At 65.2% G+C, this 56,878-nt stretch carries 48 protein-coding genes and 1 pseudogene (2 of these 49 only partly in view); 30 read left to right on the top strand and 19 right to left on the bottom strand.

Annotation, left to right across the window (positions count from 1 at the left end):
- The 3 genes from fghA to trxA all read left to right on the top strand — a co-directional run.
- Nucleotides 1–717 carry the 3' portion of an S-formylglutathione hydrolase gene (gene fghA / locus ACZYTC_RS15375; protein WP_434955233.1) on the top strand. Its footprint begins 120 nt before the window's first position, so the window shows 717 of its 837 coding nt (coding positions 121–837); its start codon lies off the left edge, out of view; the stop codon is at nucleotides 715–717.
- A gap of 233 nt (nucleotides 718–950) precedes the next feature.
- Complete coding sequence (locus ACZYTC_RS15370; RefSeq protein ID WP_488989943.1) at nucleotides 951–1,805, top strand: class II glutamine amidotransferase; 855 nt, start codon at nucleotides 951–953, stop codon at nucleotides 1,803–1,805.
- Between the two features lie 70 nt (nucleotides 1,806–1,875).
- Nucleotides 1,876–2,202: a thioredoxin gene (gene trxA, locus ACZYTC_RS15365; protein ID WP_441772673.1), complete on the top strand. Its 327-nt coding sequence runs from the start codon at nucleotides 1,876–1,878 to the stop codon at nucleotides 2,200–2,202.
- A 6-nt stretch (nucleotides 2,203–2,208) separates the two neighbouring features.
- Here the strand turns inward: trxA and ACZYTC_RS15360 are convergent, their stop codons facing one another.
- Complete coding sequence (locus ACZYTC_RS15360) at nucleotides 2,209–2,883, bottom strand: ArsR/SmtB family transcription factor (RefSeq protein ID WP_434955236.1); 675 nt, start codon at nucleotides 2,881–2,883, stop codon at nucleotides 2,209–2,211.
- A 102-nt stretch (nucleotides 2,884–2,985) separates the two neighbouring features.
- Here ACZYTC_RS15360 and ACZYTC_RS15355 point away from each other — a divergent pair, with 102 nt between their 5' ends.
- Nucleotides 2,986–3,495 carry a DUF2938 domain-containing protein gene (locus ACZYTC_RS15355; RefSeq protein WP_434955237.1) on the top strand — a complete coding sequence of 170 codons (510 nt, stop codon included), beginning with the start codon at nucleotides 2,986–2,988 and terminating at the stop codon, nucleotides 3,493–3,495.
- A gap of 8 nt (nucleotides 3,496–3,503) precedes the next feature.
- Here ACZYTC_RS15355 and ACZYTC_RS15350 read toward each other — a convergent pair whose 3' ends face one another.
- The 4 genes from ACZYTC_RS15350 to ACZYTC_RS15335 all read right to left on the bottom strand — a co-directional run bounded on the left by ACZYTC_RS15350 (nucleotide 3,504) and on the right by ACZYTC_RS15335 (nucleotide 7,437).
- Entirely contained in the window at nucleotides 3,504–4,721 is a 1,218-nt protein-coding gene (locus tag ACZYTC_RS15350) for an SfnB family sulfur acquisition oxidoreductase (protein WP_488989942.1), read from the bottom strand.
- Between the two features lie 178 nt (nucleotides 4,722–4,899).
- A complete protein-coding gene (locus ACZYTC_RS15345; RefSeq protein ID WP_434955239.1) occupies nucleotides 4,900–5,712 on the bottom strand; it encodes a MetQ/NlpA family ABC transporter substrate-binding protein in 813 nt (270 codons plus the stop codon).
- Nucleotides 5,713–5,732: 20 nt separating this feature from the next.
- On the bottom strand, nucleotides 5,733–6,395 hold the full coding sequence (locus ACZYTC_RS15340) for a methionine ABC transporter permease (protein WP_454812970.1): 663 nt from the start codon (nucleotides 6,393–6,395) through the stop codon (nucleotides 5,733–5,735).
- Entirely contained in the window at nucleotides 6,382–7,437 is a 1,056-nt protein-coding gene (locus tag ACZYTC_RS15335; RefSeq protein ID WP_441772676.1) for a methionine ABC transporter ATP-binding protein, read from the bottom strand. The genes ACZYTC_RS15340 and ACZYTC_RS15335 overlap by 14 nt, the downstream gene beginning before the upstream one ends.
- A 477-nt stretch (nucleotides 7,438–7,914) precedes the next feature.
- On the opposite strand from ACZYTC_RS15335, the gene ACZYTC_RS15330 reads away from it, so the two are divergent.
- The 3 genes from ACZYTC_RS15330 (at nucleotide 7,915) to ACZYTC_RS15320 (ending at nucleotide 11,355) form a co-directional block, all read left to right on the top strand.
- Entirely contained in the window at nucleotides 7,915–8,532 is a 618-nt protein-coding gene (locus ACZYTC_RS15330; RefSeq protein WP_441772677.1) for a LysE family translocator, read from the top strand.
- Nucleotides 8,533–8,694: 162 nt separating this feature from the next.
- Nucleotides 8,695–10,473 carry a sensor histidine kinase gene (locus ACZYTC_RS15325; RefSeq protein ID WP_488989941.1) on the top strand — a complete coding sequence of 593 codons (1,779 nt, stop codon included), beginning with the start codon at nucleotides 8,695–8,697 and terminating at the stop codon, nucleotides 10,471–10,473.
- Between the two features lie 192 nt (nucleotides 10,474–10,665).
- Nucleotides 10,666–11,355 (top strand): response regulator, encoded by a 690-nt coding sequence (locus ACZYTC_RS15320; RefSeq protein WP_488989940.1) that lies wholly within the window; start codon nucleotides 10,666–10,668, stop codon nucleotides 11,353–11,355.
- A gap of 18 nt (nucleotides 11,356–11,373) precedes the next feature.
- Here the strand turns inward: ACZYTC_RS15320 and ACZYTC_RS15315 are convergent, their stop codons facing one another.
- The 3 genes from ACZYTC_RS15315 to ACZYTC_RS15305 form a co-directional block, all read right to left on the bottom strand.
- Nucleotides 11,374–12,633 carry a cyanate transporter gene (locus tag ACZYTC_RS15315; protein ID WP_488989939.1) on the bottom strand — a complete coding sequence of 420 codons (1,260 nt, stop codon included), beginning with the start codon at nucleotides 12,631–12,633 and terminating at the stop codon, nucleotides 11,374–11,376.
- Between the two features lie 22 nt (nucleotides 12,634–12,655).
- Nucleotides 12,656–13,282 (bottom strand): ankyrin repeat domain-containing protein, encoded by a 627-nt coding sequence (locus ACZYTC_RS15310; RefSeq protein WP_488990016.1) that lies wholly within the window; start codon nucleotides 13,280–13,282, stop codon nucleotides 12,656–12,658.
- Nucleotides 13,283–13,486: 204 nt separating this feature from the next.
- Nucleotides 13,487–14,317 (bottom strand): helix-turn-helix transcriptional regulator, encoded by an 831-nt coding sequence (locus ACZYTC_RS15305; protein WP_488989938.1) that lies wholly within the window; start codon nucleotides 14,315–14,317, stop codon nucleotides 13,487–13,489.
- A gap of 162 nt (nucleotides 14,318–14,479) precedes the next feature.
- On the opposite strand from ACZYTC_RS15305, the gene ACZYTC_RS15300 reads away from it, so the two are divergent.
- The 3 genes from ACZYTC_RS15300 to ACZYTC_RS15290 all read left to right on the top strand — a co-directional run bounded on the left by ACZYTC_RS15300 (nucleotide 14,480) and on the right by ACZYTC_RS15290 (nucleotide 17,422).
- Nucleotides 14,480–15,985: an amino acid permease gene (locus ACZYTC_RS15300; protein ID WP_441772683.1), complete on the top strand. Its 1,506-nt coding sequence runs from the start codon at nucleotides 14,480–14,482 to the stop codon at nucleotides 15,983–15,985.
- An 81-nt stretch (nucleotides 15,986–16,066) separates the two neighbouring features.
- Nucleotides 16,067–16,834 (top strand): SDR family NAD(P)-dependent oxidoreductase, encoded by a 768-nt coding sequence (locus ACZYTC_RS15295; protein WP_434955249.1) that lies wholly within the window; start codon nucleotides 16,067–16,069, stop codon nucleotides 16,832–16,834.
- A 78-nt stretch (nucleotides 16,835–16,912) separates the two neighbouring features.
- Nucleotides 16,913–17,422 (top strand): nucleoside deaminase, encoded by a 510-nt coding sequence (locus tag ACZYTC_RS15290; protein WP_434955250.1) that lies wholly within the window; start codon nucleotides 16,913–16,915, stop codon nucleotides 17,420–17,422.
- A gap of 221 nt (nucleotides 17,423–17,643) precedes the next feature.
- Here ACZYTC_RS15290 and ACZYTC_RS15285 read toward each other — a convergent pair whose 3' ends face one another.
- Together ACZYTC_RS15285 and ACZYTC_RS15280 are read right to left on the bottom strand one after the other, a co-directional pair.
- Nucleotides 17,644–18,744: an ATP-binding protein gene (locus ACZYTC_RS15285; protein ID WP_434955251.1), complete on the bottom strand. Its 1,101-nt coding sequence runs from the start codon at nucleotides 18,742–18,744 to the stop codon at nucleotides 17,644–17,646.
- Nucleotides 18,741–19,430, bottom strand: a complete 690-nt coding sequence (locus ACZYTC_RS15280) for a response regulator (RefSeq protein WP_434955252.1) — start codon at nucleotides 19,428–19,430, stop codon at nucleotides 18,741–18,743. Before ACZYTC_RS15280 ends, ACZYTC_RS15285 begins: the two co-directional genes overlap by 4 nt.
- Before the next feature lie 266 nt (nucleotides 19,431–19,696).
- Here ACZYTC_RS15280 and ACZYTC_RS15275 point away from each other — a divergent pair, with 266 nt between their 5' ends.
- Nucleotides 19,697–20,911, top strand: coding sequence for an efflux RND transporter periplasmic adaptor subunit (locus tag ACZYTC_RS15275; RefSeq protein ID WP_488989937.1), 1,215 nt, complete (start codon nucleotides 19,697–19,699; stop codon nucleotides 20,909–20,911).
- 18 nt (nucleotides 20,912–20,929) lie between these two features.
- A pseudogene (locus ACZYTC_RS15270) lies at nucleotides 20,930–24,036 on the top strand (multidrug efflux RND transporter permease subunit).
- A gap of 29 nt (nucleotides 24,037–24,065) precedes the next feature.
- On the opposite strand, the gene ACZYTC_RS15265 reads toward ACZYTC_RS15270, so the two are convergent.
- Nucleotides 24,066–24,761, bottom strand: a complete 696-nt coding sequence (locus ACZYTC_RS15265; protein WP_434955255.1) for a GntR family transcriptional regulator — start codon at nucleotides 24,759–24,761, stop codon at nucleotides 24,066–24,068.
- A gap of 112 nt (nucleotides 24,762–24,873) precedes the next feature.
- On the opposite strand from ACZYTC_RS15265, the gene ACZYTC_RS15260 reads away from it, so the two are divergent.
- The 3 genes from ACZYTC_RS15260 (at nucleotide 24,874) to ACZYTC_RS15250 (ending at nucleotide 29,236) form a co-directional block, all read left to right on the top strand.
- Nucleotides 24,874–26,241 (top strand): glutamine synthetase family protein, encoded by a 1,368-nt coding sequence (locus ACZYTC_RS15260; protein ID WP_488990015.1) that lies wholly within the window; start codon nucleotides 24,874–24,876, stop codon nucleotides 26,239–26,241.
- 97 nt (nucleotides 26,242–26,338) lie between these two features.
- The gene (locus ACZYTC_RS15255) at nucleotides 26,339–27,658 is read left to right on the top strand and encodes an NAD(P)/FAD-dependent oxidoreductase (RefSeq protein WP_488989936.1); all 1,320 of its coding nucleotides are present in this window, start codon (nucleotides 26,339–26,341) and stop codon (nucleotides 27,656–27,658) included.
- 153 nt (nucleotides 27,659–27,811) lie between these two features.
- Nucleotides 27,812–29,236 carry an aldehyde dehydrogenase family protein gene (locus tag ACZYTC_RS15250; protein WP_488989935.1) on the top strand — a complete coding sequence of 475 codons (1,425 nt, stop codon included), beginning with the start codon at nucleotides 27,812–27,814 and terminating at the stop codon, nucleotides 29,234–29,236.
- Nucleotides 29,237–29,291: 55 nt separating this feature from the next.
- On the opposite strand, the gene ACZYTC_RS15245 is transcribed toward ACZYTC_RS15250, so the two are convergent.
- Nucleotides 29,292–29,921: a TetR/AcrR family transcriptional regulator gene (locus tag ACZYTC_RS15245; protein WP_488989934.1), complete on the bottom strand. Its 630-nt coding sequence runs from the start codon at nucleotides 29,919–29,921 to the stop codon at nucleotides 29,292–29,294.
- A 90-nt stretch (nucleotides 29,922–30,011) separates the two neighbouring features.
- On the opposite strand from ACZYTC_RS15245, the gene ACZYTC_RS15240 reads away from it, so the two are divergent.
- Nucleotides 30,012–30,863: a nuclear transport factor 2 family protein gene (locus ACZYTC_RS15240; protein ID WP_488989933.1), complete on the top strand. Its 852-nt coding sequence runs from the start codon at nucleotides 30,012–30,014 to the stop codon at nucleotides 30,861–30,863.
- 58 nt (nucleotides 30,864–30,921) lie between these two features.
- Here ACZYTC_RS15240 and ACZYTC_RS15235 read toward each other — a convergent pair whose 3' ends face one another.
- Nucleotides 30,922–32,421, bottom strand: a complete 1,500-nt coding sequence (locus ACZYTC_RS15235) for a CoA-acylating methylmalonate-semialdehyde dehydrogenase (protein ID WP_488989932.1) — start codon at nucleotides 32,419–32,421, stop codon at nucleotides 30,922–30,924.
- 210 nt (nucleotides 32,422–32,631) lie between these two features.
- Here ACZYTC_RS15235 and ACZYTC_RS15230 point away from each other — a divergent pair, with 210 nt between their 5' ends.
- Nucleotides 32,632–33,519 carry a LysR family transcriptional regulator gene (locus tag ACZYTC_RS15230; protein WP_488989931.1) on the top strand — a complete coding sequence of 296 codons (888 nt, stop codon included), beginning with the start codon at nucleotides 32,632–32,634 and terminating at the stop codon, nucleotides 33,517–33,519.
- A gap of 19 nt (nucleotides 33,520–33,538) precedes the next feature.
- Here ACZYTC_RS15230 and ACZYTC_RS15225 read toward each other — a convergent pair whose 3' ends face one another.
- Complete coding sequence (locus tag ACZYTC_RS15225) at nucleotides 33,539–34,777, bottom strand: MFS transporter (protein WP_488989930.1); 1,239 nt, start codon at nucleotides 34,775–34,777, stop codon at nucleotides 33,539–33,541.
- Nucleotides 34,778–35,022: 245 nt separating this feature from the next.
- On the opposite strand from ACZYTC_RS15225, the gene ACZYTC_RS15220 reads away from it, so the two are divergent.
- From ACZYTC_RS15220 to ACZYTC_RS15205, 4 genes are all read left to right on the top strand, one after another.
- Entirely contained in the window at nucleotides 35,023–36,234 is a 1,212-nt protein-coding gene (locus ACZYTC_RS15220; RefSeq protein WP_488989929.1) for an alpha-hydroxy acid oxidase, read from the top strand.
- 144 nt (nucleotides 36,235–36,378) lie between these two features.
- The gene (locus tag ACZYTC_RS15215; RefSeq protein WP_488989928.1) at nucleotides 36,379–38,718 is read left to right on the top strand and encodes a heavy metal translocating P-type ATPase; all 2,340 of its coding nucleotides are present in this window, start codon (nucleotides 36,379–36,381) and stop codon (nucleotides 38,716–38,718) included.
- Nucleotides 38,719–38,733: 15 nt separating this feature from the next.
- The gene (locus tag ACZYTC_RS15210) at nucleotides 38,734–40,248 is read left to right on the top strand and encodes a multicopper oxidase family protein (RefSeq protein WP_488989927.1); all 1,515 of its coding nucleotides are present in this window, start codon (nucleotides 38,734–38,736) and stop codon (nucleotides 40,246–40,248) included.
- Between the two features lie 287 nt (nucleotides 40,249–40,535).
- Nucleotides 40,536–41,264 carry a FecR family protein gene (locus ACZYTC_RS15205; RefSeq protein ID WP_434955266.1) on the top strand — a complete coding sequence of 243 codons (729 nt, stop codon included), beginning with the start codon at nucleotides 40,536–40,538 and terminating at the stop codon, nucleotides 41,262–41,264.
- A gap of 45 nt (nucleotides 41,265–41,309) precedes the next feature.
- Here ACZYTC_RS15205 and ACZYTC_RS15200 read toward each other — a convergent pair whose 3' ends face one another.
- The 3 genes from ACZYTC_RS15200 to ACZYTC_RS15190 all read right to left on the bottom strand — a co-directional run bounded on the left by ACZYTC_RS15200 (nucleotide 41,310) and on the right by ACZYTC_RS15190 (nucleotide 43,972).
- A complete protein-coding gene (locus ACZYTC_RS15200; protein WP_441772696.1) occupies nucleotides 41,310–42,182 on the bottom strand; it encodes an NAD(P)-dependent oxidoreductase in 873 nt (290 codons plus the stop codon).
- A 95-nt stretch (nucleotides 42,183–42,277) separates the two neighbouring features.
- Nucleotides 42,278–42,862 (bottom strand): histidine phosphatase family protein, encoded by a 585-nt coding sequence (locus ACZYTC_RS15195; RefSeq protein WP_488989926.1) that lies wholly within the window; start codon nucleotides 42,860–42,862, stop codon nucleotides 42,278–42,280.
- 75 nt (nucleotides 42,863–42,937) lie between these two features.
- Nucleotides 42,938–43,972 (bottom strand): aldo/keto reductase, encoded by a 1,035-nt coding sequence (locus ACZYTC_RS15190; protein WP_488989925.1) that lies wholly within the window; start codon nucleotides 43,970–43,972, stop codon nucleotides 42,938–42,940.
- 289 nt (nucleotides 43,973–44,261) lie between these two features.
- Between ACZYTC_RS15190 and ACZYTC_RS15185 the strand changes: the two genes are divergently transcribed.
- From ACZYTC_RS15185 to ACZYTC_RS15165, 5 genes are all read left to right on the top strand, one after another.
- On the top strand, nucleotides 44,262–45,167 hold the full coding sequence (locus ACZYTC_RS15185) for a DnaJ C-terminal domain-containing protein (protein ID WP_488989924.1): 906 nt from the start codon (nucleotides 44,262–44,264) through the stop codon (nucleotides 45,165–45,167).
- A gap of 2 nt (nucleotides 45,168–45,169) precedes the next feature.
- Nucleotides 45,170–45,445 (top strand): chaperone modulator CbpM, encoded by a 276-nt coding sequence (locus ACZYTC_RS15180; protein WP_434959594.1) that lies wholly within the window; start codon nucleotides 45,170–45,172, stop codon nucleotides 45,443–45,445.
- 109 nt (nucleotides 45,446–45,554) lie between these two features.
- Nucleotides 45,555–46,499: a LysR family transcriptional regulator gene (locus ACZYTC_RS15175; protein ID WP_488989923.1), complete on the top strand. Its 945-nt coding sequence runs from the start codon at nucleotides 45,555–45,557 to the stop codon at nucleotides 46,497–46,499.
- Nucleotides 46,500–46,753: 254 nt separating this feature from the next.
- Nucleotides 46,754–47,566 carry an SDR family NAD(P)-dependent oxidoreductase gene (locus tag ACZYTC_RS15170; RefSeq protein ID WP_488989922.1) on the top strand — a complete coding sequence of 271 codons (813 nt, stop codon included), beginning with the start codon at nucleotides 46,754–46,756 and terminating at the stop codon, nucleotides 47,564–47,566.
- Between the two features lie 103 nt (nucleotides 47,567–47,669).
- Complete coding sequence (locus tag ACZYTC_RS15165) at nucleotides 47,670–49,337, top strand: OFA family MFS transporter (protein ID WP_488989921.1); 1,668 nt, start codon at nucleotides 47,670–47,672, stop codon at nucleotides 49,335–49,337.
- Between the two features lie 73 nt (nucleotides 49,338–49,410).
- On the opposite strand, the gene ACZYTC_RS15160 is transcribed toward ACZYTC_RS15165, so the two are convergent.
- Nucleotides 49,411–50,286: an aldo/keto reductase family oxidoreductase gene (locus tag ACZYTC_RS15160; protein WP_488989920.1), complete on the bottom strand. Its 876-nt coding sequence runs from the start codon at nucleotides 50,284–50,286 to the stop codon at nucleotides 49,411–49,413.
- Between the two features lie 92 nt (nucleotides 50,287–50,378).
- Between ACZYTC_RS15160 and ACZYTC_RS15155 the strand changes: the two genes are divergently transcribed.
- Nucleotides 50,379–51,317 (top strand): LysR family transcriptional regulator, encoded by a 939-nt coding sequence (locus tag ACZYTC_RS15155; protein WP_488989919.1) that lies wholly within the window; start codon nucleotides 50,379–50,381, stop codon nucleotides 51,315–51,317.
- 18 nt (nucleotides 51,318–51,335) lie between these two features.
- Here the strand turns inward: ACZYTC_RS15155 and ACZYTC_RS15150 are convergent, their stop codons facing one another.
- Nucleotides 51,336–51,857, bottom strand: a complete 522-nt coding sequence (locus ACZYTC_RS15150; protein WP_434955276.1) for a TetR/AcrR family transcriptional regulator — start codon at nucleotides 51,855–51,857, stop codon at nucleotides 51,336–51,338.
- A 378-nt stretch (nucleotides 51,858–52,235) separates the two neighbouring features.
- Between ACZYTC_RS15150 and ACZYTC_RS15145 the strand changes: the two genes are divergently transcribed.
- The 3 genes in view from ACZYTC_RS15145 to ACZYTC_RS15135 are tightly spaced (each overlapping or abutting the next) and all read left to right on the top strand, a layout consistent with a single transcriptional unit that may run on beyond the window.
- Entirely contained in the window at nucleotides 52,236–53,366 is a 1,131-nt protein-coding gene (locus tag ACZYTC_RS15145; RefSeq protein WP_488989918.1) for an efflux RND transporter periplasmic adaptor subunit, read from the top strand.
- Nucleotides 53,363–54,448, top strand: a complete 1,086-nt coding sequence (locus ACZYTC_RS15140) for an efflux RND transporter periplasmic adaptor subunit (protein WP_488989917.1) — start codon at nucleotides 53,363–53,365, stop codon at nucleotides 54,446–54,448. Before ACZYTC_RS15145 ends, ACZYTC_RS15140 begins: the two co-directional genes overlap by 4 nt.
- Nucleotides 54,445–56,878, top strand: the 5' portion of a protein-coding gene (locus ACZYTC_RS15135) for an efflux RND transporter permease subunit (protein ID WP_488989916.1). The gene runs 620 nt beyond the window's last position; only the first 2,434 of its 3,054 coding nucleotides appear in the window; the start codon lies at nucleotides 54,445–54,447; its stop codon lies beyond the right edge, outside the window. The genes ACZYTC_RS15140 and ACZYTC_RS15135 overlap by 4 nt, the downstream gene beginning before the upstream one ends.

Here is a 56,878-nt window from a genome sequence, read left to right as displayed (position 1 = left end):
CGTGCTTGCCCCGTGCTCTGGTATCTGTCAGGCCTGACCTGCACGCATCAGAACGTGATGGACAAGGGCGAATATCGCCGCCTCGCCGCCGAACTCGGCCTGATCGTGGTCTGCCCCGACACCAGCCCGCGCGGCGAAGGCGTGCCGGACGAGAAGGACAATTGGCAGTTCGGATCGGGCGCGGGCTTCTATCTCGACGCCACGCAAGGGCCTTATGTCCGCAACTACCGGATGTATTCCTATCTTACCCAGGAACTGCCGGCCCTGATCGGCGAGCATTTCCCGGCCGACATGGCGCGCCAGTCGATCTTCGGCCATTCGATGGGTGGCCATGGCGCGCTGACCATCGCGCTCAAGAACCCGCAGCACTACAAGAGCTGTTCGGCCTTCGCGCCGATCGTGCAGCCAAGCACCGCAGGCTGGTCCAGGCCGGCCCTGGAGAAATATCTCGGCACCGATGAATCTGCCTGGCGTTCCTATGACGCCACGGCCCTGATCACCGACGGCCATCGCTTCGACGCCTTCCTGGTCGACCAGGGCACGGCGGACGGCTTCCTCAAGGAAGGACTGCGGCCCTGGCTCCTGGAAGAGGCCTGCGCCAAGGCTGGTATTACGCTGACCCTGCGCATGCAGGAGGGCTACGACCACTCCTACAATTTTATCTCCACCTTCATGGACGACCATCTCGCCTGGCATGCCGAACGCCTGAGCCGGTGAGGGAAGGTGGCGCCCGGCATGCTGCTCGGGCGTCTCCTCGCGGGTCGGTGTCGATGGCCGGCCTGGTCTGTCCAAACTGAAATCCGTCCTGCGCGCGGCGGCGTGCGCATCCGCGCTTTGCGGGCTGCGGGACTCTCCCGATAGAGAGTTGACGGGGTGCCTTCCTGAAACTATCATTCAATAGTTATATTGAATGATAGTTTCATCTATCCATTTTCGGATTGGAGGTGCCGATGCCACAATTGATTGGCGTGAATGCGAGTCATGCCGAGGACCTTGCCGTGGCCTTGTCACTGCTCGGAGCAGCCGAGGAAGGGCTCTGTCCGGACCGGCAGGGCTGGGGCATCGCCTTCCATGATGGCCGGGCCGCGCGCATCTACAAGGAAGCCGGGCCGGTCAATCACAACGCCATGCTGCGAATACTCAGGGAGAGAACCTTCACCGCCACCAGCATGGTAGGGCAATTTGGCGAGAAGGGGGTCGACGAGAGCCAGCCCGGCTTCAGCCAGCTTCGCCCCTTTGACCGGGAATTGGCCGGACGCTCCTGGGTCTTCGCCCATGCCGGCTCGCTGCCGGGCATCGGCGAGCCTGTGACGTCGAGGTTCCGTGCGCTCGGCGACAGCGATTCCGAACGCGCGTTCGTCCTGCTGCTCGAGACGCTGAGCGGCTGGAGCGGGGGTGGCGATGAGCTCGACACAATGCTGGATCGCTTCGCCGATACCGTCTCCGCCATCAACGTGCATGGCGCCTTCAATTTCCTGCTCGCCGATGGCGAGCATCTATTCGTGCATGCCCATACCAGCCTGCACGTGCTGGAGGTCGAAGGCGAGCGGCCGATGCGGCTGATCGTCAGCTATCCATCAGAGGACGCGCGGGCCTGGGCCTGCCTGCGGCCCAACACGCTGGCGGTTTTCCGGCAGGGCCGGCTGCTCGGGCGGCGCGCCACGCGGGGCCAAGCCCCGGCCAGCGCGTGGCAAGACGATGCGGCCAGCTTCGAGGACACGACCGCATGCCGGCGCAAGGCGACTGAAGAACGGGCACGCCAGGCCGCCCTTTATGGCGAAGGCTTCCAGTTCGAAAGCTGCTGAAGGCCGTCCGCGATTTCGGGATCGGCCCGCCATGGCCAGCCCGCCAATCCTTTTCATCATGGAGTATGCAATGTCGATCACCACCTTGACCAAAAGCAATTTCGAGGCGGAAGTCATCAAGAAGCCCGGTGTGAGCGTCGTCCGCTTCTGGGCGCCCTGGTGCGGCCCGTGTCGGATGATGGAGCCGCTCTATCAGGATCTCGCGCAGACGCTCGCCACCAAGGCCGCCTTCGGTGAGGTCGAGATCGATGCCGAACCCGAGATCGCCGGCGCCCTGGGGATCCGCAGCATCCCGACCGTGGTCGTCTTCAAGGACGGCCGCCCGGTCGACCAGATGGTCGGGCTCGGGCCGAAGAGCAATTATGTCAGCCTGATCGAGCGCCAATTGGCGGCCTGAATCCGGTCAAGCGGCTGTGGTGACTGCCTTCGTCTCCAGGCCCACCGCGCTCCAGGCCGGATAGCCGCCGTCGAGACGGCGCGCGCGCATGCCGTGCGCGCGCAGCATCGCGGTGGCGTCGAAGGACAACACGCAATAGGGGCCCCGGCAATAAGCGACGATCTCCTGGTCCGCCGGGAGCTCGCCCAGGCGCTGCTCGAGCTGCTCGGCCGGGATGTTGATGGCGCCCGGCAGATGGCCGAGCGCATATTCATCCTCGGGGCGGACATCGAGAAGCACGACGACGCCTTCGCGCAGGCACGTAGCCAGTTCCTCCCGCGAGATCGCCTGCAGCTTGTCGCGCCGCTCGAAGCTGTCGGCGATCAGGGCGCGGATCTCGGCGCGGTTGTACTCGGCATAGGCCCTGAGGGCGGCGAGCAAGGGCTGGATCGGACCATTGCCGAGCCGGTAGAGCACATGCTTGCCCTCCCGTCGCGTCTGCACGAAGCCCGAACGGCGCAGCTGCTGCAAATGCTGGGAGGCATTGGCGATGGAGAGATTGGCCAGCTCGGCCAGGCGTTCCACCGGCCGTTCACCCTGGGCGATGTGCTCGAGCAGGATGAGGCGATGGGCATTGCCGAGGGTGCGGGCAAGCTCGGCGAATTCGCCGAGGATCTGCATCTGGGGATCTGAGTCGCTCATTGACGGAAGACTAGATGATCTCTAATAATCAATCAATTTATTGAATGATTTATTATCTTCTGCCCGCCGCGAAGACGAGTGGGGCCGGAAAGGAATGCTGCGATGGTGAGCGGGGTAGGGGAATTGCTGGTGTCGATGCTGCTGGTGGGCATCGGCGCCACCATTGTGATGGATCTGTGGGCACTGCTGCTCAAGCATGGATTCGCAATAGCCTCTCTCGATTATGCCATGGTCGGGCGCTGGATCGGGCATCTGCCGCGGGGTCGCCTCGTCCATGCCGGCATCGGCCGGACGGATGCGATTCCTGGCGAAAAAGCCATCGGCTGGCTTGCCCATTATGCCATCGGAGTCGTGTTTGCCGGCCTGCTTCTGACCGTGGTCGGGCCGGATTGGCTCCGGCATCCCACGCCGCTGCCGGCGCTGGTGTTCGGCGTCGTCAGCCTGGTGGCGCCCTTCTTCATCCTGCAACCTGGGCTGGGGGCAGGTATCGCGGCCCGCAAGACGCCGAACCCCGGCATTGCCCGTCTGCGCAGTCTGGCTGCCCATCTCGCCTTCGGCGCCGGTCTTTATGTGTCGGCGTTGCTGATCCGGGCGCTCGGCTGGGTGGCCTGACGGGACGTTCAGATCCAGGAATGTAGCGGCGGCTGCACGCCGTTGAGGTAGAACTGGCCGATGGCGTTGTATTTCCAGCGCACCGGATCGTGCAGCGTATGGGTGCGGGCGTCGCGCCAATAGCGGTCAAGCCCGTGCCGGGCCAGGGTCGAGCGCGTGCCGGCGAGTTCGAACAGCTTGTTGGCGGCGAGGATGGCGATCTCCGTGGTGAGCACCTTGGCTTCCGCCACGGCCACCTTGGCAAGGGCGATCGAGTGCTCGCTGGTATCGGCCAGGGTTGCATCGAGCTGCCGCCCGGCCCGCCAGAGCAATTCCTCGGCCGCGTGCAGGCGAATACGCAGATTGCCGATTTCGCCGATGACATAGGGATCCTCGCGGGCGGTGTCGCGACCGCTGTCGATCCAGGGACGGGCCTGCTCGCGCACGAAGTCGATGGTGGTGGTGAGAGCCCCGCGCGCGATGCCGGCATCAATAGCCGCATGGATCAGCTGGCTGCGCGGACCGGCCGCGCTCGGACGCTCATAGACCAGATGGGCCTGCAGGACGCGCTCCGCGGGAATGGCGACATTGTCGAGCACCACAGTGCCGCTGGCGGTGGTACGCTGGCCGAAGGCAGACCAGTCGTCGATCACCGAAAGACCTTCGGCGTCGCGGTCGGCAACGGACACCACGATCCGCCCGTCCTCGTCGAGAGCGACGATGGGCACGAGATGGGCGAAGAGGGCACCGGTCGAATAGAATTTGCGGCCGTTGACCCGGAAATCGTCGCCGTCACGGCTGAGGCGCGTCTCGAAGCTCTCGACATTCTTGCCCTGGAATTCGGAGAAGGCATTGCCGAGGCGATGGCCTGATAGCACCAGGGCGAAGAGGTCTCGCTTCTGCGCCTCGCTGCCGGATCCTTCGATGACGTCGAGGATCTCGAACTGGTTCTGTGGGATCTGCGCGAGCGAGGGATCGGCCGCCGCCAGGATGGCGAAGACCCGGGCCACGGTGACCTGCGAAACCCCGGCGCCGCCATGGATTCTGGGAATGGTGATGCCACCGAGCCCGCTTTGGGACAGCCGGTCGAGCTCGGCCACCGGATGGCGACGCTCGCGATCGCGCTCTGCCGCTCCCGCGGCAAAACCGGGCGCGAGGCTTTCGGCAACCGCAATGGCCTCGGCATCGTCGGCGATGACGTGAGCCGGCGTGGCGGGACGGGCAGGGGAGGTGGAGGATGCGGTCACGGGGGGCTCCGGCAGGGGAAGGGGACGACAATCCGATTGGCGCGAGTTTGTTGGATTGAGGCAGCGACGGAAGGGGGCGAGCGGCATAAGTCATGCTAGTTGCGCCACTCTCCCCCACTCGGCCTCGCTGCGCGAGGCCACCCTCCCCGAAACCGGGGAGGGATTCCTGCGTGCGCGTTCAGAAGGCCGGGAAGATCTGGCCCTGATAGCGGGTCTTGATGAAGTCACGCGTGGCATCGCTGTTGAGGGCCTTAGCCAGGATCTTGATGGCCGGCTTGTCCTTGTCGGCCGGGCGGGTCACCAGATATTCGCCCCAGATGTTGCGGCCGTCCTGGCCACGGTCGATATAGAGCGACTTGTTGACGTCGAGCTTGGCCTCCAGCACGTAATTGCCGTTCAGCGCGCCGAGATCGACCTGCGACAGCGCCCTCGGCAGCATGGCCGACTCAAGCTCGACGATCTTGAGATGCTTGGGGTTGTCCGTGATGTCCTTGAGGGTGGGCAGCGGATCCTCAGGCGTCTCCAGCTCCGGCTTGCCCTTCAGCTTCAGGAGGCCGACCTTCTGCAGCAACAACAGGCCCCGGCCGCCATTGACGGGATCGTTGGGGATGGCCACCGTCGCGCCGTCCTTGAGTTGGTCGATGGCGGTGATCTTGCTGGAGTAAGCCACGAAGGGCTCGACATGAACCGGCACGATCGGCACCAGGTCGGTGCCGCGCTGCTTGTTGTAGTCGTTCAGGAAGGGCCGGTACTGGTAGTAATTGGCGTCGAGCTGGCCCGAGACCAACTGGGCATTGGGCTGGATATAGTCGGAGAAGACCTTGATCTTGAGGTCGAGACCTTCCTTCGCCACGATCGGCTTGACGAATTCCAGGATCTCGGCGTGCGGCACGGCGGTGGCGCCGACGGTGAGTGTTTCCTGCGCCCGCGCCGAGGTGAAGCCGAGAGCGAGCAGGGAGGCGATGACGGGCAGCGCTTTGAAGATGCGCATGGGAGGTCCTTCCGAAGGGGTCATTTGCGGGAGAAATGTGCGACCAGCCGGTTGCCGCTGGCCTGGATGGCCTGGACGAGCAGCACCAGGATCAGGACGGTGACGACCATGATCTCGGTCTGGAAGCGCTGATAGCCGTAGCGGATGGCGAGATCGCCGATGCCGCCGCCGCCGATGGCGCCCGACATCGCCGTGTAGTCGATCAGGACGATGGCGGTGACGGTCACGGCGGCGATCAGGCCGGGAAGTGCTTCGGGCAGCAAGGCGCGCAACACGATCTGGCTATGGGAAGCCCCCATCGCCTGCGAGGCTTCGATGACGCCTCGGTCGACTTCGCGCAGGGCGGTCTCCACCAATCGCGCGAAGAAGGGGATGGTGCCGATCACCAAAGGCGGGATGACGCCGCGCACACCCAACGAGGTGCCCGAGATCAGCACGGTGACCGGCATCAGCACCACCAGCAGGATGATAAAGGGCACCGAACGCACGATGTTGAGCACGAAGGACAAGACGCCATAGGCAAACGGCTGCTGCAGCAATTGGCGTCGCCCGGTGAGGAAGAGCAGCACGCCGAGCGGCAGGCCGACCAGGATGGTGAAGCCAAGCGCGCCTCCCAGCATCGACAGGGTATCGAGCAGTGCGGCCCAGATGTCGGCCCAGTCGATCGCTTCAAGCGACAGCATGGAGCGCCTCCCCGGCAGAGGCCTCGACGCCTTCGCCGTTCAACCGCTCGACGTCGACACCCGCTGCCGTCAGGCGGCCGATGGCAGCGGCGCTGTTGCCGCCGACGAGGGCGACCGTGAGCTGGGCATAGGGCGTCTGGCGGATGCGGCCGACACGCCCACCGAGGATGGCGTAGTCGACGCCCGTCTCGGCCGCGATGCGGCCGAGGATCGGCCGATGCGCGGTCTCGCCGAGGAAGGTGAGCCGGAAAAGCGGGCCTGTGCTGCCGCCGGTCAGGCCGGGATCGGTATCGCCGCCATCATGCTCGGCCTCACGGACAAGGCGTAGCGTGGCCGGGTGGCTCGGATGCAGGAAGACACGGGAGACGGGGCCTTCCTCGACGATCCGGCCCGCGTCGATCACGGCGACGCGGTCGCAGCTCTGGCGGATCACGTCCATCTCGTGGGTGATCAGCACGATGGTGAGGCCAAGTTCGCGGTTGATCTCCTGCAGGAGGTCGAGCACCGAACGGGTGGTCTGCGGGTCGAGTGCGCTGGTGGCTTCGTCGCAAAGCAGGATCTGCGGCGAGCAGGCAAGGGCGCGGGCGATGCCGACGCGCTGCTTCTGCCCGCCCGAGAGCTGGCGCGGATATTTGTCGGCATGGGCGGCAAGGCCCACGCGTTCGAGCAACGCATCCACGCGCGCCTTGATTGCCTTGCGGTCGAAACCGCCGGCGAGCTGCAGCGGGAAGGCGACATTGGCGGCGACGGTGCGGGCATTGAGCAAGTTGAAATGCTGGAAGACCATGCCGATCCGGCGGCGCAGATCGCGCAGATCGCGGCCCGCCAGGGCGGTCGTCCGCCGTTCGCCGATGAAGATCTCGCCGCTGGTCGGACGCTCCAGCAGGTTGATCAGACGTACCAGAGTGGACTTGCCGGCGCCCGAGGAGCCGATGATGCCCAGGATTTCGCCTGCGTGAACTTCGAGGTCGATGCCGTCCAGGGCGGGCACGGCGCGGCCGGCCACGCCATAATGTTTCGATATGCCCGTCAGTCTGATCATGCCGGCCTGCATAGGAAGCAAGCCGTCGCAAGACGGTTGCTGGAGGGGAGTGCAGCGGGGGCTTGGGCCAGATGCCGTGGCCCCATCGGCCACGGCACTAGGCATAGACGGGCGGATGCTTTGCCGTCAATGTAATTGTATTAAATTTATAGACAATATAGATATTGGAATCGTGACACGGCGGCTACCGACCTCAGGGCGACGGCCGACTTCGGCCGAAAACCAAGGCGAGGCACTGGTCGGAGCGATGATCGGGGACTGATGCCCACGCGTCTTCGCCGGGTGCCGTACGGCGTGATACTGCCGTGACGTGCCGAGGCTCGTCCCAACGAAATACGACAGCTGTCGTATGTGTTTCGGTGCCGGTCAGGCATAGTTCTCTCAGGCGAACGGCGCGAAGCTGCGCCCCTGCCTCGCAGGCCGTTCGGACCCGCTTGCGTCTCCGCGCCCGGTCATACCCATCGTTGAGGAACCGCCATGCCCATTCTGGAGCCTTGGATCCCCTTTGCCCTCGCCACCCTGGCCTTTGCCTGCATGCCGGGACCGGCGATCCTCTATATGACCGCGCAGACGCTCGCCCATGGCCGGCGCGCCGGCCTGATGGCCGCCCTCGGCGTCCATCTCGGCTGCTATGCCCATATCGCGGCGGCGGCCATCGGGCTGGCGGCGCTGCTCGAACACGCGCCGGCGCTCTTCGTCGCGATCCGCCTCGCCGGAGCGGCCTATCTTGCCTGGCTCGGCCTCACCATATTTTTGAGCCGGACCGCCGTCTGCGAAGCGACGGCGCGGCCCCAGCCCAATGTCCTGCGCGACAGCATCGTCGTCGAAGTCCTCAACCCCAAGACCGCCCTGTTCTTCCTGACCTTCCTGCCGCAATTCGTCGACCCGGCTGCCGCGACCCCGGTCTGGCTGCAGTTTCTCGTATTAGGGCTCGTCGTCAATTGCGCCTTTTCGATTGCCGATCTCGCGGCAGTCGGCCTTGCCTCGCTCAGCCTCGCCACGCTGGCGGCCAGTTCGGTGGGACGGCTGGTGCCCAAAGTGTCCGGCTCGATCCTGATAGCCCTCAGCGTCGCCTTGGTGGCGCATTACAATTGACGGTGTCGCGGGAGGGCAAGGAATGACCGATTGCTTGTCGCGTGATCAAATACTCGGCATCCATCTCGCGGCGGAGCTTTCATCTTGCGACGACGCTTTCCTGGCCGCATTGATGGGCCCATGGGCGAGACGCCCGCCATCCTATCCCCCGGAGCCGGGACCGTGACCCACTCGCAAGGCGACAGGCGCAAGGACGAGCGCCTGCAAGCCGCCCTGATCGATCTGCTCTACCGCCAGTCCCGCGCGGTGATGTTCGCCAATCTGATCATTCCCTGGCCGGTCGCCTATGTCCTTCGCCACGTGGTGCCGGGCGGCCAGCTCCTGGCCTGGGTCGCCTCGATCTACGTGCTGACCGGCGCGCGACTTTACTTGTCGCACCTCTATTTTCGCAGCCAGGGCAAGGGCAGGGTGCCGTTGGCTTGGGCCCGTTCTTTCACCCTCTTGTCGGTGGTGTCGAGCCTGTTGTGGGGCGTGGTCGGCTGGATCGGCTTCGTGCCGGCCGAACCGCATCTCATCGCCTTCGTCTGCATCGTGATCGTCGGCATGGCGGGCGGGGCAGTGCCTTCGCTGTCGGCCTATCCGCCGGCCTATGCCGGCTTGCTGATTGCGATGACCTTGCCTTTCGCTCTGCGCTGCCTCGGCATGGAAGGTACGATCTATTCGGTCTATCTCACTTTCCTGACCTGCCTGGTCGTCGTCTATCTCTATTACAGCCGCATCACCTATCTATCGCTGCGCGAGACGGTGGCGCTGCGCTTCGAGAATGTCGCCCTGGTCGCTGGGCTGGAGCGCGAGCGTGACCGCGCCACCGCAGCCGACCGGGCCAAGACCCGCTTCCTGGCCGCGGCCAGCCATGATCTGCGCCAGCCCATCCATGCACTCGGCCTGTTCACCGCGACGCTGTCATCAATGGCTGGGAAAGGCGATGTGCGCGCGGAAGAGGCGAGGCTTCTCGCCGACAAGCTGCGCTTGGGGATCTCAGCGCTTGGCGGACTGCTGCATGGGCTCATCGACGTTTCCCGCCTCGATGCCGGCCTCGTGCCGGTCGAGCCCCAGTCCCTGTCACTCTCCCAGCTCCTTTCCAGCCTGCGTGAGGAATATGCCGGCCAGGCACGAGAGCGGGGCATCGACCTGCGCATCGTCACCTGCAGCGCCTGGGTGCACAGCGATCCGGTACAGCTTAAGCGCATCCTCGACAATTTCCTGTCCAATGCGCTGCGCTATGCGCCGGCAGGCCGGGTGGTTGTCGGGGCTCGGCGGCGCGGAAAGACCCTGGAGATCGTGGTCGCCGACGACGGCCCGGGTATTCCCGCCGATCAACAGGGACTGGTCTTCGAGGAATTCACCCAGATCGACAATCCCGAGCGCAGCCGGCATCAGGGGCTGGGTCTCGGCCTTGCCATCGTCAGGCGCCTGGCGGAACTGCTTCAGCACCCAGTGGGCCTGCGCTCCGCACCGGGCAGAGGCTCCACCTTTTCGATCACCGTGCCGCGCATCCCGTCGCCTGCAGCCGAAACAAACCGCGTCGCAGCGGAGGGCCAAGAGCCGGGCGGAGGGCAGGCGATCATGGTGTTGGACGACGATGCCGGCGTGCTCGACGGCATCACCACGCTGTTGGCGGCCTGGGGATATTGCGTTCACGGCGGCGCCAATGTGGCGGAGCTTTGCCGCCACCATGCCGACGCTATCCGGCCGGGCCGGGTCGGCCTGATCATCGCCGATTATCGCCTGGCCGGCGGCGTGACCGGCAGCCAGGCGATCGAGCAGTTGATCGCGCATCTGGGCTATACGGTCCCGGCGCTGATCGTCACTGGCGACACCACGCCGCAACGATTGCGCGAGCTTGCCGGGAGCGGGCACGAGGTCCTGCACAAGCCCCTGGCACCCGATCTCCTGCAGAGCGCGATCTGCCGGGCCATTTCGGAAACCGAGGCGGTATAGCTCGATCCGGCAATCTTGGCGCTGGCTTTTCTTATGTTATGGTCTGCCATATTACTTTCATGATTCTTGAACAAATCCCAGATGCGGCCTGGGATCGATGATTTGAAGCCAAGAGTTTTTGGACTTCGAGGTTTTGAGTTAATAATTCGGTGCCGCCGATGACTTTCTGTACTGGAACGGTTCGATGGCAATATGGGCTTGCGCCAAAGCAAGGATGGCGTGATGGAGCGGGCGCTCAGGGTTCTGTTGGCCGATGACCATGCCATCGTCCGGGAGGGCGTGAAGGGACTGCTCGCCACGCTCGACAAGGTGGCGGTGGTCGGCGAAGCGGCCTCGGCGGAAGCCTTGCTGGCGCTGGTCCGCGAGACGCCGGCGGATCTCCTCCTCCTCGATCTGGGCATGCCCGGCGTTTCCGGCATCCAGGTCATCACAGAGGTGCAGCGCCTGGCTGCACGCCTGAAGGTGCTGGTGCTGACGGCCAATGTCGAACCGCGAACGGTGAGGGCGGCCTTCGATGCCGGGGCTTGCGGCTATCTCACCAAGGATGGCGATCCCATGGAGCTTGCCGACGCTCTGCAGGCCGTCGCGGAGGGCGGTACCTATCTGGCTGCTTCCCTGCGCTTTGCCTTGGGCGATGGCGCGGGACGGGTGAAGCCGCCGGCGGCCGGCGGCATCGTATCGCCGGTTCCGCTCACCCAGCGCGAACGCCAGATCCTGCTTCTGGCGGCACAAGGCCTTACCGCACGCGAAGTTGCCGGGCGGCTCGGCATTCAATATCTCACCGCTCGCAAGCATCGGGAAAATCTGATGCGCAAGCTCGACCTGCACAATGTGGCCGAACTGGCCGCCTATGCCGTGCGTCTAGGCTTGCCCGTCGGCTGAGCGGGGCGAAGTACGGCGTCAGTCGCCCCCCGGCGTCAACACGCGATCGGTGGCGACCGCGTGCGTTGTAACCACGCCCATGGCGGCATCGTAATGCGCGGGGTCGAAACGCATGGCGATGAGCGCTGCGATCGCTACCCAGATGAGATGCATCTCCCAGCCTTGGACGAAGCTGCCGGTCCAGGCCTGCAGCAGGGCCATGGCGAGGGGGGCGAGCCCGGCGATGAGGAAGCCTCCGCCCTGCATGAGCGCCGCAAGGGCGCCGGCTTCCTCGGGGCGCGGCAGATGGTCGAGCGCCGTTACCAGCGACAGGGAGAAACAACCGCCGAGGCCGGCGCCACCCAGCACGATCCATAGCACCGGCGCGGTATCGGACAGGAAGGCAAGGCCGCAGAAACCGGCCGCCTGCATGGCGAGCGTGAGATACAGCCAGGGTCGGCGATCGTGGCTGCGCGAGGCCAGGATCGGCAGGATCAGGGCGGCCACGGCCTGCGCCACGGCCATGATGGCGACCAGGCTGCCGCTTTGCGCCACGCCCCAGCCTCGCCCCTGCATATAGGGGGCGAGCCAGGCGACCATGGAGGAATAGCCGCCATTGACCAGGCCGAAGCAGGCCATCAACTGCCAGCTGCGCGGACGACCCAGCAGGCGCGAGACCAAGGCCTTGTCGGGGCGGGCTGTCTTGCCATCCGCCAGCACGCGCCAGGCCAGGAGCAGGGCTGCTGCCGTCGGCAGCGCCAGCCAGGCCAGTGCAAGCCGCCAATCCTGGCCGCCATGGGCGAGGATCGGCGTCAGCTGGGCGCCTACCGCGCCGCCCCCCATGATCATGGCCGAGTAAAGGCCGGTCACGGCGGCGACCTTGTGCGGGAAGCCCTGCTTGATGATGCCCGGGAAGGCCGCCTGGATGAAGGCCACGCCGGCGCCGCACAAGGCTGCCGTCAAGATCAGGGAGAGCCCACCCGGAGACCAGAGCCGGAGCAACGATCCCAGCAGGAGAAGGACAAGCGCCCACAGCATGCCCCGCCTGGTGCCGATCCTGGCCTGCAGCCCGGGCACCAGGAAAGCGCCGAGACCCATCAGCAGCATAGGCAGCAGCGTGAGCATGGCGATGCCGCCATAGCCCAGGCCCGTATCGGCCTCGATTTGGGCGATCAGGGGACCGGGGCCGGTCAGGAAGGGACGCAGATTGAGCCCGATCAGCACCACCAGGGACAGCAACACCAGGGGAGAGGTTTGGGGCGAGGATTGGGTGGAAGATTGCGGATTTGTTTCGGGCATGATCAGTCAGTCGCTGTCCCGATCAATGCGCGCCGGCGGCTTCGAGCAGGCCGGTGATTTCGCGATAGCGGCGCTGGCGTGCATGTTGCAGCGGCGTGACGCCGTCCTTGTCGGCCAGATCGGTTTTCGCGCCCGCTTCGATCAGAAGCTTGACGATCTCGACATGGCGCGGCCCGCCGTCGCTCAGGATGATGGCTTCCAGCAAAGCGGTCCAGCCGAGCCTGTTGACGTGATCGACGTCGACGCCCGCGGTGATCAGGGTGCGCACCGTCTCGACATGCCCCCGTTCGGAGGCCGGGATCAGAGCCGTGCCGCCATAGCGATTGGTGCTTTTGAGATCGGCGCCATGCGCGAGTGTCAGCCGCAGAATGTCGAGATAGCCGCGTGCGCCCGCCAACAGATAGGGACTATCCTCGATGGCGTCCTTGGCATTGACGTCGGCGCCGGCCTCAATGAGATGGCGGGCAACGGCGATGTGATTGCCCTGGACGGCAGCCAGCAGGGCCGTGCGGCGGTTGCCGTCCCGCTTCTCCAGCGAAGCGCCGGCGGCCATGGCGGCCTTCACTGCGGGCAGGTCACCCTGCTCGGCTGAAGAAATGAGCGGGGATGGCGCGGCATTCGCCGAGGCGCCTTGCGATGCGATGGACATGAAACTACCTCCCGCCAGGATGATCAGGACATTGCGTCTCGACAAGGGTCTGCACATGGCCGGCCTCCTACCAGTGCAGACCGATAGCTTCCCATCCGGCTATTTGGAAATTAAATGTCCCCATGGCGATCATTCAAAAAACGAATGACACAACGCTATCGCTCGATCGGCGCACCGCATCTTCGCGCTCAATAACGTAGCGCCCTATTTCTCCACCAGGAGGTGGCGGATGAACTGATTGAACAGCTCCGTCTGGCTGGAGATGCCGAGCTTGGCATAGATGTTCTTGCGATGGATCTTGACGGTACCCTCCGCGATATCGAGCAGGCTGCCGATCGAGAGGCTGGAATGGCCGCGCAGCACCAGGCTGACGATGGTCTGCTCGCGTGGTGTCAGCAGGGTCGGCGCGAAACTAAGAAAGGCCTGTTCGATGGCATGTTCGCGTGGGGCGGGTGCGACCCCAGGGCCCCTTCCCTCCGCAAGGGCCTGCCACTGGCGGCCCAGGAGAGCGAGCACCATCGGCGCTGCCCGGGCGAAATCCGCCATTTCGGCGGCTGCGAACGGGGATGAACCGTTCTGGCGCAAGAGCGAATAAGCGAGATAGAGATCCGGCCTAAGGGCGTGCAGGAAGACGATCTCCTCGGTGAGGGAGCCGCTTTCCATCGAGATGCAGGGATGGACATCGGGCGAATTGAAATATTCGCCCTCGAAGAAATCGTCCGGGGCGAGATCATGCAGGCGATAGAGGCCTGATGGCACGGTGTGCACGCAGGCGGTGTAGACGGCGTCGAGCAGATAGGTGCCGGCGAGATAATTGGCCATGATCTGGGACGACGACACAGCCTTCAGACCGTCATGGAGCAGTGTCGGCCTGTCTTCGAGCGGGTATGCGAAGATGCAGCTCAAATCGAAGGGGGCCAGGTGCCAAAGGGCCGCATCGAGGGCGGGCGCGAATTGCGGTGAACCCAGCAGGGCGACCAGGTCCGGCGTGGCACGATGCCAGCCATCGGCGGCCGATTGTTCGCGGCTGTTCATGGCCGTTCCTTCATCCCTCGTTTCCTGCCTTGCCCATATGCCTGTTCCAGCCGGCGATGGCCTCTATCTCTTTAGGGATATTTATCGCAACGCTGCTTCGCGGATCATCGGGATGTCGCAAAGAGGAGAATTTTACAAGCTCCTCGGCAAGAGGGGACTTCCATGACGATCGAGACGACCAGCCGCCCGACCGGCGGCGTGACCTATCAGAGTGTCGACGAAGCCTATTTCGAACAACGCCAGCTCAAGCGCCATGCCGGGCTGTTCACCTTGTGGATGATGGGGGTCGGCGCCGTCGTCGCCGGTGAGTATTCGGGCTGGAACATCGGCCTGTCCCAGGGCGGCTTCGGCGGCATGCTGTTCGGTGCCCTGATCATCGGCTTCATGTATGTCTGTCTGTGCTCCTCGATCAGCGAGATGAGCGCGGCCCTGCCGCATACGGGCGGCGCCTATTCCTTCGCGCGCACCGCGCTCGGGCCCTGGGGCGGCTTCACCACGGGCCTGGCCGAGAACATCGAATTCGTGCTGGCGCCCGGCGCCAACATGTTCTTCATGGCCTCCTATCTCGCCGCCATTTTCGGTACGCCCGACAGCTGGCTGCCGCTGTGGTGGGTCGCCGGCTATATGGTGATGCTCGGCCTGTCCGTCCGCGGCCTGGAGCTGTCCATGCGTGTGGTGGTCTGGATCACCGTCGCGGCGGTGCTGGTCCTGCTGTTCTTCTTCGCCGTGGCCATCCCGCATGTCGACTTCGTCAGGCACGCGCTCAACATCGGCGCCGAGGGCAAGCTTGTCGCTGACGGTAACGGCCCCTGGCTGCCCTTCGGCCTCACCGGCATCATGTTGTCGCTGCCCTTCGGCGTCTACATGTTCCTGGCGGTCGAGCAATTGCCGCTCACCGCCGAGGAAGCCAAGAACCCCACGCGCGACATGCCGCGCGCCCTGATCCTGTCGATCCTGACGCTGATCGCGCTCGCCCTCGGCGTGCTGTTCTTCAGCGCCTCCATTCCGCCGGGCGCCCATGCCATGGGCTCGTCGGGCGAGCCGCTGCTCGATGGCTTCCGCACCATCTTCGGCGACGGCTGGGCCAAGCTGCTGGCGGGCGTGGCGGTGCTGGGGCTTGCCGCGAGCTTCTTTGCCGGCAGCTTTGCCTCGGGCCGCAACATCTATTCGCTGTCGCGCGCCGGCTATTTGCCGACCGTCCTGTCGGTGACCAATCCCCGCACCAAGACGCCGAACATCGCGCTGGCCACCGGCGCGGGCTTTGCCCTCATCGTGCTGCTGGCGATCTGGTTCCTGGGCGGCAAGGACAATGTCGCCTTCATGGCCGGCTTCCTGGTCAGCATGATCGTGTTTGCCGGCATGGTGTCCTACATCCTGCAGAGCATCGCTTTCCTGCGCCTGCGCAGGCTCTATCCCGACATCGCCAGGCCGTTCCGCAGCCCCTTCGGTGCCTTCGGGGCCTATGCCACCATCGGCATCTGCATCCTCACGCTCGGCTACCAGTTCTTCGATCCGCTCTATCGCTGGGCGGCGATCGCGGCGGCGGCCTGGTACCTCATCGGGCTCGGCTATTTTGGTTTCTACCGCCGCCATCGCCTGGTGCTGTCGCCGGAAGAGGAGTTCGCGGTGTCCGGCGGCACGCGCGGCCGCCCGCTCGGCGAGCCTTGAGGCGCCGGCGTGGGCGAACGGATATCGGCCGGATAGTCGGCCGATTATGGATCGAATAGTCTAAATACAAGCGAGGACATCATGGCCGGAAGGCTAGCAGGCAAGACCGCCATCATTTCGGGCGGGGCGACGGGCATGGGCGGGGCGGCTTCCAAGCTGTTCGCGGCCGAGGGCGCCAAGGTTGCCATCATCGACCGCAATGCCGTCGCGGCTGAGGAGACGGCGGCCGCCATCCATGCGGCCGGAGGAGAGGCGGCCGCCTTCATCGCCGATGTCTCGGAGGAGGCCGAGGTCGAGGCAGCGGTCAAGGCAGTGCAGGAGCGCTTCGGACCCGTGACCACTTTGTTCAACCATGCCGGCACCATCCTGATCAAACCCTTCCTCGAGATCTCGCTCACCGAGTGGGACTGGCTGCATGCGGTCAATGTCCGCTCGATGTTCCTGATGACACGGGCGGTGCTGCCGCAGATGATCGGCAATGGCGGGGGAGCGATCGTCTGCACCTCCTCGATCTCGGCGGTGGCGGCAACGCCGATGGAAGTGCTCTACGACACCACCAAGGGCGCCTGCCACATGTTCGCCCGGGCCATTGCGGTGGAGTTCCGGGACCGCAACATCCGCTGCAACGCCGTCTGCCCGGGCTTCATCCGCACGCCGCACGGCCTGCGCGAGGTTGCCGAATTGCAGGCGCATGGGGTCGACGTCTCCGACGCTGCCATCGCGGCTCAGCAGGGGCGGATCGGTGAGCCCGAGGATGTCGCGCGGGCCGCGCTCTATCTGGCCAGCGACGAGTCGAGCTTCGTCAACGGTGCCCACCTGTTCGTGGACAACGGCTTCACCGCAATCTGAGCCTTTGCCGCCCTCTTCCCTCCGGCCGGCGAAGCGCGATATCGTGACGCCGACCGGAGCATGATGGGGGAGGGCGACGTGAGCGCCAGCGACGACACACAAGCGAACGGCCTGTCCGCACTGGATCTGGCCTTCCTGCGGCAGTCGATCGCGCTGTCGGACGAGTCCAGGCGACGCGGCCGCCATCCCTTTGCCGCGCTGGTGGTCGACCGGGACGGTAATGTCGTCTCCTCGGCCGGCAACAATTCGATGCCGCCCGAGGGCGATCCGACCCAGCACGCCGAATTGGTGGCCGCCGCGGCGGCAGCCAAGGCAAGGACGCCGGAAGACCTTGCCGCCTCGACGCTCTACACCAGCGCCGAACCCTGCTGCATGTGCGCGGGAGCCGTCTATTGGACGGGCATCGGGCGGGTGGTCTATGCCCTCTCCGAGCGCCGCCTGCTCGAACTCACCGGCGCCCATCCCGAAAATCCGACCTTCTCGCTGCCCTGCCGCGAGATTTTCGCGCGGGGACAACGGCGGATCGAAGTGGTCGGCCCGGCACTGGAGGAGGAGGCCGCGGTGCCCCACCAGGGCTTCTGGACGTGAGAGGCAAGGCGCTTTCGCGGTATTTGTCGGGCGTTACGCCCCGCGCGGTCTCGACTTTTGTCATTGCCGGGCTCGACCCGGCAATCCAGCGCTCTTTCAGCGGGCGGATCCGGAGGCGCTGGATGCCTGGGGCACGCCCGGACATGACAAGGTCTGTGTTTTTTAATAGATCAGGCGCTCACAAGCTCTGAATACGAGACTCTCCGTCGTCCCGCCCGGTGTTATCGAGGAGGCTCGGCGGCGGTGCTGGCACGATCGCGCGGGCCAATCGGCAGGGTGATCTCGAAGGCAGCTCCTCCGGACGCAGCAGGCTGATAGGTTGCAGTGCCGCCATGGGCGATGGCGATGGCGCGCACCACGGTCAGTCCCAGCCCCGAGCCGCCCTTGGCGCGCGATCGTGAGAATTCAGCGCGGGAGAAGGGCTCGAAGGCCTGTGCGACGAAATCGGGCGGCAGGCCCTGGCCCTCATCCTCCACCCGGATGGTGATCGTGGCCGTCGCCTTTGCCATGCTGATGAGGATGCGCCCCGGCTTGGCATAACGCAGCGCATTGTCGATCAACGCGAGGAGGGCCTGGCGCACGCGCGTACCGTCGCACCAGACCCGCACGTCTTCCAGTGTCACCTCGGCATGAAAGCCGCCGGCTTCGATGGCCGGCCGCATCACGTCCACGGCGCGTTCGACCTCGCCTGCCAGGCGGACGAGCTCGAAACGCAGGTCGAACCTGCCGCTGTCGACCAACGTGGCGACGCGCAGATCATCCACCAGACGCGACAAGCCCTCAACCTGTGTCAGCAGAGTTCGATACAGCGCTGGCGAGGGCTGGAACACCCCATCCGCCAAGCCTTGGATACGACCGCGCAGGATGGTGAGCGGCGTGCGCAGCTCATGCGCGATCGCGGCGTTCCAGGCGGTGACGTCGGCGGCCATTTTCTGCAGGCGGCTGGCCATCTCGTTGAAATCATCCGCCAGATGCGCGGTCTCGCCGAGCGAGCGGTCGCCCGCCACGGCGCGGGCCGAAAGATCGCCGTCGGCGATGCGCCGGGCACTCGCCGCCACCGAATTAAGGGGCGCCAGGATGCGTCCGGCCAGCCGAAAGGCCGCGATGATCGCCGCGACCAGGGCAAAGAACACCATGATCGCGATGGCCAGCAGGTCCGGCCCGGTCGGAATCAGGCTGTCATTTTCGGCCAGGTCCGGGAAGAAGGCGACGAGCAGGGCATAGAAGATGTAAGAGCCGACGATCAGCACCAGCGCCGCGATCAGCGACACATAGATCATCGACAGGGTGATCTGCCGGCTGAGGCCCCGGAAGCGGATCATCGCGTGCTGCCCAGCCTGTAGCCGACGCCGCGGACATTGACGAGCATCCCGGCGACGCCGGCGCATTCGAGCTTGCGCCTGAGATTGCTGACATGGCTGTCGACGGTGCGGTCTAGCGCATCGCTGCCGGGCAGGCAGGCATCGACCAGTTCGCTGCGGGTGAAGACACGCAGCGGCGAGCGCGCCATATGGGCCAACAGCCGGAATTCGGTGAGAGTCAGGTTGAGCACCTCGCTGTCATCACGTCCGTTGACGCGGGCGAGATAGGCGTCGAGATCGAGTTCCAGAGTGTCGATCCTTAGGATGCCGCTGGTCTTGGCCGAACTCGAACGGCGCAGCACAGCCTTGGCGCGCGCGACGACTTCGGCCGGATTGAAAGGCTTGACCACATAGTCGTCGGCCCCGATGCGCAGCGCCTGCAGGCGGTCGATATCCTGTTCGAGCGCCGTGATCATGATCACCGGCGTGTCGCCGCGATGGCGCAGTTCCGACAATGCTTCCCAGCCGTCGACGCGCGGCATCATCACGTCGAGCAGCACCAGATCCGGCTTGAGTGCCTGGTGCAGGTCGAGCGCGATGCGCCCGTCCGCGGCTCGCACCGTGCGGAAGCCTTCCCGCTCCAGATAGGCCTCCAGGATAGTAGCAATTTCGGCCTCGTCCTCGGCGATCAGGATGAGGGCGCTCATGTCGGGTCTCCGTCGGCACGTAACATTGTAAAACTCGAAAATGCCGGCGTATTCGCGTTTCGATCGCCTGATGGTTCTCGATACCAAGTCAGGGATTGGCGAAAATCGCAGACGGGAACCGAGAGTCATGGGACATGCTTCTCGGCAATGTCGTGCGGTTTGTGCCACGAGGCGGCCCGGCAGTCGATGCTTGCGACGCCGCCTCCATACGATCTCCATCAAGTCTCGACAGTTCCCCAACCAAGGCGCGCGATAGGCGGCGCCTCGTGATCCATCCTCGGATCGCCAGCAAGCCGAAAGCCATGATCAAGATCTCACGTCTGTGCCTGCTTCTCCTCGCCCTTGCCTTGCTGTTCGTCTGGACGGCCGGTGGAACATCCATGGCTGAAGGAACCGATGCGGCGGAAACCAAGGCTGCGCTCGTTTCGGTGTCGCAGGCGACATCCGAGACAGTGACGCTCTTCGACGAATTGCCGGGGCGGGTTTCCGCTTTTCGCACGGCCGATATCCGGCCGCAGGTCGGCGGCATCGTCGAGCGCCGCTTGTTCGAGCAGGGATCCGAAGTCGTTCAAGGCCAGGCGCTCTATCAGATCGCCGCTTCGCCGTTCCAGGCCGATGTCGACATGGCGGCTGCCGCGCTGCTGCGCGCCGAAGCCATGCTGGAACGGGCCCGCAAGGCGCATGAGCGGGCCGAGAGGCTGGTCAAGGTCAAGGCGATCAGTGCTGACAGCTTCGACCAGGCCGTCTCCAGTCTGGCACAGACACAGGCCGGCGTTGCCGAAGCCAAGGCGACGCTACAGCGGCGCAAGCTCGATCTCGCCTTCACCACGGTACGGGCGCCGATCGGCGGGCAGACGGGGCGGAGCCTGGTCAGCGAGGGAGCTCTGGTCAGTGCGAACGATGCCAATGCCCTGACCACGATCCAGCAGATCGACAGGGTCTTTGTCGACATCCTCCAGCCGGCGGCCAGCATCGAGGCGGTCAGGCAGGCGGCGCGCGATGGACTGCTCGACGATGCCTCGAAATTGCCCGTCGACCTTTTCGCCACCGACGGCCGGCGCTACCCGGTTTCCGGACGAGCACTGTTCTCCGACATCAGCGTCGATCCGGGTACCGGCAATCTCATGGTGCGCGTCGAGGTCGACAATCCCGGCCGCGCGCTGCTGCCGGGCATGTATGTGCGGGCCCGCTTGCCGCGCGGCATTCGCAAGGACGTCCTGCTGGTGCCCGAGCAGGCCGTGGCCCGAGACGCCGCCGGGCAGCCCCAGCTCGTGGTGCTCACCGAGGGCAAGCCGGAGCGCCGCGCCATCCGGCTCGGCGACGCTGTCGGAGGCCGCGTCATCGTCGCCTCCGGGCTGAGGGCGGGCGAGATCTATGTCGTGCAGGGCCAGGAGCGCGCCCAGGACGGCGAAGCGGTGAGAACGGTGCCTTTCGAGGACGATGCTCTAGCCGCCAAACCATCGCAACCCCTGCTACGCTGAGAACCGGCGAGACCCGACATGGCCCAGTTTTTCATCAATCGCCCGGTGTTTGCCTGGGTGATCGCCATCTTCATCACCCTGTTGGGCTTGATTGCCCTGCCGCAGCTGCCGATCTCGCGTTTTCCGCCGATCGCGCCGCCCAGCGTCAGCATTGCCGCCAGCTATGTCGGAGCCTCGCCGCAGACGATCGAAGACGGTGTCGTCAGCCTGATCGAGCGTGAATTGTCGGGGGTGAAGGACACCCTTTATTTCGAATCCTCGACCGACACCTCGGGATCGGCGGATATCACGGTCACCTTCAAGCCCGGCACCGACCCGCAGATGGCGCAGGTCGACATCCAGAACCGGCTCAAGGCGATCGAAGCGCGCCTGCCCCAGGCCGTGCGCCAGACGGGATTGTCGGTGGAGGCCGCTTCCTCGGGCTTCCTGATGATCGTCGGCCTGAATGCCAAGGATGGGCGCTATGACGAACTGACGCTCGGCGACTACATGACACGCAACATCGCCGAAGAGCTCAAGCGCGTGCCCGGCGTCGGCCGGGTGCAGTCCTTCAGCTCGGAGAAGGCGATGCGGATCTGGGTCGATCCGGCTCTGCTGATCTCCTATTCACTGTCGCTCTCGGACGTCACCAGCGCCATCCAGGCCCAGAATGCGCAGATCGCGCCGGGGCGGGTGGGCGCGGAGCCGACGGTACCGGGCCAGATGGTCTCCATTCCCCTGACGGTGCAGGGCCAGTTGCAGACCCCGCAGGAATTCGCCGCCATCGTGTTGCGGGCCCGCGCCGACGGCTCCAAGCTGGTGCTGGGCGATGTCGCGCGCGTGGAGATCGGCGCGCAAAGCCTGAGCTATTCCATTCGCGAAAATGGCAAGCCGTCGACGGCGGTCGCCATCCAGCTTTCGCCCGGCGCCAATGCAGTCGCGACCGCCGACGGCGTGCGCGCGCGCCTCGCCGAACTCGCCACCACCATGCCGAAGGGCATGAGCTATTCCATCCCCTACGACACCGCTCCCTTCGTGAAGGTGTCGATCGAGAAGGTGGTGGCTACGCTGCTGGAAGCGATGGTCCTGGTCTTCGCGGTGATGTTCCTCTTCCTGCAGAAGGTCCGCTATACGCTGATCCCCGCCATCGTGGCGCCCATCGCGCTGCTCGGCACCTTCGCCGTGATGTGGGGCGCGGGTTATTCGATCAACGTGCTCACCATGTTCGGCATGGTGCTGGCCATCGGCATCATCGTCGACGACGCCATCGTCGTAGTCGAGAATGTCGAGCGCATCATGGCGAGCGAAGGACTGCCCCCGAAGCAGGCGACCGAAAAGGCGATGAAGGAGACCACCGGCGCCATCGTCGGCATCACGCTGGTGCTGGCGGCGGTGTTCATCCCGATGGGCCTGGCCGGCGGATCGGTCGGTGCAATCTACCGCCAGTTCACCATGTCGATGGCGGTGTCCATCCTGTTCTCGGCCTTGCTGGCGTTGACGCTGACACCGGCCCTGTGCGCCACGCTGCTCAAGCCGGTCGCCTCCGGGCATCATGCCAAGGGAGGGTTCTTCGGCTGGTTCAATCGCAGCTTCGACCGCCTGACGGCGGGCTATGCGGGCTGGGTCGGCGGGCTGATCCGGCGGACGGGCCGGGTGATGGTTGTTTATCTCGTCCTGATCGGCGGGCTGGTCTATGCCTATGGGCAATTGCCATCCTCCTTCCTGCCCCAGGAAGACCAGGGCAATTTCATCACTTCCTTCTCGCTGCCCTCCGATGCCACCGCCGAGCGCACGCTTGCCATCGTCAAGCAATTCGACCTGCATGTCGTCGCGCGCCCCGATGTCTCCAGCTCCATTGCCGTCATGGGCTACGGCTTTGCCGGTGCCGGGCCGAATACGGCGATCGCCTTCACCACGCTGAAGGATTGGAGCGAGCGCAGCACCAGCGTCGACGACGCCATTGCCGGCGCCACGCAAGCCATGGCCGATATCCGCGAGGGCACCGTGATGAGCCTCAAGCCGCCGGCCATCGACGAATTGGGCACGACATCCGGTTTCACGCTGCGCCTGCAGGACAGGGCGAACAGGGGCTATGCCGCGTTGATGGCGGCACAGAGCCAGCTGATCGAGCTTGCTTCCAGGAGCAGCCTGGTGACCGGCGTCTATGCCGAAGGCCTGCCCAACGGCCCGAGCATGCGGCTGAAGATCGACCGCCAGAAGGCGGAGGCGCTGGGCGTGCCCTTCACCGCGATCAACGATGCGCTGTCTGTCGCCATCGGCTCGTCCTACGTCAACGACTTCCCCAATCTCGGCCGGCTGCAGCAGGTGATCGTGCAGGCCGATGCGCCGGCGCGCATGCGCATCGACGATGTGCTCAAGCTGCGCCTGCGCAACAATGCCGGCGGCATGGTTGCCCTGTCGGAGGTAGTCACGCCGGTCTGGCAGACGAGCCCGCTGCAATTGGTGCGCTATAACAGCTTCCAGGCCGCGCGCATCGCCGGCTCGGCGGCTCCCGGTGTTTCTTCCGGCGATGCCATGGCCGAGATGGAACGGCTTGCGGCGAAATTGCCCGCCGGCTTCGCCATCGCCTGGACCGGCGAGTCCCTCCAGGAACAGCTCTCGGGCGCGCAAGCGCCGGCCCTGCTCGGGGTGTCGATGCTGGTGGTGTTCCTGGTCCTGGCCGCGCTCTACGAAAGCTGGTCCGTGCCGTTCTCGGTCATGCTGGTGGTGCCGCTCGGCATTCTCGGTGCCGTCGCCGCGGTGCTGCTGCGCGGCCTGGAGAACGACGTGTTCTTCAAGGTCGGCCTCGTCACCATCATCGGCCTCGCGGCCAAGAATGCCATCCTGATCGTCGAATTCGCCCAGTCGCTGCGCGCGGCAGGCCGGCCCCTGCACGAGGCCGTGACCGAGGCCGCGCGCCTCAGGCTGCGGCCGATCCTGATGACCTCACTCGCCTTCGCGCTCGGCGTGGCGCCAGCGCCGAGACACAGCACGCCATCGGCACCGGTGTGTTCGGCGGCATGGTCTCGGCCACGCTGCTGGCGGTGTTCTTCGTGCCGGTGTTCTATGGGGTGGTGATGAAGCTCTTTGGCCGACGCAAGCCGGAGGCGATTCCGGCCGATGCCAGCGCCCAGCGGGCGGAATGAGCAGGGCGGCGGCCTGAGGGCTGAATGCCTCAGGCCGCCGCGACATCGAGCAGGGAGGCGATCGCCGATGAGGTGAAGCCGCCGATGCCTTCGCGAATGTCGGCGCCGATGGCTGCAGCCAGCCCCTCTTCGTTGCGCTGACGCAAGGCCTGGATGATTTCCTGGTGCCGGTCGACCACATAGAGTTCGGCGACATGCTCCATGGCGACGCCCTGGACCGGGCCGAGCTGCAGCCAGACGCTCTCGATCATCGGCAGGATGATGCGGTCCGGGCTGATCGCGTAGATGGTGCGGTGAAATTGCTGGTTGGCGAGCAGGGCGCCGACCTTGTCCTGCCTGTGGATGGCCTGGTCGATGGCGAGATCCATCTCGACCAGCTGGCCGATCTGCCGCTCGGTGATATGCGCAACGGCGCGCCGTGCTGCATGCTGTTCCAGCACGACGCGCAGGGAGATCAGCTCCTCGAAGAGGTCCGGCGTGACGGCGGGCACCTGGATCCGGCGGTTCTCGAGCAGTTTCAGGGCGCCGATCGAGGTGAGTTGCCTGAGCGCCTCCCGCACGGGCGTGGAGCTGCTTTCGAGCGCGGCGGCGAGACCGCGTATGGTCAGCGAGGTTCCAGGCCGGAAAGCCCCCACCATGATGGCCTGCCTGAGGCGCAGGAAGACATAATCATGCGTCGTCATGCCATCGGCCCGGGCCAATGGCGGCAGTGCCAGCTTCTTCAATAACCTCGCCTCCTCATCAAACCAGCATCTGCTTATCGCGAAGTCGGGCTTGCTTCCAGTCGGATATGATGTCACATACCTAATAATGTGATCACAAAATGGAGTGCGCATGATGACGTCCGAAAGCATCGATGGGGACACCTTGGCAGACCTGCTCAAGGAGGACAGTCCGATCGAGAGCATTCAGGCCGTGGTCTGCGATCTCAACGGCATCATGCGTGGCAAGCGCGTGCCGGTCAGGCAGGCCGAGAAGGTGCTGGGCGGGGGTATCCGCATGCCCCTGTCAATCGTCGGCGTCGACGTCTGGGGCGAGGATATCATCGGCAGTGAGCAGGTATTCGCCAGCGGCGACATGGATGGCATCTGCGGGGCGACCGGACGCGGCATCCTGCCGGTGAACTGGACGTCGCGGCCGAGCGCCATGGTGCCGCTCTGGCTCTTCCTGGAGAATGGCGAGCCTTTTCTCGCCGATCCGCGCCAGGCCCTCGCTGCCGTGGTGCGCGAATACCAGAAGCTCGGCCTGCGTCCCGTGGTGGCGACGGAGATGGAATTCTATCTGATCGATCCGGAGCCGGACAGCGCCGTGCCGCCGATCTCGCCCTACACCGGCAAGCGGCTCGATTCGGACGCCATTCTCTCCATCGACGAGCTCAACGATTTCGGCGAGTTCATTTCCGACGTCTATGCCGAATGTGCGCGCCAGAACGTGGCGGCGGACGCCGCTGTTGCCGAGAACGGCATCGGCCAGTTCGAGATCAACCTCTTGCACAGCGACGATCCCTTGAAGGCGGCCGACGACGCCGTGTTCTTCAAGCGCATCGTCAAGGGCGTTGCCCGCAAGCATGGTCTGGCTGCGACCTTCATGGCCAAGCCCTATGGCATGCGCTCGGGCAACGGCATGCATGTGCATTTCAGCCTCCTTGACGCCGAGGGGCGCAACGTCTTCGACGACGGCAGCAAGGAAGGCTCGCCGATCCTGCGGCATGCAGTCGCCGGCTTGCTGCGCGGCATGGCCGAGACCACGCTATTGTTCGCGCCGCATTTCAATTCCTATCGCCGCCTGCGGCCCGATACCCACGCCCCGACCACGATCGCCTGGGGCTATGAGAACCGCACCGCCGCGGTCCGCATCCCCGGCGGCAGCCCGGCGGCGCGGCGCATCGAACACCGGGTCGCCGGGGCTGATGCCAATCCCTATCTGGTGGTCGCCGCCATACTTGGCGCTGCCCTGATCGGCATCCGCAAGCAATGGACCCCGCCCGAGCCCATCGTCGGCCGCGCCCATCTGCCAAGTGCCTCGGCCAAGATCCCCTCGGAATGGGGACAGGCGGTCGATGCCTTCGAGGCAGGCGAGATCGCCGCCGAGATTTTCGACCCCGTGCTGCGCTCCATGCTGATTGCCTGCAAGCGCCAGGAGATCGCCGGTTTCACCGAACAGGTCACCGACTACGAATTCGCCGCCTATCTCGAAATCGTCTGACCGCCATCCATTCCACCGAGATCCCGGCTGCGGCCCCAGGCCAAACCCCTGGTTTGGCCTGGCTGCGCGACGACCGGTCTGTTGAGGTATGCCTGCCATGTCCACCGTCGAGTTCACCGCTGCGCAGCCCCCGTCGTCCAACGCTGGCCATGCGCCATCCTACTATGCTGCGACGGCCAAGGGCGCCTTCGAGCGCCCCAGGCTGAATGAGCATCTGAGCGCCGATATCTGCGTCATCGGCGCCGGCTTCACCGGCATTTCCGCGGCACTGGAACTGGCCGAGCGAGGCTATAGCGTGGTGGTGCTGGAAGCCGTCCGCATCGGCTTCGGCGCGTCTGGGCGCAATGGCGGCCAGATCGTCAACGGCTATAGCCGCGACCTTGACGTGATCGAAAAGCGATATGGCGACCAGGCGGCCAAGGCGCTCGGCGCCATGGCCGGGGAGGGGGCCGATATCATCCGTGGCCGCATCGCTTCCTACGACATCGATTGCGACCTGGTGCCGGGCGGCTTCTTCGCCGCCTTCACCGACAAGCAGTTGCGCGAACTCGACGATCAGCAGCGCATCTGGGAGAGCCATGGCCATGGCGGCCTTGAGCGGATCGACCGGGCTGGCCTGCCGGCCATCGTAAAATCGGATCGCTATGTCGGAGGCCTGGTCGACCACAAGGGCGGTCACATCCACCCGCTCAGCCTGGTGCTGGGCGAGGCGGCGGCGGTCGAGCGGCATGGCGGACGCATTTTCGAGCACTCGCCGGTCGTCTCGGTCGAGCAGGGGGCCAGGCCGGTGGTGCGCACCAGGCACGGAGCGGTGACCTGCACCTATCTCCTCGTCTGCGGCAATGCCTATATCGGCAATCTCCTGCCCGAGATCGGCGGCAAGATGATGCCGGTCTCCAGCCAGGTCGTCGCCACCGAGCCGTTGGACGAGGCGGTGATCCGTGATTTGCTGCCGGCCAATTATTGCGTTGAGGACATGAACTACATCCTCGACTATTACCGCCGCACCGCCGACAACCGCCTGCTTTTCGGCGGCGGCATCGTCTATGGCGGCGGTGATCCGGCCAGCATCGAAGCCAAGATCCGGCCGAGCCTTGCCAGGACCTTCCCGCAACTTGCCAATATCCGCTTCGACTATGCCTGGAGCGGCAATTTCGCGCTGACCCTGACGCGCATCCCGCATGTCGGGCGCCTGTCGCCGTCGATCTATTTCTCGCATGGCGACAGTGGCCATGGCGTGACCACCACCCATCTGCTCGGCAAGATCCTGGGCGAGGCGGTGGCCGGCCAGGCCGAGCGTTTCGATGTCTGGAGCAGCCTGCCCTACTACCCCTTCCCGGGTGGCAAGACCTTCCGGGTGCCGCTGACCGTGCTCGGCGCCTGGTGGTACGGCTTGAGGGACAAATTCGGCCTGTGACCGGGGGGCGATTTTCTACCCTCCCCTGGAAGGGGAGGGTAGGCCCACGCCTGCGACAAGATGGCCGTCCCCGTGGATTGGCGGCGCAGAGCAGTGTAAGTCTGACGAAATCACGAGAGGCCGGCGACAGCCTCCGCAATGAGGGAGTGAGAGATGCTCGACAAGCGCAAATTCTACATCGACGGCAAATGGGTCGATCCCGTCGTTCCCAACGATCTGCAGGTGCTGGATCCGGCCACCGAGCAGCCGGTCGCCGTGATCTCCATGGGCACGCCCGCCGATGTCGACAAGGCTGTCGCCGCCGCCAAGAAAGCCTTCGCCACCTATTCGCGCACCAGCGTCGAGGAACGCCTGGCGCTCCTGGAAAAGCTGCTCGAAGTCTACAAGCGCCGCTATGAGGAGATGGCGCAGACCATCACGCTCGAACTCGGCGCGCCGATTTCGATGAGCCGGGCCCAGCAGGCCGATGTGGGCGTGGGCCATTTGCAGGGCTTCATCGAGGCGCTGCGTCATCTCAAGGCCCGTGACACCCTGCCCAATGGCGACGTGGTGCTGCGGGAGCCGATTGGCGTCTGCGGCCTGATCACCCCCTGGAACTGGCCGATCAACCAGATCGCGCTCAAGGTGGTGCCCGCGCTCGCCACCGGCAGCACCTGCGTGCTCAAGCCGAGCGAGTTCACCCCCCTCAATGCGCTGCTCTATGCCGAAATGGTCGAGGAAGCCGGCTTCCCCGCCGGCGTGTTCAACTTGGTGAACGGCGACGGCCCCTCGGTCGGCGCTGCCCTCTCCAAGCACAAGGATATCGACATGATGTCCTTCACCGGCTCGACCCGCGCCGGCATCGCCGTCAGCAAGGATGCGGCCGAGACCGTCAAGCGCGTCACGCTCGAGCTCGGTGGCAAGTCGCCCAACATCATCTTCGAGGATGCCGACCTCGAGGATCGCGTTGCCGGCAGTGTGCTGGAATGCTTCAACAACTCCGGCCAGTCCTGCGATGCCCCGACGCGCATGCTGGTGCAGCGCTCGGTCTACGATAAGGTCGTCGAGATCGCCGAGCGCACCGGCAGGACGCAGGCCGTCGGCGATCCCAAGCAGGAGGGCGAGCATATCGGCCCGCTGGTCAGCGATATCCAGTTCGGCCGCGTACAGGCTCTGATCGAAGCCGGCGTCGCCGAAGGCGCGCGGGTACTGATCGGCGGTCCCGGCAAGCCGGAAGGCTATGAAAAGGGCTATTTCGTCAAGCCGACCATCTTCGCCAATGTCGATCCGAACATGCGCATCGCCCGCGAGGAGATCTTCGGCCCGGTACTGTCGATCATCCCCTTCGACACCGAGGAGCAGGCGATCGAGCTGGCCAACGATACCAATTACGGCCTTGCCGCCTATCTGCAGACGGGTGACGACAAGCGGGCCGAGCGGGTGGCGGCCAGGCTGCGCGCCGGCATGGTGCACATCAATGGCGGGCCGCATCGCTATGGCAGCCCGTTCGGCGGCTACAAGCAGTCCGGCAATGGCCGCGAAGGCGGCATCTTCGGCCTGGAGGACTTCCTCGAGGTGAAGACCGTGCATCGTCCCTGACGGGCTGGGCACCCATCACAAACCGGCGCCGGGATCCTCCCGGCGCCGCTGTCATTCATGGTCGGGATATCGGCCGATCCGGCCGGGCGGAGGCTAAATCGAGAGCTGCCAGGGACGCTTCTGCGATGTCGGCCAGATCCTGGCGCGAAGCCCCGTCCTGTGCCTGCAGCGACAGGGCCTGCAGGATGGCCGCGAAGAAGCGTGACAACCGGCCGATATCGGCTGCGGACGAGAGGTCGCCCTCGGCGCGGCCACGCTCCAGTCTTTGATGGATGAGGTCCTCGGTAGTTTTTCTGAGGCCGCGCATATGCATACGCACAGCCGCATTCTGCTCCTGGCAGTTGATCAGGCCGAGACTGACCATGCAGCCGCCCTGGGAGGGGCTGGCCAGCGCTATATCGATGCTGGCGAGCAGCATGGCGGCGATGGCCTCCCGGGTCGAGGCGGTGTCGGCGAGGATGCGCATGCTGCCGCTGCCAGCGGTGGCGAGGTAGAGATCGATGGCCTCGCGGAAGATCGCTTCCTTGCTGTCGAAGGCGGCGTAGAAGCTGGGCGGGTTGATGCCCATGGCTGCGGTCAGATCGGCAAGCTGCGTCGCCTCGTAACCCTTGGCCCAGAAGACCTGCATGGCGCGTTCGAGCGCAGCACTGCGGTCGAAGGCACGAGGGCGTCCGCGGGCTGCCATGGAAATCCTTTCTGTAGTTTCAATTATAGAATTCTTGACATGCTGGCATGAGGCTTTTTATGTAATCCGAATTACAGAATGGAGCAAGCCATGGACAATGCTATGCGCGCCCAGCGCATCGAGACGATCCGCAGCTATTTCCGGCTGGTGGACGCCAGGGACCCGGCCTTGCTGGATCTGTTTACGGATGAAGTGCGATTCTACTTTCCCAAATTCGGGATGGCTGTGGGCAAGGCCGCCGTGGTCGGCTTCGGCGAGCGGATCGGGCGTGAGTTGCGCAGCCTGATCCACGACATCGATGGTCTCATCTTCACGGTCGACGGGGACCGTATCGTGGTGGAGGGGCAGGAGGCCGGCGTCACTATGGCCGGCGAAAGCTGGCCTGACGGCGAGATCTCGCAAGGCCGTTTCTGCAACGTGTTCGAATTCGACGGCTCCCTGATCAGCCGCACCTATATCTATGTCGATCCGGATTTCACCAGTACCGACCAGCCGCGGCTGCAACGCTATCGGGACGGCGGCGAGATTGCATCGCCGCGCGAGGTGGCGCTGCGTTATCTGGAGGCGGTCGGACTTTATCGTGCCGAGCCGGGTGATCCGCAGCGCCTGGTTGCGATCACCGACCTCTTCTCCGAGGATGCCGATTGGGACATCGCGGGTGACCGGGCGCGCGTGCCGTGGATCGGGCCTCGTCGGGGCAAGGCGGAGATCGCCACCTTCTTCCGCGAGCTGATCTCCAGCATCGAACCCAGGTATTTCGAGGTGCGCTCCGTCCTGGCGGATGGCGAACGGGCCGTTATCCTCGGAGAGCTTGCCTCGCTGGTACGCGCCACCGGCAGGCTGATCGAGACCGGGTTCGCCTTCGACCTCACGGTGAGGCAGGGCAGGATCGTGCGCTACCGCATGCTGGAGGATAGCTACGCCGTGGCGCAGGCTGCCTGATAAAGAGTGTCCCGCCGCCTCATGAGAAGCAGCGGGACACTAAAACCCTATCGGTGTCCTACTTCATCGTCGGCATCACGAAATCGGCGCCGGCGCGGATACCGGTGGGCCAGCGGCTCGTGATGGTCTTGAGCTTGGTGTAGAAGCGCACGCCCTCGGCGCCGTGCATGTGATGGTCACCGAACAGCGAGGACTTCCAGCCGCCGAAAGAGTGGAACGCCATCGGCACCGGGATCGGCACGTTGATGCCGACCATGCCGACCTGGATCTGGTGGGCGAATTCGCGGGCGGCATCACCGTCGCGGGTGAAGATCGCGGTGCCGTTGCCGAATTCATGCTCGTTGATCATGCGGGCAGCGGTGGCATAGTCGGGTGCGCGGGCCACTGCGAGCACCGGGCCGAAGATCTCTTCCTTGTAGATCGTCATGTCGGTGCTGACGCCATCGAACAGGGTACCGCCGAGATAATAGCCGTTCTCGTAGCCCTGCATGGCGAAGCCACGCCCGTCCACCACCAGTTTGGCGCCTTCGGCGACGCCGGTGTCGATATAGCCGCGCACCTTGTCGAGATGCTGCTTGGTGACGAGCGGACCCATTTCGGCTTCCGGATCGGTGCCGGGACCGATCTTGAGGGCGCGCACGCGGGGTTCGAGCTTGGCGAGCAGCGCCTCGGCGGTGGCTTCGCCGATCGGCACCGCAACCGAGATCGCCATGCAGCGCTCGCCGGCCGAGCCATAGGCCGCGCCCATCAGGGCGTCGACGGCCTGGTCCATGTCGGCGTCGGGCATGACGATCATGTGGTTCTTGGCACCGCCCAGCGCCTGGCAGCGTTTGCCGTTGTGCGAGGCGGTTTCGTAGATGTAGCGGGCGATCGGTGTAGAGCCGACGAAGCTGACGGCCGAGATGTCGGGATCGGTGAGGATGGCGTCGACGGCTTCCTTGTCGCCCTGGACCACATTGAAGACGCCATCCGGCAGGCCGGCCTCCTTGAGCCATTGCGCCAGGAGGAGCGAAGCGGACGGGTCGCGCTCGGAAGGCTTGAGGATGAAGCAGTTGCCGCAGGCCAGCGCCACCGGGAACATCCACATCGGCACCATGGCGGGGAAGTTGAACGGCGTGATGCCGGCAACGACGCCGAGCGGCTGGCGCAGGGAATGGCTGTCGACGCGCGTGCCGACATTTTCCGTCACTTCGCCCTTGAGGAGCTGGGGCGCGGAGGTGGCAAACTCCACCACTTCCATGCCGCGCTGGATCTCGCCCTTGGCGTCCGACAGTACCTTGCCATGCTCGGCCGTGATCGCGGCGGCGAGCTCGTCGGTGCGTTCTTCCAGGATGTGCAGGAACTTGTTGAGGATGCGGGCGCGGCGCAGCGGCGTGGTAGCGGCCCAGCCGGGGGCGGCGGCCTTGGCGGCGGCGGAGGCCTCGCGCACTTCGGCAACTGAAGCGAGGGCGACTTCGGCTGCAGCCTCGCCGGTGGCGGGATTGTAGACCGCGGCCTTGCGGCCGCTGCGGCCGACGACCAGCTTGCCGCCGATGAAATGGGAGATCTCGCGCGTCATCCTCTTCCTCCTGTCGCTCCGTCCGTCGATCGGGCGGCTTTCGGCGCGATCTATGCAGTTGATCCGTTCGCACAGCAATGAGAAGGATTGCACTTCCGATGTGCAAAAATTAAAGTCATTGGCGAATGATCTTCCCGGGTGCACGGGCAGGATGCCCGTGCACCCGGGATGTGTTCACCGCCTCCACCAAACCGGAGCCGCTGCCCTCGCATGAACTGGGATCACGTCCGCATCTTCCTGGCGGTGGCGCGCAGCGGCCAATTGCTCGGCGCAGCGCGGCAACTCGGGCTCAACCATGCCACTGTCGGCCGCCAACTTACGGCGCTCGAGGAGACGTTCGGGGCGCGGCTGGTCGAGCGCCAGACCCAGGGCTGTACGCTGACACCAGCCGGCGAGGCCCTACTGGTCGCAGCGGAGAAGGCCGAATCCGAATTCCTGCGTGTCGGTGCCCTGGTTTCCGGCACCATGGCGGAGATCAGCGGCACGGTGCGTGTCGGCGCGCCGGACGGGCTCGGCAACTACTTCCTGTCGCATGAACTGGGCGCCTTGGCCGCCCGCCACCCGGAACTGGTGGTGCAACTGGTGCCGCTGCCGCGAACCTTTTCGCTGTCACGGCGCGAGGCCGATATCGTGGTGACGCTGGACCGCCCGGTGCAGGGGCGGCTGATGGTCAAGAAGCTGACCGACTATACGCTCAGCGTCTATGCTTCCAGGCGCTATCTCGAAGAGACCGCCCCCATCACCTGCGAAGAGGATCTGGCCGGCCACCTCTTCGTCACGCATGTCGACGACCTCGTCTACAGCCGGGCGCTGGACTATGCCGAGACGCTGGGCAGGCTGATGCGCCGGCGTTTCGAATGCGGCAGCGTGGTCGCCCAGATGGAGGCTGTGCGGGCCGGCCACGGCATCGGTATCCTGCACGATTATGCCGCCCGGCAATATCCCGAGCTGAAGCGTCTGCTGCCGGGCACGCGCTTCACCCGCAGCTATTGGCTGGTTTCCCACCCCGACACGCACAACACCCGCCGCGTCGCCGCTGTCGCCGACCACATCACGGCCCGCGTGCGGGCCGAGCGGGCCAATTTCGCGCGGGATTGAGCAAACCTCCCGGGCCGCCTCACGCCCGTCCCGAGGCCATCGCCGTCTGCGGCGTGTCGTTGATCGGGAAATGCAGCGCCGCCGCCATCAGACTGGCAAGGGCGGTCGCCCACCACACCAGCGTGTAGGAACCGGTGAGGTCGAAAGTCAGGCCACCGAGCCAGGCGCCGAGAAACGAGCCGATCTGGTGGCTGAGAAAGCAGATGCCGAACAAGGTGCCGAGATGGCGTACGCCGAAGACCTTGGCGACGAGACCGCTGGTGAGGGGAACCGTGCCGAGCCAGGTCAGGCCCATCATGGCCGCGAACAGGGCGACTGATATGTCAGACTTCGGCGCCAGGAAGAAGGCGGCGATGGTGACACCCCGGATCAGGTAGAGCCAGCCGAGCACATGTTGCTGCCGATAGCGGCCACCGAGCCAGCCGCAGGCCCAGCTTCCCGCCATGTTGAACAGGCCGATCAAGGCGAGGGCCTTCGCGCCGGTACCGGCGGGCATGTGGCAGAGCGAAAGATAGCCCGGCAGATGGGTGGCGATGAAGGCGAGCTGGAAGCCACAGGTGAAGAAGCCGAGGGTGAGAAGGCAATAGCCGCGATGGCCGAGAGCCTGTTCCAGCGCGGCTTTCAGCGGCAGGCCTGCCTCTTCCTTTTTGACCGCGGCCAGCCTTGGCCGGCCATCCAGAAACAGGCCGAAAGGCGCCGCGGCCAGCATGACGAGCGCCAAGACGATGAGGGCGGTGGACAGGCCCGAATGCTCCGAGACGATCTGCGCCAGGGGCACCATCGCGACCTGGCCGAACGAGCCGCCGGCGCTGGCGATGCCCATGGCCATGCTGCGCTTTTCGGGCGAGGTCCTGCGGCCGACCGCGGTCAGCACGACACCGAAGGCCGTGCAACTGATGCCGATGCCGACCAGGACGCCGAGACCGAGGATGAGCATGATCCCTGAGGGTGCCATGGCGGCAATGCCGAGGCCCAAGGCGAACATGGCGGCGCCGAATGCCACGACCGGTGCCGAGCCGTAGCGGTCGGCCGCAGCGCCGGCAAAAGGCTGCGCCGCGCCCCAGACCAGGTTGTGGATGGCGATGGCAAAGGCGATCAGGGTGACGGGAAGGCCCCGGTCCATCGAGAAAGGCTCGACGAAAAGCCCGAAGGTCTGCCGGATGCCCATGGCCGCGCTCAGGATGACGGCCGCGGACAGGATCAGCAGTGTCTGGCGACTGAATACGGGCCTGGCTTTGATCGGATCGGACAGGGCCATTTCCATCTCCTCGGGAGAGGGCGATCGCGTTCCCGACGCCGCCGCTTCATCCCGTTTCTCGGGGGAGCTCAATAGATGGCGGGGACGATTCACCCGAATGACCGGCCTGTACACTCACTGTACGGTATACTTGATTCATTGGACGATCTGATCCTCGACCTTGATTGACGAGACGCCCCTGCTTGCGCCAAGGGATAAGGGGCTAACGATGCGGAAATGGGGTAGGCTGGAGAAGAGCAGGAAGAGTGCCGGACAATTCGAATTCCCGAACGGTGGTCACCGCCCGACGCATCGAAACCAACGTACCGCCGTCACTACGGCGCTTCCTCGCGCTTGCGGATTTCGAACCGGCAGCCCGCCGGCATCTGCCGCGCCAGATCTATGGCTATTATGCCGGTGCTGCCGAGACGAATGCGGCGCATGCCGGCAACACCCGGGCGCTGGCCGCCCTCGGGCTGGTGCCACGCGTGCTCGTCGATACCAGGGCGCGTTCGACGCATCAGACCCTGTTCGGCCAGGCCTATGCCCTGCCGGTCGGCATAGCGCCCATGGGACTGTCGGGCCTTGCGACTTTCGAGGGCGACCTGGCCCTCGCCAAGGCGGCGGCTGCCGAGAACGCCCTGATGGTGGCCAGCGCCACCTCGCTGATCCAGTTGGAGCGGTTGGCCGAGGAGGGTGGGGCGCGCTGGTTCCAGACCTATCTGCCGGGCGAGCCCGAACGCATCAGCCGCATGGTGGCGCGCGTGGCGGCCGCGGGCTTTGAGACGCTCGTGCTCACAGCCGACGTGCCGGTCGCCGCCAATCGCGAGAACAACGCCCGCACGGGCTTCTCGACGCCCCTGAAGCCGAGCCTGAGATTGTTCTGGGATGGCATTACCCATCCGTCCTGGTCGCTGGGAACCTTCGCCCGCACCCTGGCCGGCGGCATGCCGCGCTTCGAGAACATGGACGCCTTTCGCGGCCCGACCCTGCTGTCCCGCAACGCGGTGCGCGACATCGGCGCACGCGACGGCCTCGACTGGAGCCATCTCGATCTCATCCGGCAATTGTGGCGTGGCAAGCTGGTGGTGAAGGGCATCCTCGCACCCGAAGACGTTGCCATCGCGCGTGACAGAGGGGTTGATGGCGTCTGGATCTCCAATCATGGCGGGCGCCAGCTCGATACGGCCATCGCCCCCATGACGGTCCTGGCCGAGGCCGTTTCGGCGGCTGGCGAGATGGCCGTGTTGATCGATGGCGGCTTCCGCCGTGGCACGGATGTCCTGAAGGCCTTGGCACTCGGGGCCGACTTCGTCTTCGTCGGGCGTCCTTTCCTGTTCGCCGCCGCCGTGGGGGGCGAGGGCGGCATTCGTCACGCCCTCGGCCTCCTCCAGGCGGAAATTGCGCGCAACATGGCCATGCTGGGCGTGAGCGACCTCGACGAATTGCAGCCTGTGCATGTACGTGCGGTAGGCTGATCGCAGGGGTTTCTTTCCCAAGCCAAATAAATTGCCCGCCTTGCCTCACAAGAGGCTTGACCTTCCCATGATGTCAAGCCTTACGCCCTGTCCAGGAAGGCTGGGAAACCAGCGGGAATCGACTGAGAGGCATGGGACGGGCTGATGAACGACCATCACCATCATCACGATCACCACCACGATCATGCCGGGGCGCATGCCGGCGTGAAGGACCCGGTCTGCGGCATGGAGGTCGATCCGGCGACCGCCAAGCATTCGCTTCGGCACGAGGGGCACCCCTACTATTTCTGCTCGGCCGGCTGCAAGTCGAAATTCGAGGCGGAGCCGGGGCGTTATCTCGGCGAGCGCAAACCCAAGCCGACCGCGCCTGAAGGCACGATCTACACCTGCCCGATGCACCCCGAGATTCGGCAGGAAGGGCCGGGATCCTGCCCGATCTGCGGCATGGCGCTCGAGCCTCTCCAAGTCACGGCCGAAGCCGGCCCCAATCCCGAACTCACGGATATGACGCGGCGCTTCAGGGTGAGCCTGGTGCTGGCCTTGCCCGTCTTCGTCCTGGAGATGGGCTCTCATCTCGTCCCCGCGCTGCATCATCTGGTGCCGCCGGCCCAATCGGCCTGGATCCAGCTCGTCTTGGCCAGTATCGTGGTGCTGTGGGGCGGCTGGCCCTTCTTCGTGCGCGGCTGGCAGTCCGTCCTGCGCCGCAACCTCAACATGTTTACCCTGATCGCCATGGGCACCGGCATTGCCTGGGTCTACAGCCTGGTGGCGGTGCTGGCGCCCGGCCTGTTCCCCGAAGCCTTCCGTGGCGACGATGGCAGCGTGGCCGTCTATTTCGAGGCGGCCGCGGTGATCACCGTGCTCGTGCTGCTCGGCCAGGTGCTCGAACTCAGGGCCCGCGAACATACCTCGGGGGCGATCCGGGCTTTGCTCAACCTCGCGCCGAAGACGGCGACGCTCATCCGGCCGGATGGCTCGGAAGAGGAGATCACGCTCGACAAGGTGGCGGTCGGCGACAATCTGCGTATCCGTCCCGGCGAGAAGGTGCCGGTGGACGGCAGTGTGCTGGAGGGTCGCTCCTCGCTCGACGAGGCCTTGGTGACCGGCGAATCCATGCCGGTGAGCAAGGCCGTCGGCGACAGCGTCATCGGCGGTACGCTCAACCAGACCGGCGCTTTGGTCATCCGCGCCGACAAGGTCGAGGGCGACACCATGCTGGCCCAGATCGTGCAGATGGTGTCGCAGGCGCAGCGTTCGCGTGCTCCGATCCAGCGCCTGGCCGACCAGGTGGCCGGCTGGTTCGTACCCCTGGTCATCCTGGTCGCGGCGGCGGCCTTTGCCGCCTGGGCCGTGTTCGGCCCCGAGCCTCGCTTCGCCTATGGCCTGGTCGCGGCGGTCACGGTGCTGATCATCGCCTGTCCCTGTGCCCTGGGATTGGCGACGCCGATGTCGATCATGGTCGGCGTCGGCAAGGGAGCGGGTCTCGGTGTGCTGATCCGGAACGCCGAAGCGCTGGAGCGGTTGGAAAAGGTCGACACCCTGGTGGTCGACAAGACGGGTACGCTCACCGAAGGGCACCCGACCCTTACCGCCATCTGGCCCGCCGAAGGCTTTGGCGAGGACGAGCTGCTGCGGCTGGCGGCCAGCGTGGAGCGCGCCTCCGAACATCCCCTCGCCCGGGCCGTGGTCGCGGCGGCGGAGGCGAAGGGCCTCGCCTTGTCCGCGGTTGTGGATTTCGATTCACCCACGGGCAAGGGTGCGAGGGGGACGGTCGAAGGCCGGCTGGTTCTTCTCGGCAATGCGGCCTTCATGGCGCAGGAGGGCGTTGCGGTCGCCCTGGCGGCGGAAGCCGACCGGCTGCGCCACGACGGGGCGACGGTAATCTTCGCCGCTGTCGACGGGCGCCTGGCCGGCCTGCTCGCCATTGCCGATCCGGTCAAGGAAACCACGCCGGCTGCCCTGGCCGCCCTGCGTGAGGAGGGCATTCATGTCGTGATGGTGACCGGGGACAACCGCGTTACCGCCGAAGCCATCGCCCGCCGGCTCGGCATCGATGCCGTCGAGGCCGAGGTCCTGCCCGAACGCAAGAGTGTGCTGGTCGAGGCCTTCAAGCGCGAGGGCAAGGTGGTGGCCATGGCTGGCGACGGCGTCAACGATGCGCCGGCCCTGGCGGCGGCCGATGTCGGCATCGCTATGGGTGCGGGCACGGATGTCGCGATCGAGAGTGCCGGCGTCACCCTGGTCAAGGGCGATCTCATGGGCATCGTGCGGGCAAGGCGGCTGTCGCAGGCCACCATGGCCAATATCCGCCAGAATCTTTTCCTCGCCTTCGTCTACAACGCAGCCGGCGTACCGGTTGCCGCCGGGGTGCTCTACCCCTTCTTCGGCATCCTGCTGTCGCCCATCATCGCCGCGGCCGCCATGGCGCTCTCCTCCGTCAGCGTCATCACCAATGCGCTCCGCCTGCGCGCACGCCAGCTCTGAATAAGGATTGGAACTATGAACAGACGTGAATTTCTGCTCTCGGGCGTTGCGGCCCTGGTGATTTCAGGCCCGGCCGCGGCGCAGATGCAGGACCATTCCGAGCATGGCATGCCGGGCATGGAGGGCATGTCCGGAGAGGCCGGCAAGATGGCGGCTCCCCGGAGTTCTCTGGCGCTGCCTGAGGGAGCCCCGTTGCGCGACCTGCCCCGCCTCGCCAACCGGGCCCGCGAACCCGGGCATTTCGAGGCCGAACTCACGGCCAAGCCCGCCATCGTGCGTTTTGCCGAAGGGATCGACACACCTATCCTCGCCTATGAGGGCGAGACTCCCGGTCCCCTGATCGAAGTGACCGAGGGCGACAAGGTCGCCATCCGCTTCGCCAATCGCCTGCCGGGCGAGGAGACCACCATCCACTGGCACGGCATGCCGGTGCCGGCGGAACAGGACGGCAATCCCATGGACCCGGTGGCCTCAGGCGCCGATCGGCTCTACGCCTTCGAACTGCCGGAAGGCAGCGCCGGCAGCTATTGGTATCATCCCCACCCCCACGGCCGTACGGCCGAGCAGGTCTATCTTGGTCTCGCCGGGGCCTTCATCGTCAAGCCCCGCCAGGATCCGATCCCGGCCGCCTATGGCGACACGCCGCTGTTCTTCACCGATCTGAGGCTGGCGGCGGACGGTTCGATCCCGGCCAGCACCATGGCGGATTTGATGAATGGGCGGGTCGGCGACCATGTCCTGGTCAACGGCCAGAAGAAGCCCGTCCTGACGCTGCCGGCCGGCAGCCGGCGCCGTTTCCGCCTGTTCAATGCCACCAATGCGCGCTTCCTGCGCCTCACCTTCGGCACGGCGGCGATAACGCTGATCGGCAGCGATGGCGGCCTGCTGGAAGCGCCGGTGACCGGCCTTCGCGCCATCGACCTGGTTCCCGCCGAGAGGGCGGAGGTCATCGTCGCCTTCGAGCAGCCGGGACGGGTGGTGCTGCGGACCGAGGATGTCGATCGCGGCTGGATGGGCCCCGGACGTCCCGATACCGCCGCTGAGCTGATGACCATCGAAGTCACGCGGGAACGGGCCGAGCCGGCCCCGCCTCTGCCCGCCAGGCTTCGCCGCATTGCCGATCTCGGCCTGCCCGTCGCCACGCGCCGCCTCGAGTTCACCGAAACCATGTCGATGGGGGAGGGTGGCATGAAAATGGGCTTTCTCATTAACGGTGCCGCCTTCGACATGGGCCGTGTCGATGTCGTCACCAAAGCGGGGCAGACCGAATTGTGGGAGATCGCCAATCTCGCCGACATGGATCACCCCTTCCATCTTCACGGCACGCAGTTCCAACTGGTGGAGACCGAGCGGGACGGCCGGGTGAGCAAGGCGCCTCATCGCGCCTGGAAGGATACGATCAATGTCGCGAGGGGCCAAACAGTGCGTCTGCTGGTGCGGCAGGACCAGCCGGGCCTGCGCATGTATCACTGCCATATCCTGGAACATGAGCAACTGGGAATGATGGGGGTCGCCGAGGTGCGGGCCTGATCTTATCGTCCTTCCTTGCTGTAGAAGCCTAAGGCTTCTGTATGAGTGCGAGGGGCTTGTAGACGAAAGGGTTTCAGCTAGGATGAATGACTGGCCGCGAGCAAGGAGTTCGAGGATCTTACTTTGCGGCCGGTGCCGGAAGAAGCGTACACATCAAGAATAGAGCGGTACCGCCATCTGCGGACATTCCTTGAAACGGATCGTCCCGACAGGAGGGATACCGTCGGCTTGGCGGTGTCGGGTCCGGTTTTCCCGTGATCCGCCACCCCTCGTTTGGAAAGCTCATCATGCCGATCCATCGCCGTTCCCTCCTGGCTGGCCTGCTGCTTGCCGGGCTGCGGCCGGAGAGAGTCCTGGCTCGGGCGGCCGTGGAGGCTGGCTCGATTCTGGGCGCCAGCGGCGAAAGCACCGCGCAGGCCCGCGGCCAGACACGTCTGCTTGCCGTCGGCGATCCCGTCTATCTCAACGATCTCCTGGCGACCGGCGAGAGCGCGCGACTGTCGGCGCAACTGGGTGAGGCCACCCGCTTGCTGCTCGGCGCCCGCACGAGAGTGCGTATCGACAAGTTCCTGGTCGACCGTGGCGGCAGGCTGGTGCTCGAGCGGGGTGCCATTCTGTTCGACCGCCCGCATGACCGGCCCTCGGGCGAACTCAGCGTTACCACGCCTTTCGGGCTGATCGCCGCTCGCGGCACCCGGTTCTTCGCCGGGCCGAGCTGGGGCAAGTTCGGCGTCTATGTCGAGAATGGTGTCGTCGACGTCGCCACCAAGGGGGGAACGGTGCGGCTTACCCCTGGTTTCGGCACCGAGCTCACCGGTATGCAGGCTGCGCCGGCCAAGCCTGCACCCTGGAGCCGCCTGCGCGTCGGCGAGGCCTGGGGCGCCGTGGTCGGGCCGCGCAATACGTTTGGCGGCGGTGACGTGTCGCCCTCGGGTGGTGGCGACATGCCGTCGCCGGGCGGTGCTGGTAAGCCGTCGGATCACACATCAGGCGGCAGTCACCCCGCGCCGAAATAGCACTCCTGTGTCAATGGCAGCGCGGCGGCAGGGTTTTCGCCTTGTTCAATGCGCTGTCCGCGCCTCGATGGCACGGATCACCGCCGCCATGTCGAGCGAGCCGTGGCCGAGATCCTGTGTTTCGCCATAGAGGGCGTGGCAGACATCGAGGAGGGGCGAGGCGAGCCCGGCGCGGCGGGCGGCCTCCGAGACCAGGCGGTTATTCTTCAAGACATCGGCGATCGAGGCCTGCACCGCAAAATCGCCTTCGACCAGTTTCGCCAGCTTGATACGGGAGACCGGGCTCGCCATCGGGCCGGCATCGAGGATGGCCTGGAATTGCTGCATGTCGAGGCCGCGCCGCTCCGCGAAATGGGCGGCCTCGGCCAGGCCGGTCACCATGGTGATCAGGAACAGGTTGACGGCGAGCTTCATCGTCAATGCGCCGGGAACGGCCCCGCAATCGAAGGCCTGATGGCACATCCTGTCGATCAGGGGGCGGATCTGGGCGAGTGCCTCGGCGTCGCCCGCCAGCATGGCCACGAGCTGCCCGGCTTCGGCAGGCTTGCGGGAGCCGGAAACCGCGGCTTCAACATAGTGGCCGCCGGCGGCGCGGATATCCTGGTCGAGCCGGCGCGAATCCTCCGGTGAGATCGTGCCCATCTGCACGATGATGTGACCGGCGACCCGGTCTTCGAAATCGCTGGTGTCCCGGCCGAGCACCGCATCGATCGCGCCCGTGTTCGCCAGCATCAGGATCACGATGCCGGCCTTGGCGAAGAGCTCACCGGGGTTGCCGGCAACCTCGGCCCCCGCCGCCTGCAGGCTGGCACATTTGTCCGGGGAGCGGTTCCAGACCACCAGCGGTGTTCCCGACCGTGCAAGATTGAGCGCCATGGGCTCCCCCATGACACCGAGACCGATGAAGCCGACTGGCATGACGACGCGTTTCTCGTTCCGAAATTTCCAATCGTGGAATGGTATCTTCGCGCTGGACGGCGATCTTGAACGATTGTGCGTGGAAGCTGATAACTCTACGGCTCGATGCGTTGCCAGCCATGCAGCAGGCGGCGGCTCGTCACGTCCAGGGCGAAGTAATTGCCGCCGCCCGGCGCCTGGTCGTATCGGCGGTCGATCGGCACGCACAGAAGATGGCAAAGCAGGAGGGCGCCGACACCGCCATGGGCGACGAGCGCGATGTCGCCGCTGCCGCCATCCTTGTCCAGGATGGCCTCGACGGCTGCGATGATGCGGGCCTGGGCGTCGATGGCCCGCTCCCAGCCGCGAATGCTCTGCTCGGGATTGGCAAAGAAGGCGTCGGCGGTTGCCTCGAATTCGTGGGGCGGCAGGAAGCCGGTGGCCGATCGGTCGTTTTCGTGCAGCGCCGGCTCGATCTGCAGCTCCAGGCCGAGAGGGCTCGCCAGGATCTCGCCGCCATCGCGAGCCTTACGCTCGTCGCTGGCATAGACGGCGCTGATTCCAGCCACGAAGCCGTGCCGGTTGAAGGCCTCGTGCCGGGCTCGTCCCTTTGTTGAGAGACGCCATTGCGGCACGGGAATGGAGGGATCGATCTCGACTTCCGCATGGGTGATGAAATAGGCGGTCCTGACGGTACCCAAGCGGCTGTCTCCGATGAAATGCCGCGCCATCCTGGCCGAAGAGGAAGGCGATGGCCATCCCCTTCGGCCCGATGATCAACCCTGGGGCGTCGGCAGGCGGGTGGCGCTCTGGCGTTCGATCATCCAGCCGGGATATTCACGCGGCAGGGCGCTCACCTTGTCGAGGCGAGCGAGTTCCTCCTCGCTCAGCACCACGTCGGTGGCAGCCAGATTGTCGTCGAGCTGCTCGATGGTCTTGGCGCCGATGATCACCGACATCACGAAGCGCTGATGCAGCACGAAGGCCAGGGCGATGCGGGCGACGGAGACGCCATGCGTCGCGGCGATCTCGCGCATCACGTCGATGGAGGCGAAGGCGCGCTCCTTGTCGACGGGCGGGAAGTCGAAGCTGGCGCGACGCGAGCCTTCGGGACCATTGCCGTCGCGGTCATATTTGCCGGAGAGCAGGCCGCCGGCAAGCGGGCTCCACACCATCAGGCCGAGCTTTTCGGCTTCCAGCAGCGGGACGATCTCGCGTTCGAGGTCGCGGCCGGCAATGGTGTAATAGGCCTGCAAGGTCGAGGGCCTGGTCCAGCCATGCTGGTCCGCGAGGCCGAGGGCCTTCATGATCGTCCAGGCCGACCAGTTGGAGACGCCGACATAGCGTATGCAGCCCTGGCGCACGAGATCATCGAGGGCCCGCATGGTTTCCTCGATCGGGGTTATGCGGTCGAGGCCGTGGATCTGGTAGAGGTCGATATAGTCGGTGCCGAGCCGCTTCAGGCTCGCCTTGACCGCATCCATGATGTGGCCGCGCGAGGCGCCGCGGTCGTTCGGGCCGGTGCCGACCACGCCGAAGGCCTTGGTCGCCAGCACGACGTCCGAACGCTTGTGGCCGGAATTGACGATGGCCCGTCCGGTGATCTCCTCCGACAGGCCGCCGGAATAAACATCAGCGGTGTCGATGAAATTGATGCCGGCGTCGAGGGCGCGGGCGACGATGCCGTCGGCGACCGTCTGGTCGAGCTGGCCGATCGCGTTCCAGAATTCATTGCCGCCGCCGAAAGTCATGGTGCCCAGGCAAAGTTCCGAGACGTGCAGGCCAGTGCCGCCAAGTGTCTTGTAGCGCATGAGATGATGTCCGTGAAATGAAGGGATCCTGCCGTCCATGCGGCATGGAAAGGCGCGGGATCTCGTCCCGCGTCCTCAAGGAGGTTAGGCCATGGCGGCCGGTATCAAAAGCCGGCGACTGCTCCACACGCTATATAGCCGTGCTATACAATGATGGAGGGATACGCGGAGCGCTTTGCGAAGCCCGTGCCGTCAATTCTGAGGCGGTTCTTCATTCCGTCTCATCGCAAAAGGCATTAGCATCCGCGAACGCTGTTTCCTCGCCATTCGAATCGTGTCGGAGCCGATTGTGAGAAATCCTTACGAGGTTCTCGGTGTTGCCTCGACGGCGTCTCCCGCCGAGATCCAGAGCGCCTTTCGCCAGCTTGCAAAAAAGCTGCATCCCGATCTCAACCCCGGAGACAAGAGCGCGGAAGACAAATTCAAGGAAGTCACGGGTGCGTACGATCTGCTCAGCGATGCAGACAAGCGCAAGCGTTTCGACAATGGCGAGATCGATGCGAGCGGGGCGGAACGGCCGCCGCAGCATTTCTACCGGGAATATGCAGGATCGGACCAGGATCACCCCTATGCGGATGCCTCCGGTTTTGCCGATTTCATGGACGAAGAGGATGCCTTTGCCGAGCTCCTGAGGCGGGGGCAGCGGGCCCGTGCAAACCGGCGTGGCTACGATATGCATTATCGGATGTCGATCGAGTTCGCCGATTCGGTGACGGGTGCGAACAAGCGCCTGACACTGCCCGAGGGCGGCACACTCGACGTCAAGATTCCAGCGGGCCTGGTGGATGGACAGACCCTTCGCCTGAAGGGCAAGGGCATGCCGGGCGCGGGAGCGGGCAGTTTTGGCGATGCCTTGATCGAAGTGGAAGTCCTGCCGGATCGACGCTTCACGCGCGAGGGCGACGACATCACGCTCGAACTGCCGATCTCGCTGTCGGAAGCTGTGCTGGGAGGACGGGTGCGGGTTCCCACCCCCACGGGGGACGTGACGATGTCGGTGCCGAAAGGCTCGAATACCGGCACGACCCTGCGCCTGAAAGGAAAGGGCGCTCCCCGCCGCGGCGGCGGTCAGGGCGACCAGTTCGTCAAGCTGAAGGTGGTTCTGCCGAAGCCACCGGACCCGGAACTCGAAGCCTTCGTTTCGAACTGGGCCAGGGGGAAGGACTTCGATCCGCGTGAGGATGGAGCATCATGAGCATGAACAAGCACGAATTTCTGACAAGTTCCGGCCTCCAGGTGCAGACGCTGGAATTGTGGCTTGAGCAGCGCTGGCTCATCCCTCGGCAGACCGATGCCGGCGTGCAATTCACCGAGATCGATGTCGCACGCGCCCGCCTGATCCGGGATTTGAAGGAAGATATCGGAGCCAATGACGAGGGCATCGACGTCATCTTGCATCTTACGGATCAGCTCCATGGGCTGCGCCGTGCCCTGGCGCAATTGCGGGCTGACATGCAGGAGGGCTCATCGTGATGCGATTTGCCATGAGGCGGAATTCTCTTCAGCCCTTGTCGAGCCATGCGAACGCCTCAAGGCGAGAGTGCATGATTTGACATGACGGTTTTGATTGTACGGTTCGGATATGGCGCGCAGTGACCCGTTCGACGGCCTCTCCGAATTCCTCGCCATCGTGCGCCGGGGCAGCTTTCGGGCCGCGGCGATCGAGTTGGGGGTTACCCCGGGTGCGGTGAGCCAGGCTCTGCAGGCGCTGGAGCGACGGCTCGGCCTGCCGCTTTTGCATCGGACCACGCGCAACATCGCCCTGACCGAGGATGGCGAGCGGCTGCTTTCCCAACTCGGCCCGGCAGCCGAAACCATCGTCGGGACGCTCGACGAACTCGTGCAGTCGCGGCTGAAGCCCTCGGGCACGCTGCGCCTGCTCGTGCATCGCATGGCGCTCGTGCATGTGCTCGAACCCGTCCTGCCGCAGTTCCATCGGCGCTGGCCGGAGATGCGGGTCGATGTGACTGTGGATTCGACCCATGCCGAATTGGTGGAGGGCGGTTTCGACGCCGGCATTCGTGTCGGTGAATTCATCGACAGGGACATGATCGCCGTGCGTGTCACGCCGATCTTCCGCTGGGTGGTGATGGCGGCTCCGGGCTATCTTGCCCAGCGGGGGCGGCCGCAGATGCTGGAGGACATCGCCGGACATGAATGCCTGCGATATCGACGTCCGGATGTCGGCGATATCTATCGCTGGGAATTCGAGCGCGACGGCCAGGCGCTCAGCATCGATCCGCCCGGCACCATCGTCTCCAATGATCCCGGCCTGCTGCGCGCGCTGGCGGTGCAGGGCATGGGGCTGCTCTACGGCTCGACCCTGCAATCGGCCCGGGAATTGGAACAGGGGCTGCTCGAACCGGTCCTGGAAGAGTTTTCGCCGGCGGGCGACAGCCTGTTCATCTATTTTCCCAGGACGAGCCGCAGCCAACCCAAGCTGAGGGCCTTCGTGGAGGCGTGTACGGAGCATCTGCGCCAACAGGCGACGTCAGCCTCGATTCATGCATCAGGTTCGGTGCTGTAAGATTTTGTTGTCGCATCGTTTTCAGCCAGAACGCGGGCGCTGGGCCGTGGCACGGTGCTCTCGCATTTCCGGCCTTCCGCGCGATCCGGTTTGATGCCAGAGATAATTATGTCGGACTTTTGAGTCGGAACCCCGGTTCCGCCTCGAGGACGGCCACAGCTTCAAGAACAAGCAGGCTCCGGGGCGGTCCATGCCGCTGTCGTAGCACTGCGCAGGCGCCCTTCTCGGGAAGGCGCCAAGTGAGGAAACCGATCATGGGCGTGCACGAACAACAAGAGCAGCGGGGAACTGGCGCGGTCAGCCTTTCCGGCTTCTTCGGCCTGGAGGGCAAGGTTGCTGCGGTGACCGGTGGCGGCAGCGGCATCGGCCTGGCGGCGGCGCAGGCCCTGGCCGCGGCGGGCGCTGAGGTCGTCATTCTCGATCGGGCGCCGGCGGGAGACGACGTGCTTGCCAGCGTCGAGGGAAGCCGGCCTGCCGAGGCCCTCGTCATGGATGTGACCGACGAAGCCGAGGTGGCGGCGCGTTTCGCCGAGATCGTCGCCCGCCACGGCCGCATCGACATTCTCGTCAACAATGCCGGCCTCGCCATCCGCGATGCCGCGGTGGATCTCAGCCTGGAGGCATGGGACAAGGTGGTGGCCGTCAACATGACGGGCGTCTTCCTGTGCGCGCGCACCGCGGCCCGCCACATGATCGCGGCCGGGCAGGGCGGGGCCGTCATCAACACGGCTTCGATCATGGCCTTGTCGGGGGGCGGCATCTACCCGAACATCTCCTACCAGACCACCAAGGGCGCCATCGTCAATCTCACCCGTGCCCTGGCGGTGGAATGGGCTCCGCACCGCATCCGGGTGAACGCGGTTGCTCCCACCTATGTGCGCACGCCTTTCATCGCCCCCCTGCTGGCCCAGCCAGAACTGATGCAGCGCATCGAAGCGATGACGCCGCTGCGCCGCATCGCCGAACCGCATGAGGTCTCCCCGGCGATCCTCTTCCTCGCCAGTCCCGGTGCCGCCATGGTGACCGGCCACACGCTTCCGGTGGATGGAGGGTTTCTAGCTCAGTAATTCACCAGTCCTGTCATTGCGTGTTCCTCTGTTTCGTGGAAGTTTGCGTCCTGAAATGGCTCTTCGTCCACGAATTTAAGAATAAAATAATGAGGAAGCACCAATGAACAGCAGTGTTTCCGCCGGGAGCGGCGGTCTGTCTCCTGGGCTTTTGGATCGAGAGCGCATCGTTGCACGGCCGGGGTTCAATCGCTGGCTCGTGCCACCTGCGGCACTGGCCATCCATTTGTGCATCGGCATGGCCTATGGCTTCAGCGTGTTCTGGTTGCCTCTAGGACAGGCGCTTGGCATAACCAAGTCGGTAGCCTGTGCGGTAGATCCGGGCTTCTGGGGCGCTCTCGTCGGTCTTGGGCGGGCCCTGTTCACCACGAGTTGTGACTGGCGCGTCTCCGACCTGACCCTGACCTATACGCTCTTCTTCGTGCTGCTCGGCTCGGCTGCGGCGATCTGGGGCGGCTGGCTAGAGCGGGCCGGGCCGCGCAAGGCCGGCGTCGTGGCGGCGCTGTGCTGGTGCGGCGGGCTGCTTATCTCGGCCATAGGCGTCTACATCCACCAACTCTGGCTGATCTGGCTGGGTTCGGGCGTGATCGGCGGCATCGGCTTGGGGCTGGGCTACATCTCGCCCGTCTCCACGCTGGTCAAATGGTTCCCCGACCGGCGTGGCATGGCGACCGGCATGGCCATCATGGGCTTCGGCGGTGGTGCGATGATCGGCTCGCCCTTGGCCGACATCCTGATGAACCATTTCAAGAGCGCCGATAGTGTCGGCGTCTGGCAGACTTTTGTGACGCTGGCGGTTGTTTATTTCGTCTTCATGATGGCGGGGGCCTTCGGCTATCGCGTGCCGCCGGCGGGTTGGCAGCCGGAAGGATGGACGCCGCCCGAAAGCACCAAGGCCATGATCACCTCGGGCCATGTCCATTTGTCCAATGCCCACAAGACCCCGCAATTCTGGCTGATCTGGGCCGCGCTCTGCCTCAACGTCTCGGCCGGCATCGGCGTGCTCGGCATGGCCTCGCCCATGCTGCAGGAGATCTTCGCCGGTTCCCTGATCGGCAAGCCGGAGATCGGTTTCGCGACACTCGATGCCGGGCAGGCCAAGCTGGTCGCCACCATCGCCGCGAGCTTCGTCGGCCTGCTGTCGCTGTTCAACATCTTCGGACGTTTCTTCTGGGCCTCGCTTTCCGACAAGCTCGGGCGCAAGCTCACTTATGCCACCTTCTTCGGCCTCGGCATCGTGCTCTATGCCTCGGCGCCCTGGGCCGCCCATACCGGGCTGCTGGCGGTGTTCGTCGCCTTCTTCTGCGTGATCGTCTCGATGTATGGCGGCGGCTTTGCGACGGTGCCGGCCTATCTCGCCGACATGTTCGGCACCCAGTTCGTCGGTGCCATCCACGGCCGGCTGCTGACGGCCTGGTCGACGGCGGGGATCGTCGGACCGGTGGTGATCAACTACATCCGCGATGCCCAGATCGCCGCGGGCGTGCCGCGAGCGCAAGTCTATGATCGCACCATGTATGTTCTCGCCGGCATGCTGGCCGTCGGCTTCGTCGTCAACCTCATGATCAAGCCGGTGGCTTCCCGCTGGTTCATGACGGACGCCGAGGTGGCGGCCCTGCAAAAGCGCGGACAGACGCAGGAGGGGAAATCCTCGGGCATCGGGCGGGGCGGGCTGAACGGGCCGGCCGTCCTGGCCTGGCTCGCCGTCGGCATTCCCATCCTGTGGGGTGTGTGGATCACCTTCTCCAATGCGCTGAAGCTGTTCCACTAAGGCGAGGCGCACACCCGTCTCGCGAAAGAGCGAGATGGGGAACGGATCATTCCAGGCGGTTCACTTGCTTCCCTCAGGAATGCCCGGCCGCAATGCGATCGAGCGCGGCGACCTCGTCTTCCGGCAGATCGAGCTTTGCCGCGGCGAGGTTGGCTTGCAGATGCGCCACGGAGGAGGTGCCCGGGATCAGCAGAATGTTGGGCGCGCGGCGATGGAGCCAGGCCAGCGCGACCTGCATAGGCGAGGCATCGAGGCGCTGCGCAACCTCCGACAGGGTCGAGGATTGCAGCGGCGTGAACCCGCCGAGCGGGAAATAGGGCACATAGGCCGTACTTTCGCGGGCGAGATCGCCGATCAGGATATCATCGGCCCGGTGGGCGAGGTTATAGTGGTTCTGCACGCAGACGATCGGGCAGATGCGGCGTCCTTCCGCGATCTGCGTTGCGGTGACGTTGCTCAGTCCGACATGCCGGATCAGGCCCTGTTGCCGAAGCTCGGCCAGGACGCTGAGCGGTGCCTCGATCGAGCCCTCGGCCGGCCCGTGAACGTCGAACATGACGCGCAGATTGACGACGTCGAGCACATCGAGCCCGAGATTGTGAAGATTGTCATGCACAGCCTGGGTGAGGGCCTCCCGCGAGAAGGCAGGAATCCATGAAGCGTCCTCCCCGCGCTGCGCGCCCACCTTGGTGACGATGACGAGATCGTCCGCATAGGGATGCAGGGCCTCGCGGATCAGCCGGTTGGTAATGTGCGGGCCGTAGAAGTCGCTGGTGTCGATATGGTTCACGCCGGATGCGATGGCCTCGCGCAACACGGCCAATGCCGCATCGTGATCCCGGGGCGGGCCGAACACGCCCGGCCCTGCAAGCTGCATGGCGCCATAGCCGAGCCGCCTCACATGACGGTCGCCGAGGGTGAAACTACCGGACTGCTCGATTGTGGTCATAGCCGATCTCCTGTTCGTCCTGCGTAGCTAGGGGCTGTCAACTTGCGCGACAATCAGTCATAATTGGGACAGGTTGTTCGGAGTTGCGAACAGTGAAAGTCGACCTCAACGATCTCCATGCTTTCATGACCGTCGCGCGTGCTGGGGGATTCCGCGACGGTGCCCGTGCGAGCGGTGCCAGTCCGTCTGGTTTGAGCGAGGCGGTGAGCCGGCTGGAGACGAAGCTCGGTGTCAGGCTGCTGAACCGCACGACGCGCAGTGTCGCGGCTACCGAGGCCGGCGAGCGCCTGCTGGAACGGCTCGGCCCGGTCATGAGCGAGATGGAGGCGGCACTGGACGTCGTCAACGGCTTCCGCGACAAGCCGGCCGGGACGCTCAGGCTCAATGTGCCTGTCAGCGCGGTTCGGCTGGTGCTGCCGGCGCTCGTGCCTGATTTCCTGGCCGCTTTTCCCGATATCCGCCTGGAGGTGATGGCCGAGGACAGCTTCGTCGACGTGCTGGCGGCCGGCTGCGATGCCGGCATCCGCTACGACGAGCGGCTTGAGCAGGACATGATAGCCGTGCCCATCGGGCCGCGTGTGCAGCGCTTTGCCGCCGCGGCTGCGCCTGTTTATCTCGATCGACGGGGGCGGCCAGAGCACCCGCGCGATCTGCTTCATCACGCCTGCCTGCATGGCCGATTTTCATCCGGGGCGATGCCGGCCTGGGAATTCGAGCGCGATGGCGAGGTCGTGACCGTCGATACGACGGGGCCGCTGTTGGTGAGCGTCGGCACGGCGACGGATCTGGCCGTCGATGCCGCAATTGCGGGCACCGGTATCATCTATCTGTTTGAGGATTGGTTGCGCCCCCATTTCCACAGCGGGGCCCTCGAACCCGTCCTCGAACCCTGGTGGGAGCGCTTCTCCGGCCCCTTCCTGTACTACCCCGGGCGCCGTCTGGTTCCTGCGCCGCTGCGGGCGTTCATCGATTTCATCAAGAGCTCCGCGCCGCGCCTTTTTCCGGACGAGAGTGAGCAAGGTTCCGAGTAAAAGGGCCTGGCCGCGACATCAGGCCTTGGCGGCGAAGCTGTCCAGCTTCTCGAACAGGGTGGCCAATTGCTCCGCGCTCGGCTGGAAGGACTTCATGCCCAGGCTGATGAGAATGCCGTAGGACGCGAACAGCACCAGGGTTGAGTCGATGCTCCCGGCCTTGCCGTCCTTGTTTGCCCTCTCGACCAATGTGCTGAACATGGTGGCAAGCACGGAGGCCGCTTCCGGGATTTCGGCGGCGGTCACCAGGAACGCCGGCGACACGCCGCCTTCCTCCAGAGCGATGCGGCGGGCGAACTGAGCCAAGGCCGAGGCGAAATTCACGGTCGAGCCCGCGGTCTCGTCGATTTCCATCATCAGCGTTTCCATGTCCTGGCTGATAGCGGCGACGATCAAGGCCGTCTTGGTCGGGAAGTGGTGCAGCACACCGCCCTTGCTGACGCCGGCTTCCGCCGCCACCAGATCGATGGTGAGGTTGTGAACGCCGACGCGCTCGATCACGCCGACGGTAGCGGTCAGGATCTGCCCAATGGTTTCCATGCTGCGCCGCTGCAACTTGCGCGCGCGAAGAGTTTGGGGCGGGGGAGGAGTCTGGGGCATAATTCCTGAAACGATCTCGATATAATAAAAACCGTCTGGACGGTTTTGTTTTTAATTGATATGGGAACGCCGTGCAAGCGGAGAGTCCCGCTGCTGGCTGAGTGATCTTCCTAAAGCGTTTTGCGATTTGGCGGAATCGCCTTGAATCGCAGAGTCGCGTCGAAACAAGAAGTTGGAGCAGGACGGTGTTTCCGTTTGAACACGGTTTGCTCCAGACGCTGCGGAGCGGCAAGGGCGATGCGTGGACTGCAAGGGCTCGGGCCTTCCCGTCGAAACGACCCAATCGAACGACATTCGCATGAAACAGCGAGGGCGACGATGATCTCAAACCTCGGCAATCCCATGCAATTGCGCCGTGCCCTTCTTTTCGGAGGTCTGGTCGCGGTGCTCTCGCCTGCTATCGCCTGGGGCGGAGGGCCGCCGGCGCGCGTCGGCATCGTCACGGCCCGGGCCACGGATTACCGGCCGAGCGTCAGCCTGACCGGCGATGTCGAGGCCCAGGTGCAGAGCGATATCTCCTTCCGCGTGAGCGGGCGCATCATCGAGCGGCTGGTGGATGTCGGCGATCATGTCACGCCGGACCAGGTACTGGCTCGCGTCGACGGGCAGGAACAACGCATCGCCCTCGACACCGCCAACGCCGCCCTTGCCTCGGCGCAAGCGCAACTGCAGCAGAGCCAGGCGGCCTATCAGCGCCAGAAAACACTGATCACCAGCAACGCCACCTCGCAAAGTTCCCTCGATGCGGCGCAGGAGAATCTGAGTGTGGCACAGGGGTCGGTTTCGGCCGCGACGGCCCAGGTCGAACAGGCCAAGGAGCAGCTCGGCTACGCGGATCTTCGCGCGGGTGTGGCCGGCACGGTGACGGCACGCAATGCCGAGACGGGGCAGGTGGTGCAGGCCGGCCAGACCGTGGTCAGCATTGCGCAGGACGGGCCGCGAGACGCGGTTTTCGACGTCTATGAAGCCTTGATCGACAAGCCGCCGGGTTCGCCCGAAGTCGGCATCACGCTGGTGGCGGACCCTCGTGTGAAAACCACCGGCCATGTCCGGGAGGTCTCGCCCATCGTCGATGCCCGCAAGGGCACGATCCGGGTGAAGATCGGCCTCAAGGAGACGCCACCCGGCATGTCGCTGGGCACGGCAGTGCGTGGTGAGGCGAGCCTTGCCCCGCAGCGGCGTTTCGTGCTGCCGGCTTCGGCGCTGTTCGAATGGCAGGGCAAGCCGGCGGTGTGGACCGTGACAGCCGATCAACATCAGGCGCAGCCGCGCGCGGTCACGCTCGACCGCTACACCACGCATGACGTCGTGCTGTCGGGCGGGCTCGAGGATGGCGAGGCCGTCGTCGTGCAGGGCGGCCAGTTGCTGCGCCCCGGCCAGATTGTCGAGACTGTCCAGATCGAGAAACCCGTCCAGAGCGTGGAAACAGTCTTGGAGCAAGGGCAATGAGGCCAACCACACTCGGCGCTGCCATATCCGCGCTGCTCATCGGCGCATTTCCCGTGGCCGTGGCTTTCGCCCAGGAGCCTGCCAGGCCGGTGCTGACATTGACGGCCCGCAGCGTCGATACGGCGAGTTTCGGGCCTTTCGTCGGCAGTGTCGATGCCCGTTTCCAGACCAATCTCGGCTTTCAGGTCGGCGGGCGCATCATCGCGCGCGAAGTGAATGTCGGCGACAGGGTCAAGCAGGGCGCCAGGCTGGCGGCCGTCGACGCCACCTTGCTGCGGCTCGCCGTGCAATCGGCCCAGGCCGACCTTGCCAACGCCAAGGCACAGCTCGCCAATGCCGTGCTGACAGAGAACCGCAGCCGTGCCCTCGTGGTCACCGAAACGGCTTCCCGGGCCCAGGTCGACACGGCGGTGGCAGCCCGCGAGACCGCCGCAGCCAAGGTGTCCCAGGCCGAGGCCTCGCTGCGGCAGGCCCAGAATGTCCTCGGCTATGCCGAACTGGTGGCTCCTTATGAGGGGGTGATCACCGCCGTGAATTCGGATGTCGGCAAGGTGGTGTCGGCCGGCGACATCATCGTCACCCTGGCCCGGCCCGATGTGTGCGAGGCCGTGGTCGATGTGCCGGATTATCTGTCGGACGAACTCAAGGCCTATGCCAGCTTCGACGTCGTCCTTGCGGGCGAGCCAAGCATCCGTACGACCGCCACGCTGCGCCAGCTCGCCCCCGCTTCGGACGCGGTGACACGCACCCGCCGGGCTCGCCTGGCGCTGCAGGATCCACCCAATGCCTTCCGCCTCGGCTCCACCATCTCGGTCTCGGCCACGCGAAAGGTCGCTCCCTACATCGCCGTTCCGGTTTCGGCTCTGGCTGGCCCTGCCGACAAGCCATCGGTCTGGATCGTCGATCCGGTCAAGGCCGTGGTCACGGCCCGGCCGGTGAAGCTGGTCTCCCGCAAGGCGGGCTATGCCGTTGTGGATGGCATAGAGAACGGCGACATCGTGGTGGAGGCCGGCGTCGGCACTCTGCAGGCCGGCCAGGCCATCGATCTCAAGCGCAGCCAGAACCCAGAGGGGCAGAAATGAGCGGATTCAACCTGTCCGACTGGGCGCTCAAGCATCGCTCCTTCATTTGGTACCTGATGATCGCCTCGGTGATCGCCGGAGCCCTCTCCTATGTCCGGCTCGGCCGCGAGGAGGATCCTTCCTTCGACATCAAGACCATGGTCGTCCAGGTGAACTGGCCGGGGGCGACGCTGGAGGAGACCCTCAACCAGGTCACCGACCGGGTCGAGAAGGAACTCCAGCAGATCGGCGCGCTCGATTACACCAAGAGCTATACCCGGCCCGGTACGGCCACCATCATGGTCAACCTGAAGGACACCACCAATGGCCGGGCGCTGAGCGATGCCTTCTACCAGATACGCAAGCATGTGAACGATATCTGGTACACCCTGCCGAGCGGTGTGCAGGGACCGTATTTCAACGATGAGTTCGGTGACGTCTACGGCAATGTCTATGCCTTCACCGCCGACGGCATCGATTTCCGGCAACTGCGCGATTATGTGGAGCAGGTCCGCGACCGTGCGCTCGCGGTGCCCAATGCCGGCAAGACCCAGATTCTCGGCGCGCAGGACGAGGTTGTATATCTCGACTTCGACACCGCGCGTCTTGCCAGTCTCGGGCTCGACCGCCAGGCGGTGATCGCCTCCCTGCAGGCGCAGAACTCCGTATCGGCCGCCGGTGTGATCCAGGCGGGCCAGGACCGCGTCAGCGTGCGCGTCGATGGCGGCTTCAAGTCGGAACAGGACCTCAGTGCCATCAATTTGCGCGTCAATGACCGCTTCTTCCGCCTGAGCGACGTCGCCACCATCACACGCGGCTATGTCGATCCGCCGAGCTCTCTGTTTCGCTTCGATGGCAAGCCCGCCATTGGCCTGGCCATCGCCATGGCGCCCAACGGCAACCTCCTCCAGTTCGGCGAGGACCTGAAGGAAGCCATGGCCGAGGTTACCGCGACCCTGCCGGTCGGCGTCGGCGTGCATCTGGTCTCCAACCAGCCGGCGGTGGTCGAGGAGGCGATCTCCGGCTTTACCCGGGCGTTGCTCGAAGCCGTGATCATCGTGATGGCGGTCAGCTTCGTCAGCCTTGGCCTGCGTGCCGGGTTGGTGGTTGCGATTTCAATTCCCCTGGTCCTGGCCATCGTCTTCCTGGTGATGGAATATACCGGCATCTCCCTGCAGCGCATTTCGCTGGGCGCGCTGATCATCGCCCTCGGCCTTCTGGTCGACGACGCCATGATCACGGTCGAGATGATGATCAGCCGGCTGGAGGCGGGTGACAACCTCCTCAAGGCGGCGACCTTCGCCTATACCTCGACCGCCTTTCCGATGCTGACCGGCACGCTGGTGACGGTGGCCGGCTTCATCCCGATCGGGCTCAATTCGAGCTCGGCCGGTCAATATACCTTCACTTTGTTCGTGGTGATCGCGGTTGCGTTGCTGGTGTCCTGGATCGTCGCCGTGCTGTTTGCGCCGCTGGTGGGCGTGACGGTGCTGCCGGCCACCATGAAGAAGCACGACGAGAAGCCGGGCCGCTTCGCCGCCGCTTTCAAGAGCGCGTTGCTCGCGGCCATGCGATGGCGCTGGGTCACCATTGCAATCTGCCTCGGCCTGCTTGGCGCCTCTGTCGTGGCCATGGGCCATGTGCAGCAGCAGTTCTTCCCCTCATCCGACCGGCCTGAACTCCTGGTCGACATGACACTGCCTCAGAACAGTGCCATCGGCGAAACCAAGGCGCAGATGGACCGCTTCGAGAAGGCTCTGGCCGGCGATGGCGACGTGGTGCGCTGGAGTTCCTATATCGGCCAGGGCGCCGTGCGCTTCTATCTGCCGCTCGACCAGCAGCTCTCCAATCCCTTCTTCGGCCAGGCCGTCGTGGTCACCAAGGATATCGAGGCGCGAGATCGGGTGCAGAAGAAGCTGGAGGTGCTGGCGCGCGACAAGTTCGTCGGCATCGACATTCTCGTGCATCCGCTCGAACTCGGCCCGCCGGTCGGGCGCCCGGTGCAATATCGCGTCAGCGGCGCCGATATCCAGAAGGTGCGCGAGCAGGCGATCAAGCTGGCCGGCCTGATCGCGACCGATCCCAATCTCGGCACCATCACCTTCGATTGGAACGAGCCGGCGCGCGTGCTCAAGGTCGAGGTCGACCAGAACAAGGCCCGGCTGCTCGGCGTCACCTCGCAGGACATCGCCTCCATCCTCAACGGCACGCTGGCGGGGGCCGCCTTCACCCAGGTGCGCGACCACATCTATCTGATCAACGTGGTCGGCCGGGCGACGGCGGACCAGCGCAATTCGGTGGAGACGCTGGAGAACCTCCAGATCCCGCTTTCCGGCGGCACGGTGGTGCCGCTGCGGGCGGTGGCGAATATCGGCTACGGCATGGAGCAGCCCATCGTCTGGCGGCGCTCGCGCCTACCCACCATCACGGTGCGGGCGGCGCTGGAAGGCA

The organism is Labrys sp. F242 (assembly GCF_057813875.1).
Note: the sequence above shows the minus strand (reverse complement) of the source record. Positions and strands in the feature narration are given on the sequence as shown.

Coding starts and splice junctions, on each gene's coding strand:
- trxA (WP_441772673.1), top strand. CDS start 1,876: ATGTCGATCACCACCTTGACCAAAAGCAATTTCGAGGCGGAAGTCATC.
- ACZYTC_RS15295 (WP_434955249.1), top strand. CDS start 16,067: ATGGCCGGAAGGCTAGCAGGCAAGACCGCCATCATTTCGGGCGGGGCG.
- ACZYTC_RS15310 (WP_488990016.1), bottom strand. CDS start 13,282: ATGTCCATCGCATCGCAAGGCGCCTCGGCGAATGCCGCGCCATCCCCG.
- ACZYTC_RS15200 (WP_441772696.1), bottom strand. CDS start 42,182: ATGCCAGTCGGCTTCATCGGTCTCGGTGTCATGGGGGAGCCCATGGCG.
- ACZYTC_RS15260 (WP_488990015.1), top strand. CDS start 24,874: ATGACGTCCGAAAGCATCGATGGGGACACCTTGGCAGACCTGCTCAAG.
- ACZYTC_RS15205 (WP_434955266.1), top strand. CDS start 40,536: ATGCCGATCCATCGCCGTTCCCTCCTGGCTGGCCTGCTGCTTGCCGGG.
- ACZYTC_RS15305 (WP_488989938.1), bottom strand. CDS start 14,317: ATGAACAGCCGCGAACAATCGGCCGCCGATGGCTGGCATCGTGCCACG.
- ACZYTC_RS15315 (WP_488989939.1), bottom strand. CDS start 12,633: ATGCCCGAAACAAATCCGCAATCTTCCACCCAATCCTCGCCCCAAACC.
- ACZYTC_RS15240 (WP_488989933.1), top strand. CDS start 30,012: ATGGACAATGCTATGCGCGCCCAGCGCATCGAGACGATCCGCAGCTAT.
- ACZYTC_RS15255 (WP_488989936.1), top strand. CDS start 26,339: ATGTCCACCGTCGAGTTCACCGCTGCGCAGCCCCCGTCGTCCAACGCT.
- ACZYTC_RS15250 (WP_488989935.1), top strand. CDS start 27,812: ATGCTCGACAAGCGCAAATTCTACATCGACGGCAAATGGGTCGATCCC.
- ACZYTC_RS15150 (WP_434955276.1), bottom strand. CDS start 51,857: ATGGAAACCATTGGGCAGATCCTGACCGCTACCGTCGGCGTGATCGAG.
- ACZYTC_RS15340 (WP_454812970.1), bottom strand. CDS start 6,395: ATGCTGTCGCTTGAAGCGATCGACTGGGCCGACATCTGGGCCGCACTG.
- ACZYTC_RS15175 (WP_488989923.1), top strand. CDS start 45,555: ATGGCGCGCAGTGACCCGTTCGACGGCCTCTCCGAATTCCTCGCCATC.
- ACZYTC_RS15215 (WP_488989928.1), top strand. CDS start 36,379: ATGAACGACCATCACCATCATCACGATCACCACCACGATCATGCCGGG.
- ACZYTC_RS15330 (WP_441772677.1), top strand. CDS start 7,915: ATGCCCATTCTGGAGCCTTGGATCCCCTTTGCCCTCGCCACCCTGGCC.
- ACZYTC_RS15165 (WP_488989921.1), top strand. CDS start 47,670: ATGAACAGCAGTGTTTCCGCCGGGAGCGGCGGTCTGTCTCCTGGGCTT.
- ACZYTC_RS15140 (WP_488989917.1), top strand. CDS start 53,363: ATGAGGCCAACCACACTCGGCGCTGCCATATCCGCGCTGCTCATCGGC.
- ACZYTC_RS15360 (WP_434955236.1), bottom strand. CDS start 2,883: ATGAGCGACTCAGATCCCCAGATGCAGATCCTCGGCGAATTCGCCGAG.
- ACZYTC_RS15230 (WP_488989931.1), top strand. CDS start 32,632: ATGAACTGGGATCACGTCCGCATCTTCCTGGCGGTGGCGCGCAGCGGC.
- ACZYTC_RS15285 (WP_434955251.1), bottom strand. CDS start 18,744: ATGATCCGCTTCCGGGGCCTCAGCCGGCAGATCACCCTGTCGATGATC.
- ACZYTC_RS15210 (WP_488989927.1), top strand. CDS start 38,734: ATGAACAGACGTGAATTTCTGCTCTCGGGCGTTGCGGCCCTGGTGATT.
- ACZYTC_RS15160 (WP_488989920.1), bottom strand. CDS start 50,286: ATGACCACAATCGAGCAGTCCGGTAGTTTCACCCTCGGCGACCGTCAT.
- ACZYTC_RS15225 (WP_488989930.1), bottom strand. CDS start 34,777: ATGGCCCTGTCCGATCCGATCAAAGCCAGGCCCGTATTCAGTCGCCAG.
- ACZYTC_RS15145 (WP_488989918.1), top strand. CDS start 52,236: ATGATCTCAAACCTCGGCAATCCCATGCAATTGCGCCGTGCCCTTCTT.
- ACZYTC_RS15300 (WP_441772683.1), top strand. CDS start 14,480: ATGACGATCGAGACGACCAGCCGCCCGACCGGCGGCGTGACCTATCAG.
- ACZYTC_RS15235 (WP_488989932.1), bottom strand. CDS start 32,421: ATGACGCGCGAGATCTCCCATTTCATCGGCGGCAAGCTGGTCGTCGGC.
- ACZYTC_RS15345 (WP_434955239.1), bottom strand. CDS start 5,712: ATGCGCATCTTCAAAGCGCTGCCCGTCATCGCCTCCCTGCTCGCTCTC.
- ACZYTC_RS15320 (WP_488989940.1), top strand. CDS start 10,666: ATGGGCTTGCGCCAAAGCAAGGATGGCGTGATGGAGCGGGCGCTCAGG.
- ACZYTC_RS15180 (WP_434959594.1), top strand. CDS start 45,170: ATGAACAAGCACGAATTTCTGACAAGTTCCGGCCTCCAGGTGCAGACG.
- ACZYTC_RS15355 (WP_434955237.1), top strand. CDS start 2,986: ATGGTGAGCGGGGTAGGGGAATTGCTGGTGTCGATGCTGCTGGTGGGC.
- ACZYTC_RS15245 (WP_488989934.1), bottom strand. CDS start 29,921: ATGGCAGCCCGCGGACGCCCTCGTGCCTTCGACCGCAGTGCTGCGCTC.
- ACZYTC_RS15190 (WP_488989925.1), bottom strand. CDS start 43,972: ATGCGCTACAAGACACTTGGCGGCACTGGCCTGCACGTCTCGGAACTT.
- ACZYTC_RS15370 (WP_488989943.1), top strand. CDS start 951: ATGCCACAATTGATTGGCGTGAATGCGAGTCATGCCGAGGACCTTGCC.
- ACZYTC_RS15170 (WP_488989922.1), top strand. CDS start 46,754: ATGGGCGTGCACGAACAACAAGAGCAGCGGGGAACTGGCGCGGTCAGC.
- ACZYTC_RS15280 (WP_434955252.1), bottom strand. CDS start 19,430: ATGAGCGCCCTCATCCTGATCGCCGAGGACGAGGCCGAAATTGCTACT.
- ACZYTC_RS15335 (WP_441772676.1), bottom strand. CDS start 7,437: ATGATCAGACTGACGGGCATATCGAAACATTATGGCGTGGCCGGCCGC.